A 57,671-nucleotide genomic window follows, 5' to 3' on the forward strand; every position below is an offset into this window, starting at 1 on the left:
AAGGTGCTACATTCCATTTTATTTCTACAATTGGTATCCCGTTAGAATTAGCGGTAGATCAATGGGATACATACATGAAAACTGGTGATTTTAATTACAGTGTAGACTTAGAGAATGTATATTCAAATAGTAAACTACAAGCGGAAAACATTGTTCGTGAAGCAATGAAAAATGGTTTGCGTGGAAATATTTATCGTGCAGGTAATTTAGCATGTCATTCAGAAACAGGTTCGTTCCAACAAAATATTGAAGGAAACGCATTTTATCGTCTTATTAAAACAATGCTATTAATTGGGAAAGCACCAAATGTGAAGTGGAAAGTTGATTTCACACCAATTGATTTTGCTAGTAAATCAATTGTATCGTATTTGCAAGATGCGCAAATTATAGGAGAGACGTTACATATTTGTCATCCACATCAAATTGAGTTTGAACAATTTATACAGCTAATTGGAGAGTGTGGATACAATCTTGAAATGGTTCCACTTTCAGAATATGTAAATACCGGACTTGCATTAGCGAAGGGAAATGAAGTAATAGCAGAGTTAATTGCTTCTCAAGTTGCAGGAGATGGAGCGCAGCAATCTGAAATTGTAATGGGTACGCGTAGAACGAATAAATGGATTAAGAAAAAAGAATTGATAGTACCAGCAATTAATAAAGAATTTATTCAGCAGTTATTAGCTCATGGTGAAAAAGTTGGTTATTTTCCAAAAATAATGAAATGATTATGCATGCTTTTGTTTGTTCAATAAAATAAATCATGCTACAATGAAAACGAATTAAGGACCGGGGAGCCAATTGGCTGAGAGGATGTAAGTAAACATCGACCCTCAACCTGATCTGGATAATGCCAGCGTAGGGAGTTACTTAAAGTGATGTAGCATATGTTATTCTGTAATAACTTGCATACAAGGCTTTCCTACGCAGTAGGAAAGCCTTTTCTTATTTTTGAAATTTATTTTTATAAGGGGGATTTTATTATGTCACAACAAGTTACAATGTCATTTTCAGTAGTACCACAAGCAAAAACGAAAGATGTATATTCTGTTGTCGATAAAGCAATTGAAGTTGTGCAACAATCGGGAGTTCGTTATGAAGTAGGGGCAATGGAAACAACTTTGGAAGGAGAATTAGATGTACTTCTTGATGTCGTTAAACGTGCGCAACAAGCTTGCGTCGATGCTGGAGCAGAAGAAGTGATTACTTCTATTAAAATCCATTATCGTCCAAGCACTGGTGTAACGATAGATGAAAAGGTTTGGAAGTACCGTGATGAATATGCAAAACCAGAAGCAATCTAAACTTATTACAACTATTTGGCTTATCCTTCTCATTGCGATATGGGAAGGATCTGTTTCATTATTTAAAATCGAACCGTGGATTTTACCAAAGCCTTCTGCCATTGTTCAAGAATTAATTGGGATGAAAGATTTACTATTACCAAATACGATGCAAACACTGCAGGAAGTTATAATTGGACTATTCTTTGCAATTTTATTGGGGACGAGCATCGCAATTATTATGGACGTTATACCGTTATTTCGTATTTTAATAAATCCATTGCTCGTTATTTCGCAAACAATTCCAATTGTTGTACTTGCACCGCTATTTATTATTTGGTTTGGATATGGGATGTTGCCGAAAGTAATGGTCGTAATACTCGTTTGTTTCTTCCCAATTGCGCTTAGTATTTTAGAAGGTTTTCAAACAGTAGATAAAAACATGTTGAAACTGTTACAAACAATGAAGGCGACAAAATGGCAAGTTTACCAGAAAGTAAAATTTCCAGCAGTGCTTCCATACTTTTTCTCAGGTTTAAAAATTGCAGTTACATATAGCGTAATGGGGGCAATTATCGGAGAATGGCTCGGTGCAAGTGAAGGATTAGGCGTTATGCTTACGAGGGCTACAAAATCCTTTTTGACTGCCCGAGTATTTGGTGTTGCAGCAATCATCGTTATGGTGACATTATGCCTGTATTTTATCGTAGAGTTTATGGCAAGAATAACAGCACCATGGATATATAGAAAGGACGGCAGAAAATGAAAAAAGGTTTGAAAGTTATGTTAGCTGCCTTAGTAGCGGTAGGTGTGGCTGGATGTAATCCGGCAAAGAAAGAAGAAAGTGCAAGTAAAGATCAAAAAGTAAAAGTAGTATTAGATTGGTTTCCAAATACGAATCATACTGGCTTGTATGTAGCGCAAACGAAAGATTATTACAAAAAGCAAGGATTAGATGTAGAAATTATTCAACCAGGTGACAATGTAACAGCAGAGCAAATGATAGCATCAGGAAAAGCAGACTTCGCAATAAGCGCACAAGAAAATGTAACGTTAGCTCGTGTGGAAGGAATTCCTGTTGTATCTGTAGGAGCGATTATTCAGCATAACACTTCAGCGTTTGCATCGCTTAAGAAAGATAATATGACGTCACCGAAAGATTTTGAAGGTAAACGTTACGGCGGCTGGGGAGGACCAGCGGAAGAAGCGACATTAAAGACGATTATGGATAAACATCAAGCTGATTTTAATAAAGTTGAAAAAATCATCTTAGGACAAACAGATTTCTTTAAATCAATCGGTCGTGATGCAGATTTCGAATGGATTTATTACGGTTGGGATGGTATTGAAGCGAAGCGCCAAGGAAAAGAGTTAAATACGATTATGGTGAAGGACTTAGATCCAGCGCTTGATTTCTATAGTCCTGTTATTATTACGAGTGAAAAACATACGAAGCAAGATAAAGACTTTGTGAAAAAGTTTATGAGTGCAACGACAGAAGGTTATAATTTTGCAATTAAGGAACCGAAAGAGGCTGCTGATATTTTAATTAAAGCTGTTCCAGATGTAAATAAAGATTTAGTTCAAGAAAGCCAAAAATGGTTAAGTACGAAGTATCAAGATGATGCTAAAGCATGGGGAGTACAGAAGGAAGAAATTTGGACGAATTACATGAATTTCTTATATGACAACAAAGTTATTAAAAAGAAAATCGATGTAAAAGATGCTTTTACAAATGAATTCCTTCCAAGTGAAAAATGAGCGGATTACAAATAAAAAATATAGTGAAATCTTTTGACGGAAAGAATGTATTAGAGAATATTAGTGCCTCTATACAAGAGGGAGAGTTTGTTTCCTTTGTAGGACCGAGTGGTTGCGGGAAAAGCACATTATTAAACATGATTGCAAATGTTGAAAAACCAACAAGCGGGAACGTAACGTATAACGATAAGCAAGTACAAGAGCAAGATGTTGTTAGTTATATGCCACAACAAGATTTATTACTACCGTGGCGATCAGCTTTGCAAAATATCGTTCTTCCGTTAGAAATTGAAGGAAAGCCGAAAAAACAAAGGCTGACAGAAGGAATGGAAGCATTAAAGCAGTTCCAACTAGATGAATATGCAGACCATTATCCAGATGAATTATCTGGTGGTATGCGTCAAAGAATTAGTTTTCTGCGCACATATTTATGTGAAAAGCCAATTATGCTGCTGGATGAGCCTTTTGGTAAATTAGATGCATTTACAAAAATGGAAGTACATAGCTGGCTTTTAAACTCTTGGCATCAAGAAAAGCAAACAATCGTTATGGTGACACATGACTTAGATGAGGCAATCTTGCTTTCAGATCGCGTATTTATTTTATCTCAAAGACCAGCGTCAATAGTTGGCGAGGTACAAGTGAAATTACCTAGGCCGAGAACGATGGATATGTTAACATCACTCGAATTAAAAAAGGATAAAGAAGAGATTTTAAGTGTGTTAGCTCCTTATATGAAAAAATAGAAAAAGCTGATGTTTTAATTTTAGACGAACCGACTAATCATTTGGATGTAGAAACTAAGATGGCTTTACAGGAAGCGTTACAACAATACAAAGGAACGGTTTTAATTGTCTCACATGAACCTTCTTTCTATGAATCGTGGATAACAAAAGTATGGAATATAGAAGATTGGAATACTGAACAATATGAATAAAGAAAAGGCATTAGCTTTTAGGAGCTAATGCCTTTTCTTTGTGATTAACATGATTTTCGAGAACTCTTACATGAGAATTGTATGAAGAAGCACTCTTATGGTGCGCTTATAAGCGTGCTTTTTCTTTTGTTATATTTATAATACGAAAGCCTTTCCCTAACAGGTGACTATCTTTCTTTATATATATAGATAGTTCAAAATGGAATGAAAATAATTCCTTTATGTAAAGGATAATATGGATATTATAGGAAGACAATAGAAATTAAAGGAAATTCATGTAAAATTCAAATGAACTTCATATAAACTTCATATTAGAAATTAAATATAATTATAATAGGTTATTATGATATTTTTGATTTTTCGTAAAATTAAAAGTTTGAATTTAGGAGGTATTGCTCAAACCTAAATTCAAACTTTAGTGAATTAATTAATGGATATTACGTCTAGTTTTCGCTAATGACGGTATTTAAAAGTTCGGCAGGATTACCTGTTCCTGCACCGCCAATTGTAATAGATCCACCAGGAGGAATTTCACCATTCCATCCTGCATTCGTAATTACATAATGATTATTTGTTTTACTACTAATTTTAGAATCCCAAACTTGTGTTAAATTACCGCTATAATCAAATTCTAATTTCCAATTTTTAATAGGAGTCGTTCCATTATTTTTGATTATAATCGAGAAGTTATAACCGCTGCCCCAATTCGAAGTGACTGAAAATGTAGCAGTACCATTTCCATCAGGAGGTGTCGTATTAGCTTCATCCGTTTTGACAGTAAGAGCGGTAGGTTGTGATTTATTTCCAGCAGCATCTTTGGCAATTATTGAAAATGTGTATTCCGTATTAGGTTTTAAGTTTTTAATTGTAATGCTATTTGTTGTTGTACTCCATTTCTCTTCTCCAGCAGTAATTTCATATTCCGTAACTCCTACGTTATCAGTAGATGCAGTCCAGTTTAATTGAACTGAGTTTGAATTTTTATTCGTAACTACAATATTTTTAACATTCGTTGGTGGCTCAGTATCTTTTTGACTAATAGGTCCACCAAGTAATTCTTTTACTAGCGTATCAAGTAATTTTGGACCACTACAACTATATTTTGGACTTGTACGGCAATCCCCGCTTAGTTCCCAAAACATTGCTCCACTTAAACCTTTCGTCTTTATATAGTCTGTTTTGTATTTCATAGATTCATTGTCATCGTAGCTAATAAATGTGCCTGTAGTTGCATTATATAAATAAGGTACTTTAGCTGTGTCATTCCAGTAGCGTACAAAACCATTTTTATTAACGTAATTGGCTGCTAAATCACCGTAATCATACACACCTGTGTCACCGGTAGAATAATCATCCCAAGTACCTTTAGAAGCAAGTTTCCCATCACTACCTGGTTTGCAAGGTTGATATTGTCCGTTATTTTCTTTGCCACAACTTTTCCAGCCACGTCCGTAAAAGGGTACGCCTAATACTAGTTTATCGACTGGAACACCTTCATTTGTATAAACATTTATAGCACCATCTACGTAAAAATTCGTATTTGCTGCTGGGTCATTTGGATCCTTATATAGAGCTGCATTATGATTAGAAGTAGCTTCCCATCCGCCGTGGAAATCATATGTCATAATATTAATCCAATCGAGTATTTGAGAAATTTTCTTTAGCTCTGTATGATCAGCGTAGCGTTGGCTTGCGCCTGAAGCGATTGTTAGTAAATATTGTTTGCCATCTTCAGCACCTGCTTTATTCAAAGCATTTCGGACATCTTGAAGAAGGAGAGTGAAATTTTGTTTATCTTCAGGACGATAACTACCACCAGGAATCGTTTCAACGCCCGGATATTCCCAGTCTAAATCTACGCCATCAAACCCATATGCGCGAAGAAAAGCTACTGTAGATTCAGCAAATACTTTTCTTGTTTTTTCATCAGCGGCCATATCAGAAAAGCGGTTAGACCAAGTCCAGCCACCAACGGAAATAATTGTTTTTAAGTGAGGATATTTAGCTTTTAATCGTTTTAGTTCCCCGAAATTTCCGCAACGGGCATATTTATCGCAATCTTCCCAAGTTGTCCCTGAGCCAGGATACGATTTGGTAACATCAGCCCATGGTTCACCGAGTACGAGAGTACCATTAGGAACCTCTTTATTTTGCAATGGTACACCAGATTCTTTACAGTTCCACGTTTGTTTATTTGGATTATCAGGATGAGTAGAAGGGTTTCCATGTTTTCCATTCCAACAAATATCCGCGAAAGCATAGTTAAGGTGAGTAAGCTTTGATGCATCAATGTCAGCAACTTGATAATTACGTCCGTAAACGCCCCACGAAGGAAAGTACCCAACAATTTTTTGACTTTGCTTTGGTGAATCTGCTAATGCGAGATTTGGAGTAATAAAATTTGTGAGAAAAAGAGGTAAGAAAAGTAGTAGAGATAGTAATAGCAGTGTGAATTTTTGAGACCTCATAGCCATTTCTCCTTTCAAAATAAAAGATATATTTAAAGGCATACGCCAATAAACCAAAATGAATCTAGACGTATGAAACGTCTAGATAAAATGATCAGACATCACGAAGTCTATACAAGAGAGCTGGGGGTGATTAAATCGTAACAAATGTAAGATTTAGTGTAAACGCTTTATTAAGTTGAAAAAGACTTTCTCAATACAAAAAGGCTTGAATACAAACTATATATGAAAACGAAAGATTGGTATGGGAAGAAAAAGCTCATTATAAATAAATTTGAGAAAAAATTGTATGGAGCCAATTATTAAAGACGTAGAAAGATAAGGAAATATCATGTAAAATAATAGTAAAAATATGTAAAGGAGGGAATAGTGTGGATGTGTTTTTGAACATTGCTGAAGAAAAAATTCGACAAGCAATACGGAATGGTGATCTTGATTATCTTCCGGGAAAAGGAAAACCACTACAATTAGAAGATCTTTCAATGGTACCTCCAGAACTTAGAATGAGTTATAAAATTTTAAAAAATGCGGGAATGATTCCACCAGAAATGGAACTACAAAAAGATATATTAAAAATAGAGGATTTAATTGCTTGCTGTTATGATGAAGAAGAGAGAAAGAAATTACGAGAAGAGTTAACAGCAAAAACTCTTCGTTTTCAGCAGGTAATGGAAAAGAGAAAGATTAAAGATAGTTCAGCTTTTCGTATGTATCAAGGCAAATTATTTCGTAAATTACGCTAAGAGGGATAAGATGACTACATTTAAAACGATAGAAGAATTAGCGAACTATATCGAAGAACAACAATTGGTACTTCTGTTTATTAAAACGGAAAATTGTGGTGTTTGTGATGTTATGCTAAGAAAAGTAAATTGCGTATTAGAGAATTATGATTACGTAGAGAAAATAGAAATATTACTACAAGACATGCAAGAGATTGCGGGGCGATATGGAGTATTTACAGGGCCAACAATTTTATTATTTCATAATGGAAAAGAAATTCTTCGTGAATCACGCTTCATTTCACTTGAAAATCTAGAGAGAATCATTCAATTATTCGAGGAATAGGGGAGGCTTTTATATGGGATTTATTATTGTCATACTATTATTTGTTGTAGTTGGAATAATCGTAACAGCAGTTCGATCGAACAAAAAGAAGGTGAACTTGGCGAAACAAAATAACATACATAATTCATCTAACAGCTCATCACCATTATTTTTCTTTGCTGGATCGGATAATGATAGCTCGCATGATGGCGGTTCACATGATTGTGGAGGCTCTTTTGGGGGAGATAGCGGAGGAAGCTGCGGTGGCGGTGGGGATTGATGAAAATGCGCCTTATATAGGCGTATTTCTTTTTAAACAAACGTTTGATTAGTCGGCTTACATATACATAAACACAGTTAAACAAACGTTTGATTAATATTTTTAACATACTAAGGGGAATGGAAATGAAAAGGGAACCGAAAGTGAAAAATAAGGGGAAAGTAGTGTTATTTTTATTAGCTGCGGGAGGCGTATTTCTTGTTAAATTAGCATTTAAATTTGGAACAATACATATGATTCGAACTTGGTTTGAAAGTACGTTTTCTTAAATAAGGAATATAGCCTCTTGCGATAGAGGTTTTTGATTTGTTATCATTAGACTGAACGGTCGGTTTAAAGAGGTGTGAATATGAGAAGAAGCGCAGAAGAGATAAAGAAAGAAATTGCATACAAAGCAGAAAGTCTATTTTCACAGAAGGGCTACGCAGCTACATCTATGGAAGAGATTTGTGAAATTACAGAGCGAAGTAAAGGAAGTATTTATTATCACTTTAAAAGTAAAGAAGAATTATTTTTATTTGTAGTGAAACAGCATACGTATGATTGGCTTGAAAAATGGAATGAAAAAGAGAAGTTGTATAGCACTAGTACTGAAAAACTATATGGTCTCGCGGAATATCATGTAGAGGACATACAGCAACCAATTTCAAATGCCATAGAGGAATTCTCTATGAGTCAAGTTGTAAGTAAAGAGATTTTGGAGGAACTATTAGCTTTAACTAGAGAATCATATGTTATGTTTGAGAAATTAATTGAAGCAGGTATACAGTCTGGAGAGTTCCGTGAAGATAATACTCGTGATCTTATGTATATTGTGAATGGATTATTATCAGGGCTTGGAGTACTTTACTACGAGCTAGATTATAAAGAGTTGAAGCGTATTTATAAAAAGGCAATAGATGTATTGTTAAAAGGAATGGCAGCTGAATAATAGGTCAGTTGCTTTTCTTACAAAATAAATTAGACTGAACGGTCGGTTTGTGAAAGGGGAATGAAAATGAACGCTTTATTTAAAAACCGAGCATTTATGCTCGTTATGGCGTCTGATATTTTACAACAATTTGCAATTTGGATCAGAAATATGGCTCTTTTGTATTTTATAATGGAGCGAACGAATAATGATCCGGTTTCTGTTTCTTTGTTATCAGTTATGGAATATGCACCTATTTTTATTTTCTCGTTTATCGGTGGTGCGCTAGCTGATCGCTGGAATCCGAAAAGAACAATGGTCGCTGGAGATGTGTTGAGTGTACTGTCTATTATAGGAATTGTCCTGTTGTTAAAGCTGGATTATTGGCAGGCTATATTTTTTGCAACACTCATTTCCGCGATTGTAGGTCAGTTTTCTCAGCCCTCATCTTCGCGTATATTTAAGCGCTATGTAAAAGAAGAAGAGATAGCAAATGCGATTGCATTTAACCAAACATTACAGTCATTATTTCTAATTTTTGGACCAGTGGTAGGATCGCTTGTGTATACACAACTTGGTTTATTTACGTCACTATATAGCTTAATCATTTTATTTTTGTTATCTGCTATCGCCCTTTCATTTTTACCAAAATGGGTTGAAAAAGAGCAAGTGGCGAGAGATTCATTAAAAAATGATATAAAAGAAGGTTGGAAGTATGTTCTTCATACGAAAAATTTACGTATGATTACGATCACTTTCACCATTATAGGCTTAGCTGTTGGATTAACAACTCCATTAGAGGTGTTTCTTGTAATAGAACGCCTTGGAATGGAAAAGGAAGCAGTTCAATATTTAGCTGCAGCTGATGGAATAGGTATGTTAATTGGTGGTATTGTTGCTGCAATTTTCGCTTCAAAAGTGAATCCGAAAAAAATGTTTGTATTCGGTATGGGCATATTAGCAATGTCATTTTTAGTAGAAGGGCTATCTACATCATTTTGGATTACTAGTTTCATGAGGTTTGGAACAGGTATTTGTTTAGCTTGTGTTAATATTGTTGTCGGTACGCTTATGATTCAACTTGTACCAGAAAATATGGTTGGAAGAGTAAATGGGACGATTTTACCACTGTTTATGGGGGCAATGCTAATTGGAACTTCACTAGCTGGAGGATTAAAGGAACTAACTTCACTAGTTACTGTGTTTTGTATAGCAATGGCACTTATTTTATTAGCGATAGGGCCAGTTCTACGTATGCAAATAAAAAAAGAAGATGTTGCTAATAAAGAGGCACTAACAAATTCGTTAGCTTCGAAATAACTATTGTAAGGGAGCAATATTGCTCCCTTTTTCTTTGAGGAACTTTTGACAACTATATGAGCCAATTATATACTGATGTTGTAAAAACGATTTTACAGGTTAGGAGCAATGGTGTGAAAAATCAAATCTATGAATTACGCACTGAAAATAATATTTCACAAGGCGCATTAGCTGATAAATGTAAGGTTTCTAGACAAACGATAAATGCAATTGAGAATAATAAATATGATCCAAGTTTAGCGTTAGCATTCCGTTTAGCTGAAGTATTAGGAACAACTGTTGATAAATTATTTTTGTACAAGCAGTAGAGTCGTTCATTATAAGTCGCACCTTTAAAAATAAAAAAGATCCTCTTCTTATGAGAAGAGGATCTTTTCTTATAGCGTTTTAGTCTTTGGACTAGGTGGTGTAACGGATGTATTATTTTCTGGAACTCTAGTTAGTAAAAATCCTCCGATAATAAACAGAACAATAATACTAAGAACACCAGCGTTTGTTTTTCCTGTTAATTGGGTTGTAACACCGACTAATACCGGACCCATAATTGCGGCAAACTTGCCAAATATATTATAAAATCCGAAGAATTCATTAGCAGATTCTTTAGGTACTAGTTTTGCAAAGTATGAACGACTTAGTGCTTGAATACCACCTTGAGATGTAGCAACTAACATTGCTAAAATCCAAAAATCAAGTGTCGTTTTTAAAAAATAAGCATATGTGCAAATAATGATATAAATAATGATACCGACATATAACATTTTTTTACCAGTAAATGTTTCAGATGATTTTCCGTATAGTAAAGCAAATGGACAAGCGACAATTTGTGTTACAAATAATATAATTAATAGATTCGTTGCACTAATACCGAGATCGGTTCCGTAAGCGGTAGACATAGTAATAATTGTGTCGACTCCGTCAATATAGAAAAAGTAAGCGATTAGAAACATAAATACAGTTTTATATTCTTTAATATTTTTAAAAGTATCAGCAAGACGTTTGAAGCTCATTCTAATAGGTCTTGGATGACGCTCAATATAGTGTGTTTGCTCTACGTTTTTTAGCATTGGAATTGTAAATAATCCCCACCAAAGAGCTGTTATTGCAAAGGAAATTTGACTAGCAATGCCGACCGATAAGGGAATAGTTCCTTTTTGGGAAAGAATAATAAGAGCGATACAACCGATAAAAGGAATTGTACTCCCGATATAACCTAATGCAAATCCTCTTGTAGAAATTCGGTCCATTCTATCTTCAGAAGTGACGTCTACTAAAAATGCATCATAGAAAATGTTTGCTCCAGCAAAGCCGATTAAGGCGAGCATATAGCACCCTAGCAATAAGTACCACTGAGAGGTTGGAACGACTGCTAACATACTTGTAAATACGATACCGAGTCCAAAGAAGAATGTGAAAAAACGTTTTTTAAATCCTTTATAATCAGCAACTGTGCCAAGAATAGGAGCAAGTATAGAAATTAAAAGTGTTGCGAATGAGTTTGCATATCCCCAATATGCTGTTGAAGTTGCCCCAGATAGTCCAGCTTCTTTTGCAGCTGCTTTAAAGTAAATTGGAAATAATGCAGTTGTAATGACGAGCGAGTATACGGAGTTCGCCCAATCGTATAATATCCAGCTTTTTTCTTGTCTGGACATTTTTTTCATATAATGTTCCCCCTTAAATTTGTTTTACTAACAGTGTACAAAAATAAAAATTATAAAAAGAGAAACAGTGATGAAATTTACATAACTTTTACATATATACACTGTTCTTTACAATTGGAGTAAATCCTCTACAATTGCTCCGTCTGTTTCACCTAAGTGTAAACCGAGTAGTCTAGCGATAGTTGGACCTTCATCAATAAGTCTCATATACGGGACGGTAACGCCACTTTTTATTCCTTTCCCAGCAGCGATAAAAATTGTTTCATAGTTAGGTTTTGTTGGAGAGTATCCATGCGTACCAAATGTATATTTTTTACTAGGCGTAACATCTTTTTCGGTAATTTCTTTTATAAAATCTCCTGTATAGTTTTCAGTGAAATAATACCCTTCTCGTGCTTCTAACATGAATAAACAATTACCGTCTGCACCGCAGTCTTTCGCAGCTTCATCATGAAGTATAAATTCAATTCCGTTTTGTTTATTTTGAAGTAGCTCTTCAAGGAGTAGTTGTACCTCCCGAATTGTATCCGTATCATTTTTGTCCTTTACATATACATAGGCAGAGCCGTCGCAACTTTGGCAATAGGCTTTCCAGTCTACTAATTTTCTTTTTTTATTAAGAGATATAAGTCCTCTTTGATGGAATAGCACATTTAATTGTATGGATTTGTTTTCACTTAAAGCGCTATGATCACCAAGGGCAATAATTGTACTTTCTTCGTATAAGTCACTTTCTTTTAGTGCTTGAATAATTTTCCCTAGACGTTCGTCGTGTCTCTGGATAGCAGCTATTGTTTCGTTAGATTCAAAGCCGTGATAGTGTCTTTGTGTGTCTAGATCGGTGAAATGTACGAACATGATATTAGGCTTTTTCGTCTGGATTGTATGCACAGCAGAGGCGAGGACGAAATCATCCAGCTCTGGTTGTGATAAACCATTTCTTATATGGCCGAAACGACGATTTAAATCTAATTGGTATAGTGGGCTACCGCTAAATAAGGAAACTAACACTTGATTTTGCCAAGGTCTATTTGGAAAAATTTCTGGTAAATTGTAATCGATGTTCGCTCTTCCAGTAACAGGCCATAGAAGGGCAGCTGTCGTTAAATTTGCTTTGCGCGCTTCATCATACAATGTTGTTCCTTTTATTGATTTTCGGTACCAATGCCAATCAGGTGATTCACGCCCTGGTTGAAGTAACGTATTGCTAACAACACCGTGCTTGTTAGGGTAATTACCGGTTACGATTGTTGAGTGGCTTGGATATGTTACAGAAGGATAAATTGGTTCTACTTTTTCGACAACCGTGCCCTTTTTTATTAGAGATTGGAAATGAGGTAGTTTTTGTAGTATAGGAAAATCTAAAGCTGATAAACAGTCGAATGATAAAATAATGACATGGTTTGTTAATGCTTTATCCATAAAGTTCCCTCCTGATTATATAAAACCTATTCTTATATATTACTATTAATACCTAGTAATAAAAATATATTTTTATGTGAAAATTCATTATTTATTTTCAGAAAAATTAAACATATAATTAAGTATAAGGGAATCTATGGAAGGAGGAAACACTATGGATTGGTTAGATGGATTTGGTATCTTTTACATCATTGGCGGAATCACGATTATCCTTGTATTTGCTATTTCATATTTACTAAAGAAACGGTTTCCAGACAAACAGTTCGATATTATATTTGCACTTAGTTTAATACTTCTTTGCTTAGCGTCCTTTCCCGTTACAATGATTGTTATTGGTGGGTGGGAAGGAATGGGATATGGATTTATTGGTTTCTTCGTCCTACTTGGTACACTTATCGGTATGATTGCACATCAACTTGTGAAAATTACGCGGAAAAGCTACGTATAAAACTGCAAAAAATGAAAAGAATATATAAAAATAAGAAAATTAGCTATTGTTTTAAAAAAGAATTTGTATTATGATAATCAACAAATTTATTTCGTTATAACGATGAAAAAGGACTAGTACATGTTCAACCTTTTTAGCAGAGAGAGAATCCGTCAGGCTGAAAGATTCTTAAAAAGGCAATATGGAACCTGCCTTTGAGTTCTGCATATGCAGCGGGAATTTCCCGTTATCAAAAAGAGAGCATGCGCAATTTTTGTGCATGAATCAGGGTGGTAACGCCGACAAAGCTCGGTCCCTATTTAGGGACGCGGGCTTTTTTGTATTTTCTAGAAGGAGGAAGACTGACTATGGCAAAAGAACAAGTGCAAGCCATTACGAAGATGGAAGAGGACTTTGCGCAGTGGTATACCGATATTGTAAAAAAAGCCGAACTTGTTGATTATTCAAGTGTAAAAGGATGCATGATTTTACGTCCGTATGGTTATGCCTTATGGGAGAATATGCAGAAGGTGATGGATGAGAAGTTAAAAGAAACTGGCCATGAAAATGTATATATGCCAATGTTTATCCCAGAGAGTTTATTGCAAAAAGAGAAGGATCATGTTGAAGGATTTGCTCCTGAAGTAGCATGGGTTACGCATGGTGGAGATGAAAAGTTAGCGGAAAGACTTTGTGTACGTCCTACATCTGAAACTTTATTCTGTGAGCACTTTTCAAAAATTGTGCAATCCTATAATGATTTGCCAAAGTTATATAATCAGTGGTGTTCAGTAGTTCGTTGGGAGAAGACAACTAGGCCGTTCCTTCGTACGACTGAATTTTTATGGCAAGAGGGTCATACAATCCATGAAACGGCAGAAGAATCGCAGGCTGAAACATTAAATATTTTAAACTTATATGCTTCTTTCTGTGAGGATTATTTAGCAATACCAGTTATTAAAGGACAAAAAACAGAAAAAGAGAAGTTTGCTGGAGCAAAGGCAACTTATACAATTGAAAGTTTAATGCATGATGGAAAAGCACTTCAAACAGGAACCTCTCATAACTTTGGGACGAATTTCTCAGAAGCATTTGATATTAAGTTTTTAGATCGTAACGGTAAGTGGCAATATGTGCACCAAACATCTTGGGGTGTATCAACAAGAATGATAGGCGGGCTAATAATGGTTCATAGTGATAATAATGGACTTGTAATGCCACCAAAAGTCGCTCCAGTACAAGTTGTTATTGTACCAATTGCTCAGCATAAAGAAGGAGTTTTAGCAAAAGCAACAGAGTTACAAGCACATATTCAAAAGGTTGCACGAGTAAAAATAGATGCTAGTAATAAAACACCAGGCTGGAAATTTAATGAGTATGAAATGAAGGGGATTCCAATTCGATTAGAAGTTGGCCCTAAAGATATTGAAAAGAATCAAGTTGTACTTGTAAGAAGAGATACGAAGGAAAAAGAGTTTGTACCAATGGATCAATTAGAAGAACGTATTCCAGCATTACTTGAAGAAATTCATATTGCTTTATTTAATAAAGCAAAAGCATTTCGCGATGAGAATACGTATGTTGCGACAAATTTCGAAGAGATGAAAAAAATAGCTGATGAAAAGCAAGGCTTTATTAAGGCAATGTGGTGCGGGGAATTAGCTTGTGAAGAAAAACTAAAAGAAGAATTTGGCGTATCTTCACGTTGTATGCCTTTTGAGCAAGAGCATTTAGCTGAAGAATGTATTTGTTGTGGTAAAGAAGCTAAACAAATGGTGTATTGGGGAAAAGCGTATTAATACTTTTTCTGATAGGTGATAAAAGGACTTTGGGCTGCATAATAAAATGTAATCCAAAGTCCTTTTTAGTTTTATACAGTATTTCATGTACTTTTTAGATGGAAGGATGTTGTTCTTATTTTACGTTTTTACGACGAATAAACAGTAACATACCAATTAGGAATGTTGAAAGCCCCATTAAAATAGATATAGGGTAATGCGTTGCAGTATTAGGTAATTTATCACCTTGTTTTTTCGTATTATCTTTTACATTACCCCCTTGAGAACCGTTGCCCTCCTGAGAATTGCTATCGCCTTTAACACGATTGCCACCTTGAGAGCCATTACCCCCTTGAGAACTGCTATCACCTTTAACACGATTGCCGCCTTGAGAGCCATTGCCGCCAGAACCGTTACCGCCAGAACCATTGCCACCAGAACCATTGCCACCAGAACCGTTACCACCGGAACCATTGCCACCAGAACCATTGCCACCAGAACCGTTACCACCGGAACCGTTACCGCCAGAGCCGTTGCCACCAGAGCCGTTGCCACCAGAACCATTGCCACCAGAGCCATTGCCACCAGAACCGTTACTGCCGGAGCCATTGCCGCCAGAGCCACTGCCACCAGAACCGTTACCACCGGAACCATTGCCACCAGAGCCACTGCCACCAGAACCGTTACCGCCGGAACCATTGCCGCCAGAGCCACTGCCACCAGAACCGTTACCACCAGAACCGTTACCACCAGAGCCACTGTCGCCAGAACCGTTACCGCCAGAACCGTTACCGCCAGAACCATTGCCACCAGAACCATTGCCACCGGAACCGCTGCCGTCAGAGCCACTACCACCAGAACCGTTACCGCCGGAACCGTTGTCACCAGAACCGTTACCGCCGGAACCATTGCCACCAGAGCCACTGCCACCAGAACCGTTACCGCCGGAACCATTGCCACCAGAACCAGTATCGTCCTGAGAACCGTTATTTCCTGGAGGTATATTATTATCCTTTGAGTTTCCTTCTGCAAAATGATCGCTATTTTGTACAATGGCGTTTGTTAATGGTTGGAAATTTTCAGTTGTAGCATTACCGATATTTAAACCGCTAAAAAAAGATAAAGAGAGTGTTGATGCTAAAATGAAGATTTTCGTCATGGTTTTCCTCCTAAGAAATTAATGTTCCATCTAAAATACATCCCTTTGTAATATTTCTTAGGAAAAAGAGTTTTATGCAAAAAAAACTATATATAGAAAAAGGTGGTGTATTTGTCAAAGCAGAAAAGAGTTAATGTAGATTTCCTACAAATAGTAGAGGGGGAGAATTTACATTCATAACGGTAGAGGAAGTGGCAGCAGATGAAAGAGTATATAGCGTTTGATATTGGCGGTACGCAAATTAAGTATGGTATTGTTTCAGAAATAGGGAGAGTATTAAAGCGTCAAACAGTTGCAACAGAAATTCATTTAGGCGGAGAACAAATTATTCAAAAACTTATATATGTATCCAAAAAAATAATGAATGAACATACTATTGCCGGAATCGGTATTAGCACTGCGGGAATTGTTGATATTAATAAAGGAATTGTGACGGGAGGTGCGGATCATATTCCGGGATATAGTACTATTCCTATTATTGATAGATTGCAAGAGATATTAAAAGTTCCAGTATCGATTGACAATGATGTGAATTGTGCAGCGTTTGGAGAAAAGTGGAATGGTAGTGGAAGAGAGAAAGATAACTTTATTATGCTCACCCTTGGAACAGGGATTGGGGGAGCAATTTTTATAGATGGAAAATTGTACCGAGGACATTCATTTAGTGCTGGTGAATGGGGGAATATGTTAATAGAAGAAAAAACGTTTGAAGAGGTTGCTTCGATTTCAGGATTAATTCGACTTGTAAGCAAATATAAAGGCAAAGGCAAGTGGAATGGGAAAAGAATTTTCGAGTTGTATGATAAAGGAGATCGGGAAGTTGCTCAAGCAGTTGGGATTTTCTTTAAACATTTGGCAATCGGAATTAGTAATCTTGCTTATATTTTTAATCCAGAAACGATTATTATTGGTGGAGGAATTACCGATAGAGGAAATGAGTTTTTAAAAGAAGTAAAAGAAGAGGTCAGTAAATACTTAAATCAAGAGATTTATAATAATTGTGAGATTGAACTTGCGCAAAACGGTAATTGTGCAGGAATGATTGGTGCTATTTACCACTTCTTACATCATCATAAGTAAATTATATGAATGTTTTCATATAACTGAGAATTTATCCTTTTTATCGCTAGGTAAATAATGCTACAATATAAGAGAAGAATACAATATTTTCCGATTCGGAAAATGCTTTGTAGAAAGGGAGAAACTTCATGCCTATTATTTTAGAAAAAGGTCAAAAGATCGATTTAACGAAAGGACAACCAAAAGTAGCAAAACTACAGGTTGGCTTAGGCTGGGATCCAATTGGGCAATCAGGTGGATTTCTGTCTTCATTATTTGGAAGTAAACCAAATGTAGATTGTGATGCATCTGTTGTTATGTTAGAAGGAGATCGTTTTTTAAACAAAAATGATTTAGTTTACTTCGGAAATAAACTTTCTACTTGTGGTAGTATTATTCATTCAGGAGATAATTTAACAGGTGAAGGCGCTGGTGATGACGAAACAATTTTCGTAGAATTACATAAAGTTCCAAGCCGTATTAATCGTTTAGTATTCGTTGTAAATATTTATGACTGTGTAAATCGTCGTCAAGATTTCGGGATGATTCGTAATGCATATATTCGTATTCAAAACCCGCAAACTGGTGAAGAATTAGCACGCTATAATTTATCGGATAATTATGCTGGCAAAACAACTCTAATTGCAGGTGAAATGTATCGTCACGGAAGTGAATGGAAGTTTTCAGCAGTTGGAGAAGGCACGCAAGATAAAAACTTAAGTGAGATTGTATCACGTTATCAATAAAATAACCGAGGAGGAATTGTATATGGCATCAATTTCATTGAAAAAGGGACAAAAGGTAGACTTAACAAAAACGAATCCAGGTCTTTCGAAAGTTCTTGTAGGACTTGGTTGGGACACGAATCGTTATGACGGACAAAACGATTTCGACTTAGATGTTAGTATTTTCTTAGTAGGCGCGAATGGTAAAGTTTCAGGAGCTGAAGATTTCGTTTTCTATAATAATCCAAAAGGTGCGAATGGTGCTGTAGAGCATTTAGGAGATAACCGCACTGGTGAAGGTGAAGGCGATGACGAAGCGATTAAAGTAGATTTGAAAAATGTTCCTGCTCACATCGAACGTATTTGTTTCACAATTACAATTTATGATGGAGAAGGCCGTAGCCAAAACTTCGGACAAGTTTCTAATTCTTTCGTACGTATTCTTGATGAAGAAAAGAATGCAGAATTAATTCGTTACGATTTAGGAGAAGATTTCTCTATTGAAACAGCCGTAGTAGTAGGTGAATTATATCGTCATGCAGGTGATTGGAAATTCAATGCAATCGGAAGTGGATTCCAAGGTGGATTAGCGTCTCTATGTAATAACTTTGGTTTAGATGTAGAGTAATAGATTTGATTTATATATCCATCGGTGAAATGTATGTTTACTGATGGATATATTTTTAAAGATAAAAATATAGAGGTGAATATAGATGGTTATTCAATTACAAAAAGGCCAGAAAATCGATTTAGGTAAGACAAGCCCTGGTTTAACAAAAGCAGTAATTGGTCTTGGATGGGATATTAAATCTTATGACGGCGGAGCCGATTTCGATTTAGATGCATCTGCCTTTTTATTAGATGCAAACGGAAAATGTACGAAGGAAACTGATTTTATCTTCTATAATAATTTACAGTCTCCTTGTGGATCTGTTTTACATACAGGAGATAACCGTACAGGTGAAGGTGAAGGTGACGATGAGCAACTTGTTGTGGATTTGAAGAAAGTTCCAGCAGATGTGCACAGAATTGCTATTACAGTTACGATTTATGATGCAGAAGGCCGTAGTCAAAATTTTGGGCAAGTAGGAAATGCGTTTGTTCGTTTAGCGAATGAAGAAACGAGTGAAGAAGTTCTTCGTTTTGATTTAGGGGAAGATTTCTCCATCGAAACAGCAGTTGTCTTTTGTGAATTATACCGTCATAATGGACAGTGGAAGTTTAATGCAGTAGGAAGTGGATTCCAAGGTGGTTTAGGTGCGCTTGTAAGAGCGTATGGCTTGGATGCATAGAAAGGAAACGATATTCGTTTCCTTTTTTTGACCTTTCTATAAATCTAGCAAAGAATAGGGGATAAAGGTAAGATGAGTATTTTGCAAGGAATCCTTGATACGTATGCTCAGTTTTTCGACTTGGACATGTGGATTAAAGTGTTGCAGGATCCAGTATCTTGGGGATTAATTGGTACACTTGTTGTACTTGAAGGATTATTATCTGCTGATAACGCACTTGTGTTAGCGGTAATGGTAAAACATCTTCCGGAAGAAAAACGTAAAAAAGCATTATTCTATGGACTTATTGGAGCTTATGTGTTCCGCTTTATTGCGATTGGAATCGGAATGTTCTTAATTAAATTATGGTGGGTAAAACTTCTTGGTGCACTTTACCTTGCTTGGTTATCAGTAAAATACTTTATTGATAAGCGTAAAGGTGCAAGTGAAGAAGACGAAGCTCACGGTATGAATCAAAATAGTATTCTCTTTAGAATGTTTGGTGTCTTCTGGGGAACAGTTGCGATGGTTGAATTAATGGATATCGCATTCTCTGTAGATAGCGTACTTGCTGCATTTGGTGTATCTAATGAAGTTTGGATTTTACTATTAGGCGGAATGCTAGGTATTTTAATGATGCGTGGTATTGCTGGTGTATTCTTAAAATTGTTAGAGCGTATTCCAGAGCTTGAAACGACAGCATACATTTTAATCTTAATTATTGCAGCAAAAATGTTACTGTCTTTAATCGAGATTGAGATTAGTCATACACTATTCTTTATTATTTTAGTTGTAGCATTTGGAGCAACATTTATACTTCACTACATGAAGAATTCTGGACAAGCTAGAGAAGAAGTTGCAGCTACTAAAGAAGACAATAAATAATTGAAATGGGTTTGCTCGTTTTGCGAGCGCCCATTTTTTATAACCAAAAATAGTTTATAATAGAAGAAGGACTTAGAAAAAACGTAAATGTTTTTGGAGGTGAACTGTTGTGTTTTCACGTTTTACACTTCAACCATATGCATTAAAAGATGAATCAGATTTAAAGCAATTTGAAACGCTTTTAGAAAAACGCCCACAATATGAGCTGACAGAGAATGAGATGAAATTTAGTTATATAGCATGTCGAATCCTTGGCGTTCCTAATGATGTAGATGAATATTTTAATGAACTGTTTGATTATAGTGAAGCGAAAGGAATCGAAGTTTTACACGAACAAAATTTAAACAAAGTGATTGATTCGGAAAAGCTTCGTCATATTCAAGAAGTGTTCGGATTACATCAAGAAGCACCAAATGGTCTGACAGTAAATAGGCTAGTTGCACACTTATCTGGGAAACAACTTTTACCGAAAGTAGACAATCCTGATTTACAGCATTACATACATACGACGTTTATTTCACTATTGAAATTATATGAGAAGCAACATAATCAGTCGTTAAAGACAGAAGGCTTCCGTCGTTTCTTAATCGACATAATTAAACTAAGCGAAAATTACGTAGCGAAGTGGTTCTCTACGATTAATTATAAGAAACAAATGCCGCGTATCATTTGGTACGGTGATGCACAGGAAAGCCGTATATATTTCTTATACTTTCTTACTATGCTCGGTTGTGATGTGCTTTATTATCACCCAGAAGGAAAAGATGGATTTGAAAATATTGATGAAGAGGGAAGAACTTTTGTTGTATCTCATTCAAGTCGCATTTCGCTTGAACCATTCCCTGATCGTCGCCGTGAGCGTGTTGCAACAGTAGCGTATCAAGCTTCGAAAGAAATTGAACAAGTACTTCACCACGATAATTCACTGCTGTACAAGCCGTGGCAATTCCGTTCCTATACACCTGTAGCACGTACGTTAAAAACGACATATGATGAACTCTTTTTAATTACGAAAGAAAAGGCATTTGTACGCCCAACATTCTTTGTTGAAAATAAACATATTTATATTCCTTCTTTATTTGCGAAAATATCAGGCGTTTCAAAGAATGATAAAGAATATTTTCAACGATTAAAGGCTGTTACATCATTTGATAACAGTTTACTAATTAATACATTCCCATTTACGAAAGAGCAAAAAGCAAACTTCCAATATCATTATCGAGATGCATTGGACCGAGCTGGAAAATTGCATCCTGATCTAATTATGAATAGCCATTGGTGGCCGCATAAGCGTTTACCGGAAGGTTTACAGCATGGGATTGCAGAGGCGATTATCCATACGTGCGAAAGTGAAATGTGCAAACCAATTGCGAAAGAGACGAAACAAGATGTAGCGCTATATGTTTTCGCACAACTTTCTCAAATACCACCGAATATTTTAGAACAGCTTGAGAAATTTGATTATTCACAAGATGTACCGAAAATTGTTATATTTAATAATGAGAAGAGCGGAGAATTAACTCGTTCTGACGCTGTTTTATTACTATTTTTGAATCAAATTGGAGTAGATGTATTCCATTTCAATCCAACGGGAAGAAACGATATTGAACCGTATATTGAAGCGGGGGCATTTGATTCACATTGGCTTGAAGAGGTTAATTTCGATCTTGAGTTTCATGGTTCATCAGCCTATAAAAATTTATCACAAACAATAAAAGGACTATTTCGTCCATTTTTATAAGGAAAGGGAGAATACCATATGAATAACCCAGTCGTACTAGATCCGAAAACAGAATTAAATGAACAAACAGCACAAGATGTTCGCTTACAACTTAGACAAGATGCGGATGTACAACGTATTTATAATGCGGTAGATATTAAAGATCAATTAGAATTAATTGAACTTGGAAAAGAACCTTCTATGGAAATTTCACGTTTTGCTGATCAAATTTTACATACAATGTCATTATCAAAGATAGAAGATTCTGGTGAATTATTAAAACAGCTTGGTAAAATTATGGACCGATTTGATAGTAAAGACTTTGCGGAAGAAAAAAGTGGTTTCTTCTCACGTATGTTCAAAAAAGCGGATAAAATGATAGAACAAATCTTTAGTAAATATCAAACGATGGGCCGCGAAATTGATAAAGTTTATGTGGAAATTACGAAGTACCAAGATGAGATGAAAAAATCAATTGGTACGTTAGATGGCTTGTATGAGCAAAACTTAAAATATTATTTAGACTTAGAGAAGTACGTAGTAGCAGGAGAAATGTTATTAGAGCGTTTAAATACAGAGTTAGTTCCGATGTATGAAGAGCGTGTACGTAATAATGATCAATTAGCAGGTATTGAATTAGAGTCGCTTAAAAACTCTGTTGAAATTTTAGAACAGCGTATTGACGATTTAGAAAAAGCACGTATGGTTGCGTTACTTACAGCACCACAAATTCGTATGATTCAACGTGGTAATAATAAATTAATTGGTAAAATCAATACAGCATTTATTACAACGATTCCTATCTTTAAAAATGGTATCATTCAAGCGGTAAATGCCAAGCGCCAAAAGCTTGTTGCAGATTCTATGGCTGAACTGGATCGCCGTACAAATGAATTACTTAAGAAAAATGCACAAAATATCGCAACGCAAAGTGTAGAAGTAGCGAGATTATCAGGTTCTTCTAGTATTAAGATGGAAACACTTGAGGAAACTTGGAACATTATTTCAAGAGGTATGCAAGAAACACAACAAATTGAAGAACAAAATAAACGTGAGCGTGAAGAAAGCCGCAAGCGTATGGCTACATTAACAGAGAATATCAAAAAAGAATTACAAGGATAAAGTGAAACTTTAATCAGTGGGGTTTTGTTCATCACCACCGATTATTAGCCTTCACCAATTGGACACTTATGGGCAGTTAATCCATCACCTAACTTCTTTGCTCAAACTGAATTTTGAGGTGGGAGTTTTACTGCACGGAAAATAGCAGGATAAATGAAAAGGCAATGAGGAATATTCCTCATTGCCTTTTAGTTTTTCTTCACTAATTTAATGATTTCATTCACAACAAGCGGAATGATACTTAATAAGAGAACAAATTCCCAATCTCGCATCGTTAATGCATGTACACCGAATATATTTGCAAGGGGCGGGATGGAGATGATACAAACTTGCATAAGAACACCGATAAGGAGGGAGAAGACTAAATATTTATTTGTAAAGATCCCAATTGAAAAAATCGATTTCGTTCTTGAACGCAAGTTAAATGAATGAACGAGCTGAGAAAAACTAAGAACGACAAATGCCATCGTTTGAGCGTGTAATAGAGCATCGTCATCAATTCGCTCTGGGAAAAGAGGAAATAAATTTGTATCTCCAGTATAGAATTTTGCTCCGGCGATAAAAGCTATTAGCGTTAAAAGTCCAATGATAACTCCATTGAAAATCAGGAAAGGAACGCTGCCGCTAAATAAGCTTTCTTTTGCATGTCGTGGTTTTTCCTTCATCACATCTGGGTCTTCAGGATCAACCCCAAGTGATAATGCAGGCAGTGTATCTGTAATTAAATTCACCCACAAAATGTGAATAGGTCGTAGTGGTGTTGCCCAGCCGAGTAAAATGGCTAAAAATAAAGCGATAATTTCTCCGAAGTTACAAGAGAGTAGGAAGAGAATTGATTTTTTTATGTTGCGATAAATATTTCTACCTTCTTCAACGGCTTTCACGATAGATGAGAAATTATCATCTGTTAACACGACATCTGCTGCCCCTTTTGCAACGTCTGTTCCTGTAATGCCCATCGCTACGCCAACATCAGCTTGCTTTAAAGATGGTGCATCATTGACACCGTCACCAGTCATAGAAACGATATTTCCTTTCGCGCGTAATGCCTTTACAATTTTCACTTTATGCTCAGGAGAGACTCTAGCGAATACATTTAAATGATTAATTTTGCTAGCTAGTTCTGTATCAGAAACGTTATCTAATTCAGTTCCAATCATAATTTCCGATATTTCTTCAGCAATGCCAAGTTCTTTGGCAATTGCAAAGGCGGTATCTTTATGGTCACCAGTAATCATAACTGTGCGAATACCGGCTTTTTTACATTCTTTAATTGAATCTTTCACTTCAGTTCGTGGTGGATCAATCATACCGACAAGACCAATAAAGATAAGATTTTCTTCAAGATGATTTATATCCACATCGTTTGAATCGTATTGTTTAAATGCGAATGAAAGTACTCTTAAAGCTTCTTGAGACATTGATCCGGCAGCTTCTAATATTTGATTTTTATCAGAATCAGTTAAAATCTCGATTTTGCCGTTTTTAAAAATATGGGTACATCGAGGTAAGAGCTTATCAATAGCGCCTTTCGTCATGCTATAGTAACTTTCATTGTACATATGTACGGTTGACATCATTTTACGATCTGAATCAAAAGGTACTTCGTTAACACGTTCATGTATTTTTTCTAAATGATCTTTTTGCATGTTAAAAGTGGTTCCAGCAACGAGAAGTGCAATTTCAGTCGGGTCTCCCGTTTGTGATTCGTTATTGTAAGACGCATCATTACATAGCACCATATTTTCTAACAATAGACGTTGCGCATCATTATTTACATTTAAACTTTCTAAGCGATCGTATGTGTTATCACTATAAAAGTGAGTAACGGTCATTTTATTTTGCGTTAACGTACCTGTTTTATCTGAACAAATAATTGTGACAGAACCGAGGGCTTCAACAGCTGGTAGTTTCCGAATGATAACGTTTTGTTTAATCATACGTTGCACACCAATTGCAAGAACGATGGAAACGATAGCTGGCAAGCCTTCTGGAATAGCTGCGACAGCTAAACTAATAGCAGTCATAAACATTTCTAACGTATCCCGGCCTTGTAAAAAACCGATGAGAAACATAACGATACAAATAGCTACAGCAACAAAGCCTAAATATTTTCCGACTTGTGCTAAGCTTTTTTGAAGTGGTGTCATATCATCGTCTGCTTCATGTAAAAGGGTAGCAATCTTACCAATTTGTGAGTTCATTCCAGTTTCAACAGCAACACCGACGCCTCTTCCATATGTGACAAGAGTAGACATAAAGGCCATGTTTTTTTGATCGCCGAGTGGTACTTGCTCATCACTTCGCATAGAAGGGTGGTAGATTGCATCTTTATCAACAGGGACAGATTCACCAGTTAGAGCAGATTCTTCAACTTTTAAATTTGCGGTTTCAATAAGGCGTAAATCGCATGGGATATATCGTCCGGCGTCGAGCATAACGATATCCCCTGGAACGACGTGCTCAGATGGAATTTCTTTTAGTTCACCGTTTCTCTTGACGATAGCTTTAGGTGTTGCCATCTTTTTCAATGCCTCTAAAGCTTGTTCTGCTTTCGATTCTTGGACAACACCGATAACAGCATTTAAAACTACAACAAGCGCGATAATACTGGCATCCGCCCATTCACCTACAAAGGCAGAAATAAGGGCAGCAATAATAAGGACATATACGAGGACGTCATTAATTTGGGCGAAAATACGCTGCCATAAAGTGCGTTTTTGTTTTGTAGCTAATTCATTAGAACCGTATTGCTTTAAACGTTCACTTACAATCTCATCTGTTAAACCGTTTTGTTCGTTTGTTTCTAGGTCAATCAATGTTTGATCTTTCGTCTTACTGTACCAATTGCTCATAAGTAAGCACCTCCAGTAAAAACAGTTAGCAATGGTAGTGTTGCTATTATTTGTGAGTAGTATGTATGGAGAAAAAATCTAAGGTGAGGTTCTACTTCTATTGTACAATATTTTACAGTTGGTTGAGGGAAAGAGAAGAGTTGTCATGAATTTGTTGGAAATAAAAAAGAGCCTCATAATAAGAGAGGCTTTTTTACTTTTTAATTAATGTACCTAATTCTTCTGTAATAGCTTGCATTTCACTAATGCTGAATGTTTCACGTTTCATAACATGATCATAAATGTCACGTAAATCTTCGTACATTTCTTCGTTAAAACTAGCAGCTCTCATCGCTCCAGCATTAACCATACGTAATTTTTCTTTAATAGCTTCGACCATGTATTCAACGTTTTCTTCTGACTTTACGGATAAATCCACCGAAGTGTCCCCCTTTAAAATAACATAAGGCTATCTTAACATTTTTTATCATTTTCGTTAATGGATCTTTTCAATCCTATTAAATTAGTAGGGATTTCCTTTATATTTCATAATTGGTTGTTTATACTATAAGTATATATGAAGAAATGCACCAAGAAGGGAAGAAACAAAAACATGGTTCAAGTATTGTTTGTTTGTCTTGGGAACATTTGCCGTTCTCCGATGGCAGAAGCGATTTTTCGAAATCTTGTCGTAAAAGAGGGACTTGAAGAGAAAATTGTCATTGATTCTGCAGGAACTGGAGATTGGCATGTTGGTCATCCGCCACATAAAGGAACACAAAAAATTTTAAAAGAAAATGCAGTCACTTTTGAAGGAATTAAAGCAAGGCAAGTAGAAAAAGAAGACTTAACAAAGTTTGATTATATTATTGCCATGGACAACAAGAATATAGCAGATTTAAAAAGTTTAGGTAAAACTGGAGGCTATATTGGTAGGCTGTCCGACTTTGTTCCAGACGGTGGCTGGACAGACGTTCCTGACCCTTACTATACAGGGAATTTCCAAGAAGTATATGACCTTGTAACAGAAGGGTGTGCAAAGCTATTAGCTTTCATTCGAAATGAACAAGGAATATGAGGAAGCTTAGAAAGAAATACTTTCTAACATAAGAAATGAAAGGGTGAAGGAATATGGCAAAGAAAAATAATATTGCTCGAAACATTGCGATTGGTGTAGCGGCAGGTGTAGCTGTATCCATGTTAAAGAAAGAAAACCGTGAAAAAGTAAAAAATACAGCAGAAAAAGCAAAAACAAAGATGATTGAAATTGGTGAAAATGCAAAGATCAAAGAAAAAGTGCAAACTGTTACAGATAAAGGACGCGAACTTGCAGATTTCAATGTGGTAAAAGCGAAAGTAGCAGAAATTAAAAAATTAACGCCATCTGTTGTAGAGACGTTAAAAGAAACGAAAGAAATTTTTAGTAAGAAAAAAGTTGAGCCAGAAGAAAAGCCAGAAACGATTGAAATTCAAGCTGTATCTCCAAAGGTAGATGAGCTGAAAGCAGAAGAAGAGCCAGTAGTTGCTGAAGATGGTGGTATGAAAGAAGCGCGTGAATTATTTATAAAAGACTCAAATGCAGTGGAAAAAAAAACTGAAGCGTACATTGAGTTAAAGCAAGATAAAGAAGAGAAGAAAAGCGTTTAAACATATATGAGAAAAATTTTAGAAAAGGTGAGAAGAAATCGTACTTATTCGTTTGGTAAAGATTTATATGACCGGACGATGCGCGATGATGTAGCGGGCTTGGCAGCACAGCTCGCTTATTTCTTCTTGCTTGCAATTTTTCCTGGGCTCGTTTTCTTAATTACGCTTCTTGGATTTATTCCCATTCAAACAGAGGATGTGCTTAGTTTATTAGAGGTTTATGTACCAGATGATGCAATGAACTTAATTGAGGTAAATGTAGATAAAGTTGTAAACCAGCAAAATGGTGGTTTATTATCATTTGGTTTATTATCCATGTTATGGTTTGCCTCAAATGGTGTTAATGCGGTTATGAATGCTTTTAACCGCGCTTATGACGTAAAGGAAACACGTTCTTTTATTACAACAAGAGCGTTATCAATTGTGTTTACATTAGCTATTATTTTTATGATTGTCTTTGCGTTAATTGTTCCGGTATTCGGACAAGTTATTGGAGCAGCAGTGTTTAAAGCACTCGGTTTATCAGATAGTTTTTCTTTCGTATGGAGCATTACACGATTAGTAGCGAGTTTCTTCGTACTATTTGCTTTGTTTAGTTTCTTATATACATTTGCACCAGATCGAAAGTTAAAAAGAAGAGAAGTTATTTCAGGGGCGTTATTTGCTACTGTAGGATGGATTGTGGTGTCTTACTCATTTGCTTATTATGTAGATAAGTTTGCGAATTACGCCAATACATATGGTGGTCTCGGTGGTATCATTATTTTAATGTTATGGTTTTATTTAACTGGATGGGTAATTTTACTTGGCGGTGAAATTAATGGTTTACTCCACCATTATAGAACCGGTGACAATAATTCCCGTAATGAATAATGAGTTCTTGTTCCATAATAAAAAGGAACAGGGGGGATATTTCATGAGTAATAATAAAAAGAACCATAATAATAAAAGTAATAATAAACAAAAGAGCAGTTCGCATCCAAAGCATAAAACGAGTAGCAGTGCGAACGGTCATAATAGCTATCACTAAAAAAAACGGGTCCTCTATGAGGGACCCGTTTTATTTGCTTCCTTTTAGTAATCGTAAGCCATTCAAAATGACAAGAATCGTACTTCCTTCATGACCAATAACACCGAATGGAAGAGCTAAAAATTGCAAGAAGTTTGAACAAATTAGCATGGCAATAACGGCTAGCGAAAAGATTACGTTTTGCTTCACAATACGGTTCATTCGTTTTGATAAACGAATTGCTTGGGAAAGGCGAGATAGTTCGTTCTTCATCAGTACAACATCTGCAGTTTCTAAAGCTACATCTGTTCCTTCTCCCATTGCGACACCAATGCTAGCAGTAGCTAGGGCAGGTGCATCATTTATACCGTCTCCAACCATTGCTACTGTACCGTATTTTTCTTTTAACTTTTTAATCGTTTCAACTTTTGTTTCTGGTAAGCATGATGCGTAATATTCCTTTATATTACTTTCAGAGGCAATTGCTTTTGCCGTTTCTTCATTATCTCCAGTAATCATAATAGCTTCGACACCAATGCTTTGTAAATCACGAATAGCAGCTATTGTTTCTTGGCGAAGCGTATCTTTTAAAGCGATAAGTCCAAGAATGCCTCCCTCATCACTAATATAAACGACAGTTTTACCTTCTTTTTCAAGTGAGGCAGAAATACCATTATGAAATGTCTTTGTTTCTTCACCGATAAAATCAGCTTTACCTATTTTATAAGCGTTGTTTTCCAATATTCCTTTTAGACCAAAACCAGTTACATCTTCAACCTTTTCTGGTTTTTTTAAAGTAATGTCGTACGCATGTTGTGCATATTTAACAATGGATTCAGCTAAAGGATGTGTAGAGTGACTTTCAATTGATGCTGTAATATAAAGTACTTCTTTTTCTGTTATATTTTCTCGAACATATACATCTGTTACGGTAGGTTTACCTTCTGTTAATGTTCCTGTTTTATCAAACGCGATTGCTTTCACAGAAGCAAGGCGTTCTAAATGTATACCGCCTTTAAAGAGAATACCGTTTCTCGCTCCGTTAGAAATGGCTGATAACGTAGCTGGTGTAATGGCAGCTACGAGTGCACAAGGAGATGCGACTACAAGTAAGATCATAGCGCGATAAAACGTTTCATTCCAGCTCCAGTCAAGTAAGAAATGAGGAACGAACATCATAAGCGCAACAACGAGTAGTACACCTTTTACGTATGTTCCTTCAAACTTTTCGATGAATAGTTGTGATGGTGATTTTTCACTTTGTGCACTTTGTACGAGACGGATAATCTTTTGGAATAATGTTTGATCGCTCGGCTTCGTAATTTTAACTTCGATAGCACCACGTAAATTTACAGTACCTGCAAATACTTCATCGCCATATCTTTTCTCATTTGGAATAGGTTCTCCCGTGATTGCTGCTTCATCGATATTTGTTTCACCGTTATGAATCGTACCGTCAGCAGGAACACGTTCACCTGGTTTAATTAAAATAATGTCGTTAATTTGTAACTCTCCAACAGGAATACGTTCCTCTGTTCCGTTGGAAATGCGTAATGCTTCTTCGGGTTGTAAGTCAAGAAGAGCGGAAATTTCTTTTTGGCTCTTACTTAACGTATAAGATTCCATAGCACCGCTGAGTGCAAAGATGAAGATTAAAATAGCCCCTTCTGCCCAGTAGCCAATAATTGCAGCACCAATAGCTGCAAAGAGCATTAGCATTTCAACATTTAGCTCTTTTTCTTCAAGCGTATCTTCAATTCCTTCTTTTGCTTTTGCATATCCACCAACTATATAAGCAAGGATATAGCAAGTAATACCTACATTCATTGCATCGTTCTTTGTAAATAACCAACCAACTAAAATAAAAATACCAGATGCTACTGCAAATACAAGTTCATAATGTTTTTTTAATGTGTCCCATAAAGAGGGATGAGAAATTGTTTCTTTTGCGTGTAACGTTTTTACTTCTGAGTTCATTACTACTCGCTCCTTCCGAATTCTTATTGAGAAAAATAATCAAAATCGAAACCCCTATAAAACGACGAAAGCTGCCATCCATAATGGATAGCAGCATTTCTGTTGAATCTGTTTTTAATCGTTCTTATGTTGTAATTATTCTATAGTATATCATATGTTTTTATGAGATGGTACGGTTTTGTTTCAAGTATAAACGGAAAACTTGTGTTTTCGCAATTCCTTTGGTATATATGAGTATTGTTCATAAAAAGGTCGGAAAGGAAGACAACAAGTGAAGACAGAGAAATTTTTTACCCATCCGATTGGCGTATTTATTGCTGCAATAGTAGCAACTTTTTTATGGGGAAGCGCATTTCCTTTTATTAAATTAAGTTATGTTGAACTTGGAATTCAACCACAAGAAGTTGGAGAGCAAATATTATTTGCCGGTTATCGTTTCTTGTTATCTGGAGTCATGCTCTTATTATTCTTTAAAGTGTTAGGAAAAGATATGAGCTTCAAAAAAGGAACGGGGAAACAGTTAATACAAATTGGTTTATTCCAAACGTTTCTTCAATATATCTGTTTTTACATTGGAATGAGTTATAGTTCAGGAATTGAAGGAGCTATCATTTCAGGGACATCATCATTCTTTCAAATTTTACTCGCCCATTTTTTATATAAAGATGATGCTCTCAATATAAGAAAAATAATTGGGGTATCGATTGGTTTTTGTGGCGTCATTTTAGTAAATGTGCCGAGTGATGGTAGCTTATCATTTCATTTTGGAATTGGAAGCTTATTACTTCTTAGTGCAGCAATGCTGTATTCATATGGAAACATATTAGCGAAAGAAGGTAGTAAAACGTTAGATGTTGGCTATATGACAGCATACCAAATGATGTTTGGTTCTATAGGATTATTATGTATAGGGGCTTTACAAGTTGGATTAATGCCATTTACATTTAGTCTACATGCACTAATTATGCTGATTTATTTATCTTTCTTATCTGCAGCTGGTTTTTGCATTTGGAATACAATTATGAAGTACAATAAGGTTGGAAAAGTATCTATGTATATGTTCTTTATACCCGTATTTGGTGTGTTATTATCGAGCATGATTTTAGGTGAAGCAATTCATTCATTTGTGTTACTCGGTTTAGCATGTGTAGCCGCGGGAATTATTGTGGTAAATCGGACGCCAGCTAAGCAAAAAATAGAGAAAGAAAAACAAGTAGCATAGAAAGCAGAAAAGCGATTACAATGGAAGAACAGTACTGTTCTTCTTTTTTTATAGAAAAAGGATAATAGACTAAGTGTAACGAAAAAAGATACAAAAAGCATTTATTGAGGAGAACATATTATGAATCTACTTTACGTGGTGTTAATTGGGCAAATACTTCTTTTTTTAATTGGTGCAATTTATGCAATGCGGCAGACAAAAAGAACGAAAGATAATATGCCGTTACCTTTAGCAATCCGTCTTATTCTTAGTTTTTCTTTAACAGGTAGTGCAATTTGGATATGGTTACAAGATCCATCTGTAGAGTATAGTACGTGGGTTGCACTTGGTATGACTTTATCGACTGTGGGAGATTTGTTTATGGCTGGGCTGATTCCAATTGGTCACAGGTTAATTGGTGGGATGGTTACTTTCGCTCTTGCTCATTGTTTTTATGTAAAAGCATTTTTGCAAACAGGAATTTCGTGGAATGGTTTTTGGATTGGCTTATTCGTATATGGGCTCTTTCTAATTGTAGGATGGTTCTTCTTTATCCGAAATGATAAACAGGATAAATTGTTTACGATAGGAGCTCTAATTTACGGATTGTGGGTTGGAGGAATGGCTTGCTTTGCATTCGCCTTATATTATGAAAATACAGGAATATGGTGGATACCAGCGTTTGGTGGTTTACTGTTTGTGATTTCTGATTTTATTATTGGCGTGACAGATATCGGAGGACGTAAATTGAAGTATGAGCCACTTTGGATTTGGTTTACATATGTAGCTGCTCAAATGTGTATTGTATATGTGGGATTATAAAAAGATACTCTCAAAATAGTGAATAGACTATTTTGAGAGTATCTTTTTTGCTTGTTTAATTTGATCAGTATTACCATTTTGAAATTTCTAATATTATAATTTTATAATTCAGAATTTTGTAGAAAATCATCGGTCGTATTATTTATAATGAAAGTAAAAAGATGATGAGTTGGTGAAATGATGCAAAAGAAAAAACGTTGGCGTGAATTCTTTGGAACTATTGCAATTGCATGTTTATTGGTGTTTTTGGCGAAAATTTTTGTGTTTTTTCCGACGAATGTAAAAGGAGCATCCATGAGGCCGACGTTGCAAGATGGAGATAAGGTGATTGTTAATAAGCTAGCAAAACAATTTGAAAGCTATGGGAGAGAAGATATTATTGTTATGAAAACAGATAATTTTTATGTCAAAAGAGTGATTGGATTACCTGGAGATATAATTGAGATGAGAAATGATCAATTATATGTAAATTCTGAAGTGAAAGATGAAGAGTATTTGGATAGTAATAAAAAACAAGCAGAAAAAAAACTTATGAATTTAACAGAGGACTTTGGACCAATTACAGTTCCCGAAAATAAGATTTTTGTTATGGGAGATAATCGCTTAATAAGTAAAGATAGTCGAAATGGTTTAGGTTTTATTGATAGAGAAGATGTGTTAGGAAAGTTAGCAGGCATTTATTATCCGTTTGAACATATGAAAATAATAAAGTAAAAAACCAAGCAAATTTTAGTTTGCTTGGTTTTTTTGGTTAAACAGTAGGAGATTCGTTTGATACAAAAATATCTTCATGTTTCTTTGTAGTACTTAAAACGAATTTATGTTGTAGCAATTGTAGTTTAAATAACGCCAAAGGATCATGATATGTTTCTGGATTGCTTCTTAGCGTTGCTAATGTTTGCTCGTCTTCCTTTATCTCAAGTTGAGCTGCATCTACATTTTGTTTCAATATATTAAGTGGATCTTTGAAGAACATCATGATATCACGTTCTAATGCACCTTCAAATACTTCAAATTGAAGGAAGAATTGTTTTGAAATTGTGTGAGCAATTTCTGTATAGTCTTCTGTTTCAATATATTGTTTATATTTGTTGGCGAGCATAGATTGGTTTTTTTGCATATTACCAAATAATTTTCCGGCACTTTTTAAGAAAAACTGTGTCGGTGTAAAGCGTAATAAAATATTGATGTTCGTTACTGTAATTCGATTTGTCATTCGTACAACATCTCGATTCCAATCATCTAATAATTTGAAATCGCAAGGAAGTTTCATACGTTCTTCTTTATATAATTTATTAAACGTTTCACTCATTTCATCTAAATAAGCTTGAGCTTGAATAAATTCATTATGTGCTGTTTCAATCCATTCTTGAATAGACCCAGTAAATTTAGGAAGAAGTACCTGTTGTACATGCTTTTGAACTCGTTCATTCATTGCAGCATTTAATTCTTCATGAACTAATTTGAAATCACTATCTTCTTGAACAAGATCAGAGCAGCTCTGTAATAATTCAGGAATTTGAGAATGTATATCTCGTGTAATTTCTTCTTTCGTTAAAAGATAGGATTCGGTAATAGAACGAATTTTATCTTTTTCAAGAGCAGTAAGGTTATTAATAAATCCAGTAAGTTTCACTGAGATGTGTTTATTCCAGCGTACGGATTTTACTAATGTATTTTCTAATTCCACACGTTCATTTATGAGATAAGCAATTGTCTTTTGCGTAAACCATATTAGCTTTTCTATACGTTCTTTTTCTATATCGCGTTTTGCAAGATTAGAAAGAATAGATTCTGTTACATCTCCAAGTTGCTGGCTACTCTCTTGCGAAGGAGAGTATGGGAAGAATTGTGCATCTGGAAAATGTACTTTAAGTTTACTAATTAGTTTTTCATCAGTAGTCGTATTATTTGTGTGTGATACGAAGTGAATTTGTAAGTTTGGTACTTGTTCACGTAAATAAATTAACGTATCAATTTCTTGACTATGCAATGGTGAAGAAGAATTTAATACGTATACAAGGCTATCTGCTGCTTGTAAGTATTCAAAGTATGCATTGTTTTTATCCAATTGTCCTTGAATAGATGGTGTAATAAGAAATGTAAACTTATTTTTTCTTAAAAACCTACTTGGTAGCTTAATTTCTATACATTTTTTCTCAAGTTCTGACTGAGCAGATGTAGCCGTTATTTGATGGAATTCATCAAGGTTAGGGATATTTCTTATATCTAACTCGGTAAATTCTGTTATTTCAGTTTGACTAGCGTCTTTAAATAGAATAGGAGTTGTTAAAGTTTCAGTTAAGATGTTCTCTCCCAATATTGAATTAACAAATGATGTTTTATCATGGTCACTAGTTCCAGCTATTAGTATTGGTGTGACATTTAAATCACATAGTTCATGGACGAGTAGCGTAAATTGATGACTTAAATCTACATCATTTTTCTCAGCCCATACAGCGATTGTTTCGAATAAATGAGAAACTGTTTCCATATTTACATCTGCTTCAGCTGATGTATTAGAAAGTAAGGATCCAGCACTTTTTACGAGTAATGATTCTAAAGATGTAGGTGAGACTTCATTCCATGCTAACACTGCTGCAGAGACAACTAGAGAATCTTTTGCTTTCGTTAAACTGAACCAATTTGTTAATAAATTTGGTACAAGTCCGTTTAATTCATGCATAAAATGGTTTCCGGTAATTAATGCAAAGTATGTTTCTTGGTAGCGAGTAGAGATTTCATTCCAATCGTCATTATTGTCTGTTTCAATATGCAAGAATAAATGATTAATACTTTGAATCCAAGGAAGGTATAAGGATTCATGTTGATAGCTATTCCAAAGAGCAATAACAAGTTCTTTAAATTGAGCTTGATCAACAGCATATAGAGCTTTTAAAGACTCATAGAAATATTCAGGCTTAATATTTTTTGTAAATCCTTTGTTTATGTAAGTTATTAACGTATCAAACCAGTGTAAAGATTGTGTTCGGATACCTTCTTGAACAGCTAGTTCGATAGCGTTGTTCCAATCTTCTTGTTTTTCATAGAAAGAACGTGCAATTGCAGTAATATTTGGGTAATCCGGTTGGAATGCAACAGCTTCACTAATCGTCTTAAAAGCGAGTCCTAAACGATCTTGTTCGATATAAAGAGAAAGAAGTTGTAAGGAAACCTCCATCGTAAGAGTCGTATCTTCTGTTTGAATAGATTGATAAATTTCTTCTGCCTTTGGTAAGAATCCTAGTTCAAAATAAGCATCTGCAATATTTTTTGTCGCCCAAAGTGCAAGAGCATTATTTACTTTTTCCCATTTAAATATAGCTGCTTCAAAATCTTTATTTTGATAATAAAATTCACCTTGAGCAAATCGAATATTAGAAATGTTGGAGAATTCATTTTTAGATTCATTTATATATGCTTCACCGAGTACTTCCGATGCAGGAGTAGAAGTTTCTTCTGTTAAAAATGTTTTATAGTAAACTTTTTGAATAAATTGATTTTCAATGGTCATGTTCGTTCCCCCCTGTATAATTTAGAAAAATGATGTTGTATGTAAAAGGGTGTATGTTCTTTTAATAGGTAGAAGTTGCATTATATAGACCAAACTATGTTTTTGCTAGATATATCATTTTTCTTGAGAGTTAAACCGTTGCGAAAAGTAACTTTCCTTTATTGTAACAAAAAAACACGCATATGAATTTTTATTTTTTATCGGGTTATTTGCGGGCAATAAGAATCTAATCTCAAAATTGGTGAATGTAAGTGGGTTATGTGGAGTCGGGATGTCTGTAAAAGCAAGATTGGCATAGGTTAATAATTAGTAGAGGATGAACAAAACTCCCACTGAGTAAAGTTTTTCTTTATCTCTGTTAAAGGAAAGAATAGAAGTAGAGTTCATTATAAAAACAATGTATAGTGAATATGTATACCATGTTTGCCTTAAAGATAGAAAGGGTACAATGTGGAATAACGACCGTGCATAGGATGTGTCTTCCGAATGGAACAACATATTGGCGAGTTAATCGCGCATTATGGCTATTTTGGAATTGTTATAGCTTTGGCTGGTGGGATTGTCGGATTACCGATACCAGACGAGTTTTTATTGACCTTTGTTGGTTATAATGTTTCAAAAGGAGTTATGTCAGGAACTGCTGCTTTTTTAAGTGGGCTGGCTGGTGCGATGTTAGGGATCACGTTAAGCTACATATTAGGTTTAAAACTTGGGCTCCCTGTTTTAAAGAAATATGGGCCGAAAATTAGAATTAAAGAACATCACATTGAAAAAACACATATTTTATTTGAAAAATATGGGCCATTTCTTTTAATGATTGGTTATTTTATACCGGGCGTACGTCATTTAACAGCATATTTTGCTGGGGTATCAAATTTGACACTTTGGCGTTTTTGTTTGTACGCTTACGGTGGTGCGCTCATTTGGATAAGTGTTTTTATTGGGCTTGGCTGGAAGTTAGGCGAGAAGTGGCGCTTCGTTGAGTATAGTTTACATCATTATGGAATATGGATTTTATTAATTTCAGCAGTTGTTACATGTTTTGTATGGTTGTACATAAAGAAAAAGAAAAACCGCTAATAGCGGTTTTTTTAGCTGAAAGCAATAAATAATACACCAGCTGTAATAAAGACTACACCAACGCCGGTCATAAAGTTTAACTTTTCACCGAGGATAATCATAGCAAGAATGATAGAAAATACGACGCTTAATTTATCGACAGGAGCTACTTGTGAAACCTTTCCTGTTTTGAGGGCAAGAAAATAAAATAGCCATGAAGAAGCACCTGCAATCCCACTTAATGTGATAAATAGCAGTGCTTTTTTATTTAGCAGTACGTCGCCGATATTTTGAAATTTACCTTGTATGATAATAACGCCTATCATAAATAATGCCATAATAATAGATCGAATTGTTGTTGCAACGTTTGCATCGATGCCGTCTAAACCAAACTTTCCAAAAATCGATACAAGGGCAGCAGCAATTGCTGATAATAGTGCAAATAAGAGCCACGAACTCATAGTAAAATTCCTCCAATCTTACAGTATTATACATGAAAATGATTCTCATGTATAAAGTTGAAGCAATTGAGCTTATAGGAAGCACGACTTCAACTTAACTTCTTGCTCCACCTGAATTTTAAGGTGGGAGTTTTACTGCCTGTAAATAGTGGGCTAAATAGCGAAATAATCCCCACCTTATATTTTTAATAAGGTGGGGATTATTATACTACTCTGCAATTTCCTCATATAAAAAGTACGTTACATTATAAATATGTTCTACTTCATCGTCTGTCATAAACAGTAATTCGTCACGCTCAATCCCTTTTTTCTTTTCAATAAATTCAATCATGTTTTTGCGTTCTTCTCTCTTCATCAATTTTATTTCTCCTCTCAATCTGTTTTAATACAGTTTATTTAAGTTAATGCTATTATATAACAGAATCTTTAGAAAGTTCCACCTATTTTATTGTTTTTTTCAAAAGAACTTTTCGACAAAACAAGCCCACCTAAGGGGGGCTTGTTTTATTTTATAGTCGTAAAAACTCAGGCTCCGTCGTACCGGCACCATCGATGTAATAAATTGTGTCGGGGTTGATTTTTATCAATACGTAATTAGGGTCTTCAGGGCCGAGTAACCAACGTTTTAAGCTATTATTCCAAAACTTGTTTTTTAATGTCGAGTCTTCCTCAATTGAAGCCAATCCTTCAACTTCAATATAATCTTCATCTAATTTTTTCCCTTCTCGTCCGAGTAGTACATGGACATTAGGATTTTGTTCAATATCTGTTATCTTTTTTGATTGTCGATCTGTTGCAACATACAGTACAAAATCTTCATGGAAAAACATCATAAAGGCGCTATGAGGTTTCTCATTTCGTACTGTAGATAATACACCAGTACGTTGACCTTGAATAATAGTTGCGATTTTTTCTTTTAAGTGCATAATTTTAACCCCTTTTCACAATTTATAATTCTGTCTGTTTAAACAAGATAATTTAAATATCTTTCATACTGTTTTCTTCAATCCGATTTTTTAAACGTAATTGTGATGAAATCGGACAAGTTAGGAGAAGAATAATAATAATATTGAGGAGAAATACATACGATGGAAGGATGAAAAACATGTTTAATAAAATATTTCTTATAGTAGCGCTTATAGGTGTACCACTATCTGTACTTGGAAAAACACTTCATTGGCCAGAAACAATTATGTTCGCTGTGTATTGTGTTACGATTATCGCATTAGCTGGTTTTATGGGTAGAGCAACAGAGAGTCTAGCAATTGTTTCTGGTCCTAGAATAGGCGGATTATTAAATGCTACTTTCGGTAATGCTGTTGAACTTATCATTTCAATTTTTGCACTTCAAGCAGGGTTAATTGAAGTGGTGTTAGCTTCTTTAACGGGTTCTGTACTTGGAAATTTATTATTAGTAGGAGGACTATCCTTCTTTGTAGGTGGACTTAAATATAAAAGGCAAAGCTTTAACGTTTACGATGCAAGGCATAATTCAGCTTTATTAATATTTGCTGTTGTTGTGGCCTTTGTTATTCCAGAGATCTTTTCAATGAAGATGGACGCTGGCAAGACGTATCAATTAAGTATAGGTGTTTCTATTATTATGATTATCATGTACCTTGCTGCATTACTATTTAAGTTAGTTACGCACCGTGGTGTATATCAACATAAAAGTGACGAAGTAGCGCATGAAGAAGAGCCAGAGTGGTCGAAAGGGAAGGCGCTACTTATTTTAGCGATAGCAACACTAGCGGTAGCTTATGTGTCAGAGGCACTCGTGCATACTTTTGAAACTGTTGCAAAATCATTTGGTTGGTCAGAATTATTTATAGGGGTTATTATCGTTGCAATTGTTGGAAATGCAGCGGAACATGCATCTGCAATTATTATGGCTTATAAAAATAAAGTAAATATTGCAGTCGAAATTGCAATAGGTTCTACATTACAAATCGCCATGTTTGTTGCTCCTGTACTAGTATTGCTATCTATGTTCTTCGCGCAGAGGATGCCTTTAGTATTTACCATACCAGAACTTGTATCTATGATTACAGCCGTTTTCTTAACGATTGCGATTTCAAATGATGGAGATACAAACTGGTTTGAAGGAGGCACTTTACTAGCGGCGTATGTCATTATGGGAATTGGTTTTTATTTATTATGAAAAATAGGCATAACAATTGCGCTCAGAGAAAACAATAAACGAAGTAGTATATATACCTACATAGGAAGGAGCCAGACAGGTGAAACGAGTATACAGCATATGTCTTTCAACTATGGTCTCGTTTATTTTATTATTTCCTAACATGAGTTTTGCAAAGACAACAGTAGGAACAAAAATGCCTTCATCTGTTTTAAATATTTCAAAAGACAATACATTTCCAAATGATGCGCAAGATTTGCCACGTTTACAACCAAGTAAATTTGCTCAAGAGCTATTGAAAACGGCTAATATTAAAATTGAAAATCCAGACTTAATTCGGATGTTTAATGAAACGACAATTTCAAATGCGCCACTTGCAGTAGGGTATCGGGCAAAAATTTATTTAGGTCAATGGGCCTTACATTATGAATCAGTAGACACATCGATTAATTGGGAATATAAACAAGTGAATCGAAATGTGTATGATAATCGCGGAGGAGACCGTTTATATCCACTTCGCTATAAGCAAGAAACACAAAAGACGGTTGAAGGCGATTTAACAGCAGATATGAAAGATGCTGCAGATGTGAAAAAAATGATGCTTCTCAAAGCACTTGAAAAAGTACAATTACCTCTTTCGTTTAAGACAACTATTGGTTATGGTACTGGACATGAGCGTGTGTATAATATTAGTCCGAGTCAACTTGGATATTTATACGCTTATACACCAGCAGTAAATGAAAAGGGAAAAGTAACATTTGGAGAAGTGTATCTTGTATTAAAGGGAAATCAAAAAAGACTTGTTGTGAAAAATATTACTTCTCAAGGAATTGGAGCGGCAATTCCAATTCATGATCATTTGTTTTTTAAATTTATTTCTTCTTCTCACTCGCAATAACATAAAAAACGTCAGCTTATAAGCTGACGTTTTTTTTATAATGTAATGTTTGCTGTTTTTGATAAGAAATCTTCTGTCGGATAGTAGCTGTTTTTTACAAGAACATTTGGTCCAAGACATTTTACTGCAGGACAGTGGCAGCTTAATGATTTTGCTGTTTTTGAAGTGCTCCATTTTTCATACGCTTCTTGTAATGTGTTTGTTTGTATGTTTCCTAGAAGTGGAACATCACCAAAGTCCGTCACAATAATATTTCCATCGAAAATATTTACATTTAAACGAGAACGGCCATCTGGATCATTACGAACAGTTACATTTTTGCTCTCTTGCAATTTTTTAAATGTAGCTATGTCTTTTTCGTCATCGCTACAAGCATAGAAAGGTAAAGTTCCAAATAGCATCCATACATTTTCATCGCGAATTTCTAGTAAATGTTCAATCGCATCACGAATTTCAGCTTTTGTTAAAATCTCTAGATTACTCGCGAAGTCACTTGGATACATTGGATGAACTTCATGACGTTTACAGCCCATCTCTTCGACGATTTGGCGGTGAATATGTTCAATATGTGGTAGAGTTCTTTTGTTTAGCATTGTTTCGGCCGATACAAGTACACCTGCATCTGATAGAGCCTTACTATTTGTAATCATTCTTTCAAATAATTTTGCACGTTGTTCGTAAGTAGGCTTACGCTCCATCATTGCAAATCCGCCTTCAACGAAGTCATCAATTGTTCCCCAGTTATGAGATATATGCAATACGTCTAAATAAGGAATAATCTGTTCGTAACGTGCTAAATCTATAGTTAAGTTAGAGTTGATTTGAGTGCGAACGCCTCGTTCATGGGCATATTTTAAGAGTGGTGTTACATAGTTGTCGACGGATTTTTTTGAAAGCATAGGTTCGCCGCCAGTAATACTTAAAGAACGTAAATGAGGAATCTCATCTAATCGTTTTAATAAAAGATCCATCGGAAGCGGATTTGGGTCTTTCGGCTGTAACGTGTAACCAACAGCGCAATGCTCACAGCGCATGTTGCATAACGTCGTCGTTGTAAATTCAACATTTGTTAATAGTAGTTTGCCGTACTCTTCAAGGTCCATATACGCTTCCCATGGATCGTAAGAAGGAGTAATCGGCTTCATTTTTTGTGATATCGTCATATGAAATACTCCTTTGACTATTGAAATAACAATTTGTCCATTCTCTATAATAGAAGAATATGTGCTTTTTATAAAGTGAAACTTTTTAGCATGGAAAGAGAGAGGGCTTACATTATAGTGGAAGACTGTGACAAAATTGATGAAATTTCATGCCCATAGCAATCGTTTTTGCGGTATAATAAAAGCAACTCGAATTAAAAGGAGAGTGCCTTCATGGGAAAAGCAATTCAAGATAAAGATACACAATTAGTATATTTAAAAGAACGTTTAAATATGTTCATTGAAGTAATTGATACAATTGAACCTGAAGAAGTTGAATTAGAAGATGTAGATCGTCTTCTTGCAATGTTAGATGAATTAGAATTAAAATGTGAGCAATTTAAAAAAGACGAATAATATATTAAAAAGGCTACCAATTCCAATTTGGTAGCCTTTTTCTGTTCGGGTAATAGAAGGACGATAGAAAAAGAGGTATAATCAAGTTGTGAAAAATTTCATTTATGCTCTAATAGCGTGAAACAAATAAATAGCTAAAGAGCATAACAATTGAATTTTCAGCTCATAACGTTTTGGTAGCGTTCACAATTGAGGGGGAAGTAACAATGGAAAAGCTTCAAGAAAGCATGTATCAACTAATTGTTGAAACGTCAACGAACTTACCGAAAGATGTTCGTCGTGCGATTCAACAAGCGAAAGAGCGAGAAAATGCAGGGACTCGTTCTGCGATGGCACTTGGCACAATTACAAATAATATTAAAATGGCTGATGATAACATCTCGCCGATTTGCCAAGATACAGGGATGCCAACGTTTAAAATTTATACACCAGTTGGTGTGAATCAATTAAAGTTGAAGGAAGCTATCTATAATGCGCTTGAGCGGGCGACAAAAGATGGTAAACTTCGTCCCAATTCTGTTGATTCTCTTTTTGGAGATAATAGTGGAAATAATTTAGGACCAGGTACACCGGTGATTAAGTTTGAACAATGGGAAAAAGATTATATTGATGCACGTTTAATCCTAAAAGGTGGTGGCTGTGAGAATAAAAATATTCAATATAGCTTACCGTGTGAACTAGAAGGACTTGGACGAGCTGGCCGTGATTTAGAAGGGATTCGTAAATGCCTTCTTCATGCAGTATATCAAGCACAAGGGCAAGGATGTAGCGCTGGTGTAATTGGTGTTGGTATCGGGGGAGACCGCACATCAGGTTATGAATTGGCAAAAAATCAATTATTCCGTACATTAGATGATGTCAATCCAGTACCAGAGTTACAACATCTTGAAGAGTACGTATTAGAAAATGCGAATAAGCTTGGCATTGGTACGATGGGATTTGGCGGAGAAACAACTTTACTTGGTTGTAAAATTGGCGTCTATAATCGTTTGCCAGCTAGTTTCTATGTATCTGTTGCGTATAATTGCTGGGCATATCGTCGCCTTGGTGTGAAAATCCATCCTGAAACAGGAGACATTATGGATTGGCTATATCAAGAAGGTGAAGATACACTTCAGCATGAAGTACAAGAAAAAACAGAGCAACGTGAGATTGTATTACAAGCACCAATTACAGAAGAGCAAATTCGTGAACTTCGCGTTGGTGATGTTGTAACAATTAATGGCATGATGTATACAGGTCGTGACGCAATCCATAAGCATTTAATGGATAATGATTGTCCAGTAGATTTAAATGGACAAATTATTTACCACTGTGGTCCAGTTGTTGTGAAAGATGAAAATGACAATTGGCAAATTAAAGCGGCAGGTCCAACGACAAGTATTCGTGAAGAACCGTACCAAGGCGATATTATGAAGAAATTCGGTATTCGCGCTGTCATTGGAAAAGGCGGTATGGGTGCGAAAACATTAGCGGCTTTAGAAGAACACGGCGGTGTATATTTAAACGCAATCGGTGGTGCAGCGCAATATTATGCTGAATGTATTAAAGAAGTGAAAGATGTTGATTTCTTACAATTTGGTATTCCAGAAGCAATGTGGCATTTACGTATCGACGGGTTTAAAGCAGTTGTAACGATGGACTCTCATGGTAATAGCTTACATGCAGATGTTGATAAAACATCACTTGAAAAATTAGCTAGCTTTAAAGAGCCAGTATTTAAGTAAATAAAAAATGCATCTCGAATGATTCGAGATGCATTTTTTTGGTATATATAGAAAAACATGTTCAGCATGAAAGAATGTGTAGCAACAGAAACTACAAGTACGATTATATATGGAAAGGAGACTATTTATGAAATATAAATGGTTATATATCGGTCTCATTTTTTCAATTATGATGGCACTTGTTCCAGTTTCAGCACTGGCTTATACAAATACTCCACATAACTGGGGAATCCCGCGTCCTAAAAATGAAACAGTACCAGATGCAGGAAAGTTATATACAGATTTACTACAAAAAAATGGCGGGTTTTATTTAGGGGATACGAAGAAAAAAGATATTTATTTAACATTTGATAATGGATATGAGAATGGATACACAGGGAAAATATTAGATGTATTAAAAGAGAAAAAAGTACCAGCAACTTTCTTTGTAACGGGGCATTACATTAAAACACAAAAAGATTTATTGTTAAGAATGAAGGATGAAGGACATATTATTGGAAACCATTCTTGGAGTCATCCTGATTTTACAGCGGTAAATGATGAGAAACTTCGTGAAGAATTAACAAGTGTAACGGAAGAAATTAAAAAAGTAACTGGGCAAAAAGAAGTGAAATATGTACGTCCTCCGCGCGGTGTATTTAGTGAAAGAACGTTAGCTCTTACGAAAGAAATGGGCTATTATAATGTATTTTGGTCACTTGCATTTTTGGATTGGAAAGTGGATCAGCAAAGAGGGTGGCAATATGCGCATAATAATGTTATGACGATGATTCATCCAGGATCTATTTTATTACTTCATGCAATATCAAAAGATAATGCAGAAGCACTTGCGAAAATCATTGATGATTTGCGCGAGAAAGGGTATCATTTTAAAAGTCTAGATGACTTAGTAAAAGGCAATCAACCGTAAGCATGTATGCTTACGGTTTTCTCATGCTATAATGATGTGTAAAAAGGATGGGGAAACGTATGTGGAGCGAACATGTTACGTTAGAGTATCCGTATCATTTTGAAGAAGTATTAAAACGTTTATCTTTTGATCCTCTTAGCGTCATTCAATTAGATGAGAAAGTTATTTATATCCCGCTTTGTATAGACGAGGAACAGGTTGTTGTTCGCTTACAAGGGATTGGTACTGTTCAAAATCCACAGTTTTGGATTTCTAGTCAGACAGGAGATCCAGAGAAAGTCATGAAACGAATGAGGGCCATTTTTCATTGGAATGAACCGTTTCAAGATATACAAAATCATTTTTTAAACACATCATTACGTCCACTATTTGAAACATATGCTTATACTCCAATTATTTTAGAATTTGATTATTTTGCTTGTCTGCTTCGCTGTATCATTCACCAACAAATAAATTTGAAATTTGCTACTGTGTTAACAGAACAATTTGTGAAACGGTATGGAACAGAGAAGAACGGTGTATTCTTTTTCCCCACTCCGGAAATAGTAGCAAATATTTCAATAGAAGAATTGAGAGAGCAGAAGTTTAGTCAGCGAAAGGCTGAATATATAGTAGGATTAGGTCGAAGTATTGTCAGTGGTACATTAAATTTAGCGAGTATAGAAAATGGGACGGAAGAAGACATTTCAGCACAATTGTTGCCAATTAGGGGAATTGGTGCATGGACAGTGCAAAACTTTTTAATGTTTGGGCTTGGACGGAAAAATATGTTCCCGAAAGCGGACATTGGGATTCAGCGTGCAGTGCAAGGTATATTTCAATTAGATGATAAACCTGATGATGCATTTTTAGAAAAAGTGAAACAAGAGTGTGAACCATACTGCAGTTATGCAGCGTTATATTTATGGAAAAGTATAGAGTAGAGGTGTAATAATGATACAAAAGCAACATGAGAGTAAGTTGGAAGTTGGTCAAACGTTTCCTGTGACAATTAAACGTCTTGGGATTAACGGAGAAGGCGTTGGTTATTTTAAGAGACAAGTTGTTTTTATTCCAGGGGCATTACCAGGAGAAGAAGTTGTTGCAGAAACAACGAAAATTCAGCGTGGCTTCGCTGAAGCGAAAGTGAAAAAAGTTCGTAAAGCTTCACCGCATCGTGTGAAAGCACCGTGTCCAGTATATGAGGAGTGTGGCGGTTGTCAGCTGCAACATTTAGATTATAAAGAACAATTGAATCAAAAGCGTGATATCGTTGTACAAGCATTTGAGAAGTACATGAAAAATAGTATGGAAGAGAAAATTCGCCCAACGCTTGGCATGGAAAATCCATGGCATTATCGTAATAAGAGTCAATTACAAGTGGGGCGTAAAGACGAAAAGGTTATTACAGGGCTGTATAAACAAAACTCACATCAGTTAATTGATATCGCTCACTGTATGATTCAACATAAAGCAACGAATGAAGCGACAAAAGTTGTAAGACGTATTTTAGAAAAATTAAATGTTTCTATTTACAATGAGAAAAAACAAAAAGGTTTAGTACGCACAATTGTAACACGTACTGCAGTTCAAACAGGGGAAGTACAAGTTACACTTATTACAACAAAAGAAGAATTACCAAATAAAGAACAATTTATTGCAGAAGTACAAAAACAGATGCCAGCGGTTAAATCAATTATGCAAAATGTAAACTGGCGTAAAACATCTGTTATTTTTGGCGACAAGACATTTAAATTAGCTGGAAAAGAAGTCATTCAAGAAACACTTGGCGATTTATCATTTGAATTATCAGCACGTGCATTCTTCCAGTTGAATCCAGAGCAAACAGTTGTTTTGTATAATGAAGCGAAAAAAGCAGCTGCGTTAACAGGAAACGAGAAGATTGTGGATGCGTACTGTGGTGTTGGTACAATCGGTCTTTGGCTTGCAAATGATGCAGCGGAAGTACGTGGTATGGATGTAATTCCAGAAGCAATTGCAGATGCAAGAAAAAATGCAAAGCGTCACGGATTTACAAATACGAAATATGAAGCAGGTAAAGCTGAACAATGGTTACCGAAATGGGTAAAAGAAGGATGGCGTCCAGATGTAATTGTTGTCGACCCACCACGTACAGGTTGCGATGATAAATTACTGGAAACAATTTTAAAAGTGAAGCCGAAACAAGTTGTGTACGTGTCTTGTAATCCTTCTTCATTAGCACGTGATGTACAAGCATTAATGAAGAGCTATGAAGTGGAGTATGTGCAACCAGTTGATATGTTCCCGCATACAGCTCACGTAGAAAATGTAGTGAAGCTTGTTAGAAAGTAAAGTTTATTAATATTCCCTCATGGTATGAGGGAATATTTTCTATGAAGGAGAATATTATGCATAATTATAAATTAACGATTCAGTACGACGGCGCACGTTTTAAAGGATGGCAACGTCTTGGTAATAACGATAATACAATTCAAGGAAAAATCGAAAGTGTCATATCTGAAATGGTCGGAAAAGAAATTGAAATTATCGGTTGTAGTAGAACAGACGCTGGTGTACATGCTTTGAATCAAGTTGCTAACTTTCAAAGTGATGAGAAGTTAGTGGAACATAAAGTGAAAAAATATTTAAATCAATATTTACCTAACGATATTAGCATTACGAATGTGGAAGAAGTACATGATCGTTTTCATGCTCGTTACAATTCTAAAGCAAAAACATATCTGTATAAAATTTGGAATGAAGAGCATACAAATCCATTTATGCGTAAATACAGCATGCATGTGAATAAAAAATTAAATGTGAAAAGCATGAAAGCAGCTGCAAAACATTTAGTTGGTTCACATGACTTTACTGCTTTTTCAAATGCGAAATCAAAGAAAAAATCTATGGTTCGAGAAGTATATACACTTGATGTGATGGAAGAGGCAGGGTTTGTACAAATTAGAGTAAGTGGTAACGGCTTCCTTCATAATATGGTAAGAAAAATTGTCGGGGCATTAATTGAAGTTGGATTAGGACAATTAGATGCTGAAGCAATTCCAAACATTTTAGAGGAAAAGCAGCGCAATCAAATTAATTGTCTTGCTGAGGCAAGTGGGTTGTATTTAGAGAATGTTGAGTTTTAATGGCAAATAAAAAAATCGGGCTAAGTAGCTCGATTTTTTTAGTATTAAGAAGATTTTTCGTTTTTTATACGTATCTTCAAATTCCAAAAAGCAGCAAGCATAATAGCTGCAAAGGAGCCAAAAATTGTTCCTAATAGCTTTGCATAAGGAGAGCTGCTTACATCGGCATTAATGAATAACATCATACAGAGCATGGCAGGGAAAAAGTATAAGTATTGTAATAACTTTAATTTTTTATCATTACTCATATATATAGCCCCTTTCTAGCATGTTATATGTTTATTATAACATATTTTACCAATTCATTTTTACACTTGGAGACATGTTTATTTCATATGTGTAAATGCAGTTTTTTAATTCGATATTGTAAGTTTTGCCTACTTAATCCTAAAAATTTTGCAGCTTGTGAGATGTTGCCATGATTCTCTTTAAGAATTTGGTTAATGTAGTTCTTTTCCATTTTTTCTATTGTGTGTTTTAAAGTTTTAGGTGCATCAGTATTGTGAGTAGTTAGTGCATGTTGCATATTGAATTCTGTTTTTATTCGTTCGCGAAAGCGAGTAGGAAGATGAAACGCTGTAATGATGGTTTCATCTTCTATCAAGTTCATGGAACCTTCAATTATATGTTCCAACTCCCGTACGTTTCCAGGCCAATCGTAGGCATAGAAAAATTCTCTTACATTTACATCTACATCGGTTACGTTGAGCCCGAATTGAGTATTATATTTTTCAATAAAGTGCTGAACAAGAGCTGGAATATCTTCTTTTCTTTCACGTAAAGGCGGAAGACATAAAGTAACGACGCTTAATCGGTAATATAAGTCTTCTCTTAATCGATTATGTGCGATGGCTTCAAAGGGATCTTCATTGATAGTTGCTATAATGCGAACATCAATTTCTTTTTCGTGTGTACCTCCGATTCTTCGTATTGTTTTTTCTTGTATAGCCCGCAGCAACTTAGCTTGAAGTATTGGGCTTAATGAATTGATTTCATCTAATAACAAAGTTCCTCCGTTTGCTTCTTCGAATAAGCCTGATTTATCTATTGCTCCTGTAAAGGCACCTCGATTTGTGCCAAATAGTAGGCTTTCCATTAAGGTATCAGGTATAGCGGCACAGTTTTGTGAAATAAAGGGTTTTGTTGAACGCTGACTTTCATTATGGATGCTTTGTGCAAATAGTTCTTTACCAGTGCCTGTTTCTCCTACTAGAAGTATGGAGGAAGATGTACGAATTACTCTTTTTCCTTCTGTAATGATTGATTGAATGGCTTCAGAATCACCAATTATGTGATCAAAGGTAAATTTAGTACTTTGTTTTCGAGAAGGACCTATTTTTATCGTTTGCTTTAAGTTACTAATTTCTTTTGATATTTCAATAGCGCCTTTAATTTTTCCATTTTCTATTATAGGGAAAGTATCGTTAATCGTTGTAATTTCTTGTCCTTTATTGTTAAAATACGTTTGTTTTATATTTTTCTTTGTTTTTCCAAATTTTAATGCCTCTATAAGAGTACTATTTTTATTTTCCTCAAATGCGAATACTTCTAAAGGACTTTTATATAGCACATCTGAGCGCTCCATTGATTCAATTTCCATCATTTTGCGGTTATAGATAATCGTCTTACTTTCCTCGTTAATAATATGAATTCCGATGTCGAGTTCATTGAGTAAAGTTTCATATAGCATATTCATTTCAATGATCTGTTTTAAATTAATTTCTTCTGTACGCATAGATTATCTTCTCCTCATTCCACCCTATGAAGACTGACTTTTTATAATTTTATTAAAATTCTTATAAAATCGCAAAAATTTTTTGCTATTTTCCTTTTAAAATCTCTGAAATGATAGAAAAATTTTGCGGTTATGAAGTTTTTTTTTTGAGAAACCTTCATTTTAAATAGGAATTGGAGATTGGTACGCATTTTGCATAAATAATAATTGATATATCTAAAGGAGGGATATGCAACGTTTCAGTACCAACTAATAAGAAGGAGGAGTGTATAAAGTGAAGACGGTTATAGAATGCGTGTATAGTCCTTGTTACGGGAAAGTAGAGAAGTTATTTGTTACGGAAAGTTCTTACGTATACGAGTGGGAGAAATTAGCATTAATTGAAACAATAGATAAACAGAAAGTAGAAATTAAGATAGGGATCAGTGGTTATATTGAATCATTAGAAGTAGTAGAAGGACAAGCTATTGCTGATCAAAAGTTATTAATAACAGTAAGGGATGACCTTTTAGTAACAGGCAGTGATTAATGTAAGTGACGTGTATTTTTGCTCTTTTAAATCATTATTTTTACGGTGAATAATTTTAAAAACGCTTACATTAAATGGGTTTACAAAGTGAAAAGGGGGGATTTATATGATGAATCAAAATCAAGGATTAAAAAGAGAATTGAAAAGCAGGCACATATTTATGATTGCACTTGGAGGCGTTATTGGTACCGGTCTTTTTTTAGGATCTGGGTATACAATTCATGAAGCTGGGCCTGGAGGAGCGATTGTAGCATATCTTGTTGGAGGATTTGTTATGTATTTAACGATGCTCTGTCTTGGAGAGTTAGCTGTTGCAATGCCTGACGCAGGATCTTATCAAACGTATGCTACGAAGCATATTTCCCCTGCAGCGGGTTATGTAGTTGGATGGATGTCATGGTTAAACTGGTCAGCTACGATAGGGATTGAACTAATTGCAGTTAGTATTTTAATGAAACGATGGTTTCCTGATGTACCTTCATGGATTTGGTGCGTAGTGTTTGCAGTACTCCTCTTTGCTATTAATGCGTTATCTTCAAGAAGTTTTGCGGAAGTTGAATTTTGGTTTGCAAGTATTAAAGTAATTACGATTATTGCATTTATTATTTTGGGCGGGGCAGCAATGTTTGGTTTTCTAGATATGAAAGGAAATGAACCAGCACCGATGTTCTCTAGTTTTACTGATTATGGTGGATTGTTCCCCAATGGATTATCAGCCATTTTAATTACGATGATTGCAGTTAATTTTTCTTTCCAAGGAACAGAATTAGTTGGTATTGCAGCAGGTGAGAGTGAAAATCCAGAGAAAACAATCCCGAAGGCAATTAACAATACAGTTTGGCGTATACTTGTTTTCTTTGTACTATCTATTTTTATTCTTGCTGGACTATTCCCTTGGCAACAAGCGGGAGTAATTGAAAGTCCATTTGTAGTTGTATTTGATAAAATTGGTATTCCTTATGCAGCAGATATTATAAATTTTGTTATCATTACAGCAGTGCTATCCGTTGCGAATTCAGGGTTATATGCAACTTCTCGTATGCTATGGTCTATGTCTAATCAAGGAATGATTAGTCCGATTTTTGGTAAGTTATCTAAAAACGGTGTTCCTATTTATGCATTGATTGTAAGTACAATTGTAGGCTGCCTTTCATTACTATCAGGTATTTATGCGGAAGATACAGTTTATTTATGGCTACTTTCTATTGCCGGGTTCGGGGCGATATTAGTTTGGGCATCTATTGCTCTATCTAACTTATTAGCTAGAAGGTCATACATAAAGCAGGGCGGGGATGTGAAAGAATTGAAATTTAAAACACCATTGTATCCATTTGTACCACTTCTTGCATTAGTATTAAATTTAACAGTAATCGTTGGAATGGCCTTTATTCCAGAACAAAGAATGGCATTGTATTGTGGTATTCCATTTATGATTGTTTGTTTACTGTTTTACCGTGCGACAAGAAATAAGGCACGTAAAGTAGAACATATTGAAAAGACAAATACGACGGAAGTAGAGAGCTTATAATATGAATTAATTTGGAGACTGTAAGATTTGTAAACAGTCTCTTTTTTTGTGAAAATAAAGCTGGAAACATACTATGTATGCAAAGGGGAATTAGCGATGAATCCAGAAGTTTCGCAGTTGTTAAAACAAATAGATTCAAGGAAAGAGGAATTGTTAGAACTTACAAAAACATTAATTCGTTTTGAAACACCAGCACCACCAGCGAGAAATACAAATGAAGCGCAAGAATTTGTTGCAGATTTTTTAAGAAAACGAAATTTTAGTATTGATAAATGGAATGTATATCCTAATGATCCGAACGTTGTTGGTGTGAAAAAAGGGGCAAAAAGTGACTCATATAAAAGTCTTATTATTAATGGACATATGGATGTAGCTGAAGTATCGGCAGATGAGGCGTGGGAAACAAATCCGTTTGAGCCATTTATAAAAGATGGTTGGTTAGTTGGACGTGGTGCAGCTGATATGAAAGGGGGACTAGCTGGAGCGCTATTTGCTATTCAGCTATTACAAGAAGCTGGTATTGAATTACCTGGAGATTTAATCTTTCAATCCGTAATTGGAGAAGAAGTTGGAGAAGCTGGTACACTTCAATGCTGCAAAAGAGGTTATGATGCTGATTTTGCAGTCGTAGTGGATACGAGTAATTTACATATGCAAGGACAGGGCGGCGTAATTACTGGCTGGATTACTGTGAAAAGCCCTCAAACGTTTCATGATGCAACGCGTAGGCAAATGATTCATGCTGGAGGACGTTTATTTGGAGCGAGTGCAATTGAAAAAATGATGAAAATTGTGCAAAGTTTGCAAGAATTAGAGCGTCATTGGGCAGTTATGAAAACATATGAAGGCTATCCGTCTGGAACAACAACAATTAATCCAGCTGTTATTGAGGGTGGAAGACATGCAGCTTTTATTGCGGATGAGTGCCGGTTATGGATAACAGTGCACTTTTATCCGAATGAAACACATGAACAAATAATAAAAGAAATTGAAGAGTATATCGGTAAAGTAGCAGCTGCCGATCCATGGCTAAGTGAAAATCCACCACAATTTAAGTGGGGCGGAGAATCAATGATTGTGGATCGTGGCGAAATTTTCCCTTCTTTAGAAATAGATAGTGAACATACAGCTGTAAAAACGCTTAGCTCAGTACATGAATCAATTCTTTCTAAAAATGCAATTTTAGATATGTCTGCAACGGTAACGGATGGTGGTTGGTTTAGTGAATTTCATATTCCAGCGATTATATATGGACCAGGTACATTAGAAGAAGCACATTCTGTAAATGAGAAAGTTGAAGTTGAACAGTTAATTGAATTTACAAAAGTGATAACAGCATTTATATATGAATGGTGCCACACGGAAAAATAGATTTGTACAGTAAAATCGTACGAGTATGTATACTTGTACGATTTTTTATTGAACTATTTCAGTGTTGAATATAAACAACTGAAATAGTTCTTTATTTTTCTATGTCTTTCGTTTTAGTTCAATTAATTTCTCTTTCGCTAATTCAACGGCAATCGCATCATCTAAATAGCCAATTGGAAAGAGATAGTCGGGAATAATATCTGTCGATAATATGAAATAAAGTAATGCGCTCCCAAGAACTGCACGTTCTTCTTTTGAAATGGTTTCATTACAAAATTGTTGATACATATCTGTTAATTGTTCAATAAAAGGACCAGCACTATCAATTTGCTCTAATTTGCTTGCAAAACTGTCATGAATACGTTTTTCGCCTTCTGTTGTCTGGGCATAGCGTTCGTAATTTTCGAGTTCTTGTTTTACGCGAGTTGTAGTGTAATCGAAATCGAATAAGTTAGAGGATTGCAGAGTTTGCTGAATGGTATCAAGAGATGTGTACATATCCGTCTTTTCTTTATTAATGTGAGGAGAATCAGGATACATTTCATCAAATAACAATTGGGGTGGAACTTGTAGACATTCTGCGAATTTTTGTAGGTGTTTTTGTTTTGGCGGTTGTTTACCATTCATAATTCTTGAGATTGTTGCGGGATCAATATTTGTAAGCATTCCGAGTTGGCGCATAGATAAGGCACGTTCTTTTAAAAGTTTTTTTATTAATCTACTAAGCCGCTCATTTGGATTTTCTTTAGGCATAGCGAAGGCACTCCTTTTTATTGTTGAAAAAATGTTGAGCATTTATTACATGTATATGAAACAGACAGGCACAGTTGCTCAACATTTTCATAAGATGCATGGAAAAGTGAGGAAAAGGGGTGGCTATTTATGAGTACGGCAGGTCTATTTTCAATTTTTTTAATCGGGATTGCTTCTAATTTAGATAATGCAGGTGTTGGGATTGCATATGGCATTCGTAAAATTAGAATTTCGTGGTTCAACAATTTTATCATCGCATTTTTTGGGTTTTTATTTACTTTATTAGCTGGATTTTTTGGGAACTGGATTGCGTTATTTATTTCAGAGTTTACAGCAAACCTGATTGGAGCGATAGTTTTAGGGATAATCGGGGTGTTTATTTTGTGCCAGCCTTTCTTGGGGCAAAGAAATACCGTAGGCTCTAAAGATGGTAATGTACTTATGGGAATTTTACGTGATCCAGAAAAAGCAGATTTTGATGGTTCTAAAACAATTAGTTTTTCAGAAGCAATTGTATTAGGGATTGCGTTGTCTATTAATAATATTGCAGGTGGATTTGATGCTGGGATAACAAATTTAAATCTTTGGCTGACAGCGACTATTTCTGGGGTGTTTAGTTTTATTTGTATTAGTGGTTTTGCGTATGTAGGAAAACGATTTTTAGCAGAATACTTAGGGAAATGGGCGACAGTTATCGCAGGAGTGTTATTAATTCTTATTGGGATTGATCAGTTGTTGTAAGGAGAGTAGAAAACAAGGTTCGAGTATTTCCTTGGAAATACAGCAAGGGATTGCATATATCGACGTACTTTTCTCCATACTAATACGGATTTCTTTTAAGAAAGGGGGATTTGTATGGGGCGCGGGAAAGCATTTGATCATAAGAAAAAAGGGCATGATCATCAACCACCTAAAGGTGCGTTCATTCATAAAGATGTAAATGAACATACTTTGGAAGAGGAAGAGCTACCAGTAAATATTGAGGCGTATAAAAATAGTTTAAAAAAACATTAAAAGCACCTACATAGGTGCTTTTTTACCGTATATCTTCAATTAATTGTTCCGATTCTTCATGCATACTGTACTCACTTAATACTTGAATGCAAAGCCATTTTAATTCCTCAATCGTATGCTCAAGTTCTTCAGGAAGCACATGATAAATGTCTTCAAGTCCCATCCCGAAATGAATAAGTTCAAGTACTTGATCATCGATGTTCCGATCCATTAATAATTCAAGTACTTCTAAATTGAATATGTATCGGTGAGCTTCGTCGAGTGAAACAACTTTTAACTTCAAGCTTTCTACAATACTCAATATAAAAAGAAGGATTGTTTTTTCAAGAACAGGTTGTTTTCCCATTTGAAATATTAGTTTCATCTTTCACACCTCCACATATAGCGCTAGGTTGTACTATATTATTCAGGAGGGGGGAACAAATATGCATGATATAGAGAAACTTTCAGCACTGTTTTTATAAGAAGATTGATAACTCGCAAAATTGAGGTTTTGGCGAAATAAAAAATCCTGCTAGTATAGCAGGATAACTCGCGATTAAAAAATGCTCCAACCTTCTTGAGCAGAAAGAAGTTCAAGAATTTTAAAACCAGCAATACTATTTCCGTTTGCATCTAAAGCTGGTCCGAAAATACCGATTCCCATGTCTCCTTTTACGCAGCCAAAAATACCACCGGCTACACCGCTTTTTGCAGGAATACCAACACGAATTGCAAATTCACCAGATTCGTTATACATACCACATGTGACCATAAATGTTTTGCAAATTTTTGTAATATGTTTAGGGATGATTTGTTTCTTTTTATATGGATCATATCCATCCATTGCAAAAATTAAGCCGATACGTGCTAAATCGATGCAGTTTACTTCAACTGCGCATTGACGAGTATATAAATCCATAAGTTCTTCAATATCACAATCGATAATTCCGTTTTGTTTCATATAATAACAAAGTGAACGGTTTAGGTAAGCTGTCTCTAGTTCTGAATCGGCAACTTTAGAGGAATAATTAATAGTAGGATTATCTGTTATTTCACGTACAAAATGAAGAATACGTTCCATTTTTTCCTCGTTATCTTTTCCTGCTAACATGCTTGTAATAGCTAATGCTCCTGCATTTATCATTGGATTAAGGGGTTTGGACGGACTTGTCGTTTCTAACTTAATAATAGAATTAAATGGGTCACCCGTTGGTTCCATTCCAACTTTAGAAAATACATATTCTTCACCACGGTCTAAAAGGGCAAGGGCAAGTGTAATTACTTTGGAAATACTTTGAAGAGTAAATAGTGTTTGTGAGTTGCCTGCATGGATATATTCTGTTTCTTTATGGAAAATGGCAATCCCTAAATCGTCTGGATTTGCATTTCCTAGTTCGGGGATATAAGTAGCAAGTTTTCCTTTTTTTGTATATGGTTTTACTTGTTCTAACAACTGTTGTAAGTTGTTTGTTTCAATGCACTGCATAGTACCAACGCTCCTATTTTGAATTAACTAAGTTTACTTTTCCCGATATGCTCGGAAATAAATAATAACATGAAAAAGTGGAATGATAAAACGAAAGTTCAATGTGCTATAATAGGTCTTTCGTTTCGAGTATTCTGTATTTTAAAAAGGAGAATTTTCCTTTTATATAACAGTTTGGAAATAGGAGATTTATCCATAAAAAGTTCGGAAATAAAAACTACACATCTATACAACTATATGTTATTATGGTTATGTAATAGAAAGCGTTTTCTAAAGCGTACTTATAATGATAACGATTTCATAAATTAAATTAGGGGGAATTAAAATGTTGCAGTTTTTACAACGTATTGGTAAAGCTTTAATGCTTCCGATCGCAGTACTACCAGCAGCAGGATTATTGCTTCGTTTAGGGCAACCAGATGTATTTGATATTCCTGTTATGGCACAGGCCGGCGCAGCAGTTTTTGATAACTTAGCACTTATTTTTGCAATTGGTATTGCAATCGGTCTTTCAGTGGATGGTAGTGGTGCAGCAGGTCTTGCAGGTGCAATTGGTTATCTTGTTATGAAAAATAGTATTGATGCACTTAGCAAAGGGTATTCAACTGCTGAATTACAAGGTAAATTAGGTAAAGTCCAAGATTTAATAGGTAATAGCGCAAATGTAGATCCATCTAAGCTTGCGGATACAATGACACAAGTATCTAAGGCTGCTGAATTATCGACTAAAGTAGATATGAAAGTTTTAGGTGGTATTATTGTTGGTGTTATAGCAGGACTTCTTTATAATAAATTCCATAAGATTAAACTTCCAGAATGGTTAGGTTTCTTTGCTGGAAAACGTTTCGTTCCAATTGTTACATCAGTTGTGATGCTGATATTAGGAATTCTATTTGCACAAATTTGGCCAACAATTCAAAATGGTATTGATGCATTAGCTCATGGAATTGTTAATTTAGGTGCAATTGGTTCAGGATTATTTGGTTTATTAAACCGTTTATTAATCCCAATTGGTTTACACCACGTAATGAACACATACTTCTGGTTTGTATTTGGGGACTTTACAAATGCAGCAGGTAATGTTGTTAATGGTGATATTGCTCGTTTCCTTGCAGGTGACAAAACAGCAGGTATGTTTATGACTGGTTTCTTCCCAGTTATGATGTTCGGTTT

59 protein-coding genes, 2 pseudogenes, 1 riboswitch and 1 other annotated feature (2 of these 63 cut by a window edge) are annotated in these 57,671 nt (G+C 35.3%); of the genes and pseudogenes, 44 read left to right on the plus strand and 17 right to left on the minus strand.

Annotation, left to right across the window (positions count from 1 at the left end):
• The 6 genes and pseudogenes from BLT20_RS21920 to BLT20_RS21945 form a co-directional block, all read left to right on the plus strand.
• Window positions 1-728, plus strand: partial view of a non-ribosomal peptide synthetase family protein gene (locus BLT20_RS21920; protein WP_000761484.1) — the final stretch only. Its footprint begins 2,854 nt before the window's first position; 728 of the gene's 3,582 nt are visible here — the last part of the coding sequence; its start codon lies beyond the left edge, outside the window; it ends in the stop codon at window positions 726-728.
• A 52-nt stretch (window positions 729-780) separates the two neighbouring features.
• Window positions 781-882, plus strand: a riboswitch (TPP riboswitch).
• A 101-nt stretch (window positions 883-983) separates the two neighbouring features.
• Window positions 984-1,304, plus strand: coding sequence for an MTH1187 family thiamine-binding protein (locus tag BLT20_RS21925; RefSeq protein WP_000082906.1), 321 nt, complete (start codon window positions 984-986; stop codon window positions 1,302-1,304).
• The gene (locus BLT20_RS21930; protein WP_001057166.1) at window positions 1,276-2,049 is read left to right on the plus strand and encodes an ABC transporter permease; all 774 of its coding nucleotides are present in this window, start codon (window positions 1,276-1,278) and stop codon (window positions 2,047-2,049) included. Before BLT20_RS21925 ends, BLT20_RS21930 begins: the two co-directional genes overlap by 29 nt.
• Entirely contained in the window at window positions 2,046-3,044 is a 999-nt protein-coding gene (locus tag BLT20_RS21935) for an ABC transporter substrate-binding protein (protein WP_000715573.1), read from the plus strand. The genes BLT20_RS21930 and BLT20_RS21935 overlap by 4 nt, the downstream gene beginning before the upstream one ends.
• Complete coding sequence (locus tag BLT20_RS21940) at window positions 3,041-3,790, plus strand: ABC transporter ATP-binding protein (RefSeq protein ID WP_000016088.1); 750 nt, start codon at window positions 3,041-3,043, stop codon at window positions 3,788-3,790. Before BLT20_RS21935 ends, BLT20_RS21940 begins: the two co-directional genes overlap by 4 nt.
• Window positions 3,787-3,981 (plus strand): annotated as a pseudogene (locus tag BLT20_RS21945) (ABC transporter ATP-binding protein); the annotation flags it as partial. The gene BLT20_RS21940 and the pseudogene BLT20_RS21945, both read left to right, overlap by 4 nt.
• Window positions 3,982-4,424: 443 nt before the next feature.
• Here BLT20_RS21945 and BLT20_RS21950 read toward each other — a convergent pair.
• Window positions 4,425-6,449 carry a glycosyl hydrolase family 18 protein gene (locus BLT20_RS21950; protein ID WP_001257485.1) on the minus strand — a complete coding sequence of 675 codons (2,025 nt, stop codon included), beginning with the start codon at window positions 6,447-6,449 and terminating at the stop codon, window positions 4,425-4,427.
• 371 nt (window positions 6,450-6,820) lie between these two features.
• Between BLT20_RS21950 and BLT20_RS21960 the strand changes: the two genes are divergently transcribed.
• The 7 genes from BLT20_RS21960 to BLT20_RS21990 all read left to right on the plus strand — a co-directional run bounded on the left by BLT20_RS21960 (window position 6,821) and on the right by BLT20_RS21990 (window position 10,314).
• On the plus strand, window positions 6,821-7,192 hold the full coding sequence (locus BLT20_RS21960; protein ID WP_000382376.1) for a DnaJ family domain-containing protein: 372 nt from the start codon (window positions 6,821-6,823) through the stop codon (window positions 7,190-7,192).
• A gap of 10 nt (window positions 7,193-7,202) precedes the next feature.
• On the plus strand, window positions 7,203-7,517 hold the full coding sequence (locus tag BLT20_RS21965; RefSeq protein WP_000206514.1) for a thioredoxin family protein: 315 nt from the start codon (window positions 7,203-7,205) through the stop codon (window positions 7,515-7,517).
• A 13-nt stretch (window positions 7,518-7,530) separates the two neighbouring features.
• Window positions 7,531-7,776, plus strand: coding sequence for a hypothetical protein (locus tag BLT20_RS21970; RefSeq protein WP_000505774.1), 246 nt, complete (start codon window positions 7,531-7,533; stop codon window positions 7,774-7,776).
• Between the two features lie 125 nt (window positions 7,777-7,901).
• Entirely contained in the window at window positions 7,902-8,045 is a 144-nt protein-coding gene (locus tag BLT20_RS21975) for a hypothetical protein (RefSeq protein ID WP_000817981.1), read from the plus strand.
• 80 nt (window positions 8,046-8,125) lie between these two features.
• A complete protein-coding gene (locus BLT20_RS21980) occupies window positions 8,126-8,707 on the plus strand; it encodes a TetR/AcrR family transcriptional regulator (protein ID WP_001254439.1) in 582 nt (193 codons plus the stop codon).
• A 66-nt stretch (window positions 8,708-8,773) separates the two neighbouring features.
• Window positions 8,774-10,006 (plus strand): MFS transporter, encoded by a 1,233-nt coding sequence (locus tag BLT20_RS21985; protein WP_000992547.1) that lies wholly within the window; start codon window positions 8,774-8,776, stop codon window positions 10,004-10,006.
• Between the two features lie 56 nt (window positions 10,007-10,062).
• Window positions 10,063-10,314 (plus strand): helix-turn-helix transcriptional regulator, encoded by a 252-nt coding sequence (locus BLT20_RS21990; RefSeq protein WP_002023181.1) that lies wholly within the window; start codon window positions 10,063-10,065, stop codon window positions 10,312-10,314.
• 69 nt (window positions 10,315-10,383) lie between these two features.
• On the opposite strand, the gene BLT20_RS21995 is transcribed toward BLT20_RS21990, so the two are convergent.
• Entirely contained in the window at window positions 10,384-11,667 is a 1,284-nt protein-coding gene (locus tag BLT20_RS21995) for an MFS transporter (protein WP_000738813.1), read from the minus strand.
• A 108-nt stretch (window positions 11,668-11,775) separates the two neighbouring features.
• Complete coding sequence (locus BLT20_RS22000; protein ID WP_000356410.1) at window positions 11,776-13,089, minus strand: alkaline phosphatase family protein; 1,314 nt, start codon at window positions 13,087-13,089, stop codon at window positions 11,776-11,778.
• 154 nt (window positions 13,090-13,243) lie between these two features.
• On the opposite strand from BLT20_RS22000, the gene BLT20_RS22005 reads away from it, so the two are divergent.
• Both BLT20_RS22005 and proS read left to right on the plus strand, forming a co-directional pair.
• Window positions 13,244-13,537 carry a YesK-like family protein gene (locus tag BLT20_RS22005; protein ID WP_000383850.1) on the plus strand — a complete coding sequence of 98 codons (294 nt, stop codon included), beginning with the start codon at window positions 13,244-13,246 and terminating at the stop codon, window positions 13,535-13,537.
• A 93-nt stretch (window positions 13,538-13,630) separates the two neighbouring features.
• Window positions 13,631-13,837: a binding site (T-box leader), on the plus strand.
• 47 nt (window positions 13,838-13,884) lie between these two features.
• Window positions 13,885-15,315 (plus strand): proline--tRNA ligase, encoded by a 1,431-nt coding sequence (gene proS, locus BLT20_RS22010; protein WP_001040975.1) that lies wholly within the window; start codon window positions 13,885-13,887, stop codon window positions 15,313-15,315.
• 115 nt (window positions 15,316-15,430) lie between these two features.
• Here proS and BLT20_RS31135 read toward each other — a convergent pair whose 3' ends face one another.
• Entirely contained in the window at window positions 15,431-16,453 is a 1,023-nt protein-coding gene (locus tag BLT20_RS31135; protein ID WP_090782848.1) for an LPXTG cell wall anchor domain-containing protein, read from the minus strand.
• 201 nt (window positions 16,454-16,654) lie between these two features.
• Here BLT20_RS31135 and BLT20_RS22020 point away from each other — a divergent pair, with 201 nt between their 5' ends.
• The 7 genes from BLT20_RS22020 (at window position 16,655) to BLT20_RS22050 (ending at window position 23,235) form a co-directional block, all read left to right on the plus strand.
• Window positions 16,655-17,533 carry an ROK family protein gene (locus BLT20_RS22020; RefSeq protein ID WP_000666116.1) on the plus strand — a complete coding sequence of 293 codons (879 nt, stop codon included), beginning with the start codon at window positions 16,655-16,657 and terminating at the stop codon, window positions 17,531-17,533.
• Between the two features lie 128 nt (window positions 17,534-17,661).
• The gene (locus BLT20_RS22025) at window positions 17,662-18,258 is read left to right on the plus strand and encodes a TerD family protein (protein ID WP_001121586.1); all 597 of its coding nucleotides are present in this window, start codon (window positions 17,662-17,664) and stop codon (window positions 18,256-18,258) included.
• A gap of 22 nt (window positions 18,259-18,280) precedes the next feature.
• Complete coding sequence (locus tag BLT20_RS22030; protein WP_000146726.1) at window positions 18,281-18,865, plus strand: TerD family protein; 585 nt, start codon at window positions 18,281-18,283, stop codon at window positions 18,863-18,865.
• A gap of 85 nt (window positions 18,866-18,950) precedes the next feature.
• Window positions 18,951-19,529: a TerD family protein gene (locus BLT20_RS22035; RefSeq protein ID WP_000236643.1), complete on the plus strand. Its 579-nt coding sequence runs from the start codon at window positions 18,951-18,953 to the stop codon at window positions 19,527-19,529.
• Window positions 19,530-19,601: 72 nt separating this feature from the next.
• On the plus strand, window positions 19,602-20,393 hold the full coding sequence (locus tag BLT20_RS22040; protein WP_000025704.1) for a TerC family protein: 792 nt from the start codon (window positions 19,602-19,604) through the stop codon (window positions 20,391-20,393).
• A 109-nt stretch (window positions 20,394-20,502) separates the two neighbouring features.
• Window positions 20,503-22,134 (plus strand): YceG family protein, encoded by a 1,632-nt coding sequence (locus BLT20_RS22045; protein ID WP_000492862.1) that lies wholly within the window; start codon window positions 20,503-20,505, stop codon window positions 22,132-22,134.
• Window positions 22,135-22,152: 18 nt separating this feature from the next.
• On the plus strand, window positions 22,153-23,235 hold the full coding sequence (locus tag BLT20_RS22050) for a toxic anion resistance protein (RefSeq protein WP_001064409.1): 1,083 nt from the start codon (window positions 22,153-22,155) through the stop codon (window positions 23,233-23,235).
• 188 nt (window positions 23,236-23,423) lie between these two features.
• On the opposite strand, the gene BLT20_RS22055 is transcribed toward BLT20_RS22050, so the two are convergent.
• The gene (locus BLT20_RS22055; protein WP_000073725.1) at window positions 23,424-26,090 is read right to left on the minus strand and encodes a cation-translocating P-type ATPase; all 2,667 of its coding nucleotides are present in this window, start codon (window positions 26,088-26,090) and stop codon (window positions 23,424-23,426) included.
• A 193-nt stretch (window positions 26,091-26,283) separates the two neighbouring features.
• Window positions 26,284-26,508 (minus strand): DUF1128 domain-containing protein, encoded by a 225-nt coding sequence (locus BLT20_RS22060; RefSeq protein ID WP_000366196.1) that lies wholly within the window; start codon window positions 26,506-26,508, stop codon window positions 26,284-26,286.
• A 174-nt stretch (window positions 26,509-26,682) separates the two neighbouring features.
• Here BLT20_RS22060 and BLT20_RS22065 point away from each other — a divergent pair, with 174 nt between their 5' ends.
• Genes BLT20_RS22065 through BLT20_RS22075 form a run of 3 tightly spaced genes read left to right on the plus strand, consistent with a single transcriptional unit; the run spans window position 26,683 to window position 28,589 of the window.
• Window positions 26,683-27,147 (plus strand): low molecular weight protein-tyrosine-phosphatase, encoded by a 465-nt coding sequence (locus BLT20_RS22065; RefSeq protein ID WP_000250916.1) that lies wholly within the window; start codon window positions 26,683-26,685, stop codon window positions 27,145-27,147.
• A gap of 53 nt (window positions 27,148-27,200) precedes the next feature.
• Window positions 27,201-27,716, plus strand: a complete 516-nt coding sequence (locus BLT20_RS22070) for a DUF4075 domain-containing protein (protein WP_001085387.1) — start codon at window positions 27,201-27,203, stop codon at window positions 27,714-27,716.
• Between the two features lie 6 nt (window positions 27,717-27,722).
• Entirely contained in the window at window positions 27,723-28,589 is an 867-nt protein-coding gene (locus BLT20_RS22075) for a YihY/virulence factor BrkB family protein (protein ID WP_001226536.1), read from the plus strand.
• A 187-nt stretch (window positions 28,590-28,776) separates the two neighbouring features.
• On the opposite strand, the gene BLT20_RS22085 is transcribed toward BLT20_RS22075, so the two are convergent.
• Window positions 28,777-30,702, minus strand: coding sequence for a heavy metal translocating P-type ATPase (locus BLT20_RS22085; RefSeq protein ID WP_001083758.1), 1,926 nt, complete (start codon window positions 30,700-30,702; stop codon window positions 28,777-28,779).
• A gap of 271 nt (window positions 30,703-30,973) precedes the next feature.
• Between BLT20_RS22085 and BLT20_RS22090 the strand changes: the two genes are divergently transcribed.
• The 3 genes from BLT20_RS22090 (at window position 30,974) to lepB (ending at window position 33,439) form a co-directional block, all read left to right on the plus strand.
• The gene (locus BLT20_RS22090) at window positions 30,974-31,924 is read left to right on the plus strand and encodes a DMT family transporter (protein ID WP_000845713.1); all 951 of its coding nucleotides are present in this window, start codon (window positions 30,974-30,976) and stop codon (window positions 31,922-31,924) included.
• 120 nt (window positions 31,925-32,044) lie between these two features.
• Window positions 32,045-32,725, plus strand: coding sequence for a lysoplasmalogenase (locus BLT20_RS22095; RefSeq protein ID WP_001051079.1), 681 nt, complete (start codon window positions 32,045-32,047; stop codon window positions 32,723-32,725).
• A gap of 177 nt (window positions 32,726-32,902) precedes the next feature.
• Complete coding sequence (gene lepB / locus BLT20_RS22100) at window positions 32,903-33,439, plus strand: signal peptidase I (RefSeq protein ID WP_000983303.1); 537 nt, start codon at window positions 32,903-32,905, stop codon at window positions 33,437-33,439.
• A 37-nt stretch (window positions 33,440-33,476) separates the two neighbouring features.
• On the opposite strand, the gene BLT20_RS22105 is transcribed toward lepB, so the two are convergent.
• Window positions 33,477-36,239: a tetratricopeptide repeat protein gene (locus BLT20_RS22105; protein ID WP_000151413.1), complete on the minus strand. Its 2,763-nt coding sequence runs from the start codon at window positions 36,237-36,239 to the stop codon at window positions 33,477-33,479.
• A gap of 486 nt (window positions 36,240-36,725) precedes the next feature.
• Here BLT20_RS22105 and BLT20_RS22110 point away from each other — a divergent pair, with 486 nt between their 5' ends.
• Complete coding sequence (locus tag BLT20_RS22110; protein ID WP_000434872.1) at window positions 36,726-37,319, plus strand: DedA family protein; 594 nt, start codon at window positions 36,726-36,728, stop codon at window positions 37,317-37,319.
• An 11-nt stretch (window positions 37,320-37,330) separates the two neighbouring features.
• Here BLT20_RS22110 and BLT20_RS22115 read toward each other — a convergent pair whose 3' ends face one another.
• From BLT20_RS22115 to BLT20_RS22125, 3 genes are all read right to left on the minus strand, one after another.
• Complete coding sequence (locus BLT20_RS22115) at window positions 37,331-37,759, minus strand: EamA family transporter (protein ID WP_000100295.1); 429 nt, start codon at window positions 37,757-37,759, stop codon at window positions 37,331-37,333.
• Between the two features lie 208 nt (window positions 37,760-37,967).
• Entirely contained in the window at window positions 37,968-38,114 is a 147-nt protein-coding gene (locus BLT20_RS22120; protein ID WP_000817786.1) for a BH0509 family protein, read from the minus strand.
• A 154-nt stretch (window positions 38,115-38,268) separates the two neighbouring features.
• Window positions 38,269-38,685: a pyridoxamine 5'-phosphate oxidase family protein gene (locus tag BLT20_RS22125; RefSeq protein WP_000550220.1), complete on the minus strand. Its 417-nt coding sequence runs from the start codon at window positions 38,683-38,685 to the stop codon at window positions 38,269-38,271.
• A gap of 179 nt (window positions 38,686-38,864) precedes the next feature.
• Here BLT20_RS22125 and cax point away from each other — a divergent pair, with 179 nt between their 5' ends.
• The gene (cax, locus tag BLT20_RS22130; protein WP_000482137.1) at window positions 38,865-39,920 is read left to right on the plus strand and encodes a calcium/proton exchanger; all 1,056 of its coding nucleotides are present in this window, start codon (window positions 38,865-38,867) and stop codon (window positions 39,918-39,920) included.
• A 79-nt stretch (window positions 39,921-39,999) separates the two neighbouring features.
• Window positions 40,000-40,797, plus strand: a complete 798-nt coding sequence (locus BLT20_RS22135) for a YfkD famly protein (RefSeq protein ID WP_002083605.1) — start codon at window positions 40,000-40,002, stop codon at window positions 40,795-40,797.
• A 35-nt stretch (window positions 40,798-40,832) separates the two neighbouring features.
• Here the strand turns inward: BLT20_RS22135 and yfkAB are convergent, their stop codons facing one another.
• On the minus strand, window positions 40,833-41,960 hold the full coding sequence (gene yfkAB, locus BLT20_RS22140) for a radical SAM/CxCxxxxC motif protein YfkAB (protein ID WP_000156016.1): 1,128 nt from the start codon (window positions 41,958-41,960) through the stop codon (window positions 40,833-40,835).
• 213 nt (window positions 41,961-42,173) lie between these two features.
• Between yfkAB and BLT20_RS22145 the strand changes: the two genes are divergently transcribed.
• The 6 genes from BLT20_RS22145 (at window position 42,174) to truA (ending at window position 48,100) form a co-directional block, all read left to right on the plus strand.
• Window positions 42,174-42,356 (plus strand): SE1561 family protein, encoded by a 183-nt coding sequence (locus BLT20_RS22145; RefSeq protein ID WP_000513558.1) that lies wholly within the window; start codon window positions 42,174-42,176, stop codon window positions 42,354-42,356.
• A gap of 206 nt (window positions 42,357-42,562) precedes the next feature.
• Entirely contained in the window at window positions 42,563-44,083 is a 1,521-nt protein-coding gene (gene fumA / locus BLT20_RS22150; RefSeq protein ID WP_000413523.1) for a class I fumarate hydratase, read from the plus strand.
• A gap of 127 nt (window positions 44,084-44,210) precedes the next feature.
• On the plus strand, window positions 44,211-44,993 hold the full coding sequence (pdaA, locus tag BLT20_RS22155) for a delta-lactam-biosynthetic de-N-acetylase (RefSeq protein WP_000875956.1): 783 nt from the start codon (window positions 44,211-44,213) through the stop codon (window positions 44,991-44,993).
• Between the two features lie 59 nt (window positions 44,994-45,052).
• Window positions 45,053-45,916: a DNA-3-methyladenine glycosylase family protein gene (locus tag BLT20_RS22160; RefSeq protein ID WP_000269454.1), complete on the plus strand. Its 864-nt coding sequence runs from the start codon at window positions 45,053-45,055 to the stop codon at window positions 45,914-45,916.
• 10 nt (window positions 45,917-45,926) lie between these two features.
• Window positions 45,927-47,306, plus strand: coding sequence for a 23S rRNA (uracil(1939)-C(5))-methyltransferase RlmD (rlmD, locus tag BLT20_RS22165; RefSeq protein WP_000615206.1), 1,380 nt, complete (start codon window positions 45,927-45,929; stop codon window positions 47,304-47,306).
• A gap of 56 nt (window positions 47,307-47,362) precedes the next feature.
• The gene (truA, locus tag BLT20_RS22170) at window positions 47,363-48,100 is read left to right on the plus strand and encodes a tRNA pseudouridine(38-40) synthase TruA (RefSeq protein WP_000553118.1); all 738 of its coding nucleotides are present in this window, start codon (window positions 47,363-47,365) and stop codon (window positions 48,098-48,100) included.
• 44 nt (window positions 48,101-48,144) lie between these two features.
• Here the strand turns inward: truA and BLT20_RS22175 are convergent, their stop codons facing one another.
• Both BLT20_RS22175 and BLT20_RS22180 read right to left on the minus strand, forming a co-directional pair.
• A complete protein-coding gene (locus tag BLT20_RS22175) occupies window positions 48,145-48,348 on the minus strand; it encodes a hypothetical protein (protein ID WP_000063860.1) in 204 nt (67 codons plus the stop codon).
• 83 nt (window positions 48,349-48,431) lie between these two features.
• A complete protein-coding gene (locus BLT20_RS22180) occupies window positions 48,432-49,835 on the minus strand; it encodes a sigma-54 interaction domain-containing protein (RefSeq protein ID WP_001258445.1) in 1,404 nt (467 codons plus the stop codon).
• Between the two features lie 274 nt (window positions 49,836-50,109).
• Between BLT20_RS22180 and BLT20_RS22185 the strand changes: the two genes are divergently transcribed.
• The 3 genes from BLT20_RS22185 (at window position 50,110) to BLT20_RS22195 (ending at window position 53,263) form a co-directional block, all read left to right on the plus strand.
• Window positions 50,110-50,364 carry a biotin/lipoyl attachment domain-containing protein gene (locus BLT20_RS22185; RefSeq protein ID WP_000859480.1) on the plus strand — a complete coding sequence of 85 codons (255 nt, stop codon included), beginning with the start codon at window positions 50,110-50,112 and terminating at the stop codon, window positions 50,362-50,364.
• 106 nt (window positions 50,365-50,470) lie between these two features.
• Window positions 50,471-51,892, plus strand: coding sequence for an amino acid permease (locus BLT20_RS22190; protein WP_000981865.1), 1,422 nt, complete (start codon window positions 50,471-50,473; stop codon window positions 51,890-51,892).
• Window positions 51,893-51,988: 96 nt separating this feature from the next.
• Window positions 51,989-53,263, plus strand: a complete 1,275-nt coding sequence (locus BLT20_RS22195; RefSeq protein ID WP_001067760.1) for an acetylornithine deacetylase — start codon at window positions 51,989-51,991, stop codon at window positions 53,261-53,263.
• A gap of 99 nt (window positions 53,264-53,362) precedes the next feature.
• Here the strand turns inward: BLT20_RS22195 and BLT20_RS22200 are convergent, their stop codons facing one another.
• On the minus strand, window positions 53,363-54,016 hold the full coding sequence (locus BLT20_RS22200) for a helix-turn-helix domain-containing protein (RefSeq protein WP_001123715.1): 654 nt from the start codon (window positions 54,014-54,016) through the stop codon (window positions 53,363-53,365).
• A gap of 129 nt (window positions 54,017-54,145) precedes the next feature.
• On the opposite strand from BLT20_RS22200, the gene ytaF reads away from it, so the two are divergent.
• On the plus strand, window positions 54,146-54,757 hold the full coding sequence (gene ytaF, locus BLT20_RS22205; protein ID WP_000100724.1) for a sporulation membrane protein YtaF: 612 nt from the start codon (window positions 54,146-54,148) through the stop codon (window positions 54,755-54,757).
• 114 nt (window positions 54,758-54,871) lie between these two features.
• Window positions 54,872-55,030: a hypothetical protein gene (locus BLT20_RS30630; RefSeq protein ID WP_000532409.1), complete on the plus strand. Its 159-nt coding sequence runs from the start codon at window positions 54,872-54,874 to the stop codon at window positions 55,028-55,030.
• Between the two features lie 22 nt (window positions 55,031-55,052).
• Here BLT20_RS30630 and BLT20_RS22215 read toward each other — a convergent pair whose 3' ends face one another.
• Together BLT20_RS22215 and glsA are read right to left on the minus strand one after the other, a co-directional pair.
• A complete protein-coding gene (locus BLT20_RS22215; RefSeq protein WP_000766604.1) occupies window positions 55,053-55,394 on the minus strand; it encodes a DUF3969 family protein in 342 nt (113 codons plus the stop codon).
• A gap of 174 nt (window positions 55,395-55,568) precedes the next feature.
• Window positions 55,569-56,498: a glutaminase A gene (gene glsA, locus BLT20_RS22225; protein WP_001149850.1), complete on the minus strand. Its 930-nt coding sequence runs from the start codon at window positions 56,496-56,498 to the stop codon at window positions 55,569-55,571.
• A 69-nt stretch (window positions 56,499-56,567) separates the two neighbouring features.
• Between glsA and BLT20_RS31365 the strand changes: the two are divergent.
• Both BLT20_RS31365 and nagE read left to right on the plus strand, forming a co-directional pair.
• A pseudogene (locus tag BLT20_RS31365) lies at window positions 56,568-56,682 on the plus strand (transcriptional regulator).
• Between the two features lie 141 nt (window positions 56,683-56,823).
• Window positions 56,824-57,671: the 5' portion of an N-acetylglucosamine-specific PTS transporter subunit IIBC gene (gene nagE, locus BLT20_RS22230; RefSeq protein WP_000938900.1), read on the plus strand. The gene runs 655 nt beyond the window's last position; only the first 848 of its 1,503 coding nucleotides appear in the window; the start codon lies at window positions 56,824-56,826; the stop codon falls past the right edge of the window.

It is taken from the genome of Bacillus sp. cl96 (assembly GCF_900100505.1).
GTDB classification, from domain to species: Bacteria; Bacillota; Bacilli; order Bacillales; family Bacillaceae_G; genus Bacillus_A; species Bacillus_A cereus.

Excerpts from the sequence above, each read along its gene's own strand:
- BLT20_RS22175 (WP_000063860.1), bottom strand. The coding sequence starts at position 48,348 with ATGAGTAATGATAAAAAATTAAAGTTATTACAATACTTATACTTTTTC.
- BLT20_RS22195 (WP_001067760.1), top strand. The coding sequence starts at position 51,989 with ATGAATCCAGAAGTTTCGCAGTTGTTAAAACAAATAGATTCAAGGAAA.
- BLT20_RS22145 (WP_000513558.1), top strand. The coding sequence starts at position 42,174 with ATGGGAAAAGCAATTCAAGATAAAGATACACAATTAGTATATTTAAAA.
- pdaA (WP_000875956.1), top strand. The coding sequence starts at position 44,211 with ATGAAATATAAATGGTTATATATCGGTCTCATTTTTTCAATTATGATG.
- BLT20_RS21975 (WP_000817981.1), top strand. The coding sequence starts at position 7,902 with ATGAAAAGGGAACCGAAAGTGAAAAATAAGGGGAAAGTAGTGTTATTT.
- BLT20_RS22035 (WP_000236643.1), top strand. The coding sequence starts at position 18,951 with ATGGTTATTCAATTACAAAAAGGCCAGAAAATCGATTTAGGTAAGACA.
- BLT20_RS21925 (WP_000082906.1), top strand. The coding sequence starts at position 984 with ATGTCACAACAAGTTACAATGTCATTTTCAGTAGTACCACAAGCAAAA.
- BLT20_RS22065 (WP_000250916.1), top strand. The coding sequence starts at position 26,683 with ATGGTTCAAGTATTGTTTGTTTGTCTTGGGAACATTTGCCGTTCTCCG.
- cax (WP_000482137.1), top strand. The coding sequence starts at position 38,865 with ATGTTTAATAAAATATTTCTTATAGTAGCGCTTATAGGTGTACCACTA.
- BLT20_RS22070 (WP_001085387.1), top strand. The coding sequence starts at position 27,201 with ATGGCAAAGAAAAATAATATTGCTCGAAACATTGCGATTGGTGTAGCG.
- truA (WP_000553118.1), top strand. The coding sequence starts at position 47,363 with ATGCATAATTATAAATTAACGATTCAGTACGACGGCGCACGTTTTAAA.
- BLT20_RS22105 (WP_000151413.1), bottom strand. The coding sequence starts at position 36,239 with ATGACCATTGAAAATCAATTTATTCAAAAAGTTTACTATAAAACATTT.
- rlmD (WP_000615206.1), top strand. The coding sequence starts at position 45,927 with ATGATACAAAAGCAACATGAGAGTAAGTTGGAAGTTGGTCAAACGTTT.
- BLT20_RS21990 (WP_002023181.1), top strand. The coding sequence starts at position 10,063 with ATGAGCCAATTATATACTGATGTTGTAAAAACGATTTTACAGGTTAGG.
- BLT20_RS21995 (WP_000738813.1), bottom strand. The coding sequence starts at position 11,667 with ATGAAAAAAATGTCCAGACAAGAAAAAAGCTGGATATTATACGATTGG.
- BLT20_RS22055 (WP_000073725.1), bottom strand. The coding sequence starts at position 26,090 with ATGAGCAATTGGTACAGTAAGACGAAAGATCAAACATTGATTGACCTA.
- BLT20_RS21980 (WP_001254439.1), top strand. The coding sequence starts at position 8,126 with ATGAGAAGAAGCGCAGAAGAGATAAAGAAAGAAATTGCATACAAAGCA.
- BLT20_RS22180 (WP_001258445.1), bottom strand. The coding sequence starts at position 49,835 with ATGCGTACAGAAGAAATTAATTTAAAACAGATCATTGAAATGAATATG.
- BLT20_RS21965 (WP_000206514.1), top strand. The coding sequence starts at position 7,203 with ATGACTACATTTAAAACGATAGAAGAATTAGCGAACTATATCGAAGAA.
- BLT20_RS21935 (WP_000715573.1), top strand. The coding sequence starts at position 2,046 with ATGAAAAAAGGTTTGAAAGTTATGTTAGCTGCCTTAGTAGCGGTAGGT.
- BLT20_RS21930 (WP_001057166.1), top strand. The coding sequence starts at position 1,276 with ATGAATATGCAAAACCAGAAGCAATCTAAACTTATTACAACTATTTGG.
- BLT20_RS22200 (WP_001123715.1), bottom strand. The coding sequence starts at position 54,016 with ATGCCTAAAGAAAATCCAAATGAGCGGCTTAGTAGATTAATAAAAAAA.
- BLT20_RS22095 (WP_001051079.1), top strand. The coding sequence starts at position 32,045 with ATGAATCTACTTTACGTGGTGTTAATTGGGCAAATACTTCTTTTTTTA.
- yfkAB (WP_000156016.1), bottom strand. The coding sequence starts at position 41,960 with ATGACGATATCACAAAAAATGAAGCCGATTACTCCTTCTTACGATCCA.
- BLT20_RS21950 (WP_001257485.1), bottom strand. The coding sequence starts at position 6,449 with ATGAGGTCTCAAAAATTCACACTGCTATTACTATCTCTACTACTTTTC.
- BLT20_RS22005 (WP_000383850.1), top strand. The coding sequence starts at position 13,244 with ATGGATTGGTTAGATGGATTTGGTATCTTTTACATCATTGGCGGAATC.
- BLT20_RS22040 (WP_000025704.1), top strand. The coding sequence starts at position 19,602 with ATGAGTATTTTGCAAGGAATCCTTGATACGTATGCTCAGTTTTTCGAC.
- BLT20_RS22110 (WP_000434872.1), top strand. The coding sequence starts at position 36,726 with ATGGAACAACATATTGGCGAGTTAATCGCGCATTATGGCTATTTTGGA.
- BLT20_RS22020 (WP_000666116.1), top strand. The coding sequence starts at position 16,655 with ATGAAAGAGTATATAGCGTTTGATATTGGCGGTACGCAAATTAAGTAT.
- fumA (WP_000413523.1), top strand. The coding sequence starts at position 42,563 with ATGGAAAAGCTTCAAGAAAGCATGTATCAACTAATTGTTGAAACGTCA.
- BLT20_RS22160 (WP_000269454.1), top strand. The coding sequence starts at position 45,053 with ATGTGGAGCGAACATGTTACGTTAGAGTATCCGTATCATTTTGAAGAA.
- proS (WP_001040975.1), top strand. The coding sequence starts at position 13,885 with ATGGCAAAAGAACAAGTGCAAGCCATTACGAAGATGGAAGAGGACTTT.
- BLT20_RS22075 (WP_001226536.1), top strand. The coding sequence starts at position 27,723 with ATGAGAAAAATTTTAGAAAAGGTGAGAAGAAATCGTACTTATTCGTTT.
- BLT20_RS22125 (WP_000550220.1), bottom strand. The coding sequence starts at position 38,685 with ATGCACTTAAAAGAAAAAATCGCAACTATTATTCAAGGTCAACGTACT.
- BLT20_RS22190 (WP_000981865.1), top strand. The coding sequence starts at position 50,471 with ATGATGAATCAAAATCAAGGATTAAAAAGAGAATTGAAAAGCAGGCAC.
- lepB (WP_000983303.1), top strand. The coding sequence starts at position 32,903 with ATGATGCAAAAGAAAAAACGTTGGCGTGAATTCTTTGGAACTATTGCA.
- glsA (WP_001149850.1), bottom strand. The coding sequence starts at position 56,498 with ATGCAGTGCATTGAAACAAACAACTTACAACAGTTGTTAGAACAAGTA.
- BLT20_RS21940 (WP_000016088.1), top strand. The coding sequence starts at position 3,041 with ATGAGCGGATTACAAATAAAAAATATAGTGAAATCTTTTGACGGAAAG.
- BLT20_RS21970 (WP_000505774.1), top strand. The coding sequence starts at position 7,531 with ATGGGATTTATTATTGTCATACTATTATTTGTTGTAGTTGGAATAATC.
- BLT20_RS21985 (WP_000992547.1), top strand. The coding sequence starts at position 8,774 with ATGAACGCTTTATTTAAAAACCGAGCATTTATGCTCGTTATGGCGTCT.
- BLT20_RS22025 (WP_001121586.1), top strand. The coding sequence starts at position 17,662 with ATGCCTATTATTTTAGAAAAAGGTCAAAAGATCGATTTAACGAAAGGA.
- BLT20_RS22030 (WP_000146726.1), top strand. The coding sequence starts at position 18,281 with ATGGCATCAATTTCATTGAAAAAGGGACAAAAGGTAGACTTAACAAAA.
- BLT20_RS30630 (WP_000532409.1), top strand. The coding sequence starts at position 54,872 with ATGGGGCGCGGGAAAGCATTTGATCATAAGAAAAAAGGGCATGATCAT.
- BLT20_RS22215 (WP_000766604.1), bottom strand. The coding sequence starts at position 55,394 with ATGAAACTAATATTTCAAATGGGAAAACAACCTGTTCTTGAAAAAACA.
- ytaF (WP_000100724.1), top strand. The coding sequence starts at position 54,146 with ATGAGTACGGCAGGTCTATTTTCAATTTTTTTAATCGGGATTGCTTCT.
- BLT20_RS22000 (WP_000356410.1), bottom strand. The coding sequence starts at position 13,089 with ATGGATAAAGCATTAACAAACCATGTCATTATTTTATCATTCGACTGT.
- BLT20_RS22120 (WP_000817786.1), bottom strand. The coding sequence starts at position 38,114 with ATGAAGAGAGAAGAACGCAAAAACATGATTGAATTTATTGAAAAGAAA.
- BLT20_RS22050 (WP_001064409.1), top strand. The coding sequence starts at position 22,153 with ATGAATAACCCAGTCGTACTAGATCCGAAAACAGAATTAAATGAACAA.
- BLT20_RS22115 (WP_000100295.1), bottom strand. The coding sequence starts at position 37,759 with ATGAGTTCGTGGCTCTTATTTGCACTATTATCAGCAATTGCTGCTGCC.
- BLT20_RS31135 (WP_090782848.1), bottom strand. The coding sequence starts at position 16,453 with ATGACGAAAATCTTCATTTTAGCATCAACACTCTCTTTATCTTTTTTT.
- BLT20_RS22085 (WP_001083758.1), bottom strand. The coding sequence starts at position 30,702 with ATGAACTCAGAAGTAAAAACGTTACACGCAAAAGAAACAATTTCTCAT.